Below are 57,269 nucleotides of genomic sequence, written 5' to 3'. Positions count from 1 at the left end.
GTTCACGCCCCCGCCTTGGCGGTGGCCAGGTCCTGGGGGGCCTGGTCAGCGGTGTCTTCGTGGAACTCGAGCTGCGCACGCTTGTTGGCGATGAGGCCTTCGGGGCGGAAGCGCATGAGCAGGATGAGGGCGATGCCGAAGGCGAGGAGCTGGTAGTCCTGGAGGAAGGCCAGCTTCGCCGGGATCAGGAAGAGGAGTGCGGCGCCGAGGATGGGGCCGCGGATGGTGCCCATGCCGCCGAGGATGACGGCGGCGAGGAGGAACGCGGAGTTCGGCGGGACGGGCCCGGCGAAGACGTAGTTCTCGGGGACGACCGTGGTGTTGACGTGCGCCTGGACGGTGCCGGCGAGGCCCGCGAGGGTGGCGCCGAGGGCGAAGGCGATGAGCTTGACCTTGAAGCCGTTGATGCCCATGGCTTCGGCGGCGGTCTCGTCCTCGCGGATGGCGACCCAGGCGCGGCCGATGCGGCTGTTGCCGGCGCGGGCGAAGACCACGACGACCAGGGCCATCACCAGCAGCATCAGGAAGTAGTAGTTGGCGTAGGCGCCGAGTTCGATGCCGGCGACGGTGTGGGACTCGCCGAAGTTCCACCCGAAGAGTTCCAGGTGGGGGACGTTCGGGATGCCGTTGGGACCGTTGGTGATGTCCGGGCCGGAGGTGCCGTCGAGGTTGCCCATGGCGATGCGGAAGATCTCTCCGAAGCCGAGGGTGACGATGGCGAGGTAGTCGCCGCGCAGGCGGAGGGTCGGCGCACCGATGACCACGCCGAACACGAGCGAGACGAGGGCGCCCACGATGACCGCCGCCCAGAAGGGGAGGTGGATGCCGAAGGCGGACGCGGTGCTGCCGGAGACCAGGGCCGCGGCGTAGGCGCCGACACCGAGGAAGGCGACGTATCCGAGGTCGAGGAGGCCGGCGAGGCCGACGACGATGTTGAGGCCGAGGGCGACGGTCGCGAAGATCAGGATGTTGACCGCGATCAGCGTGTAGGTGTCGCCGCTCTGCTGGATGAACGGGAAGGCGATGGCCGCGGCCGCGGTGCCGAGGAGGGTGACCTGGCGGTTCTTCGCGGTGAGGACCGAGAACCGGGCGAGGAGGCCCGACTTGTTCAGGGCGAGGGCCGCGAGGCCGACCGTGATCAGGTAGGCGACGAAGAGCTGCGGTTCCTTGTCATCGGTGTCGATGCCGAAGGTGATGACGAAGAGGCCGAGGGCGAAGACACCGGTGATGACGAGGATCTCGGCCCAGGAGGGGAGCTCCTTGCCGGGGGCGGCCTTGCGGCTGTCGTCGGGGAGCTTGTGCGCGGCGAGGGCCGGGACGAGCGAGCCGACGAGGGCGACGTAGGCGCCGGGTTCGAGGTTGATCACGCCGCCGAGGACGACGGTGATGGCGAGGACCGTGAACCAGGTGGCGGCCAGGTTGCCGAGAGCCAGGAACCAGATGGCCTTGCGGGAGCCGGCGGGGGTGAGCCAGGCGAAGCCCTTGACGCCGAGCGCGGAGAGCGCGTGGACGAGGGTGAGGGCCGCACCGGCGAGGGTGACGTACTGGAGGCCGGCGGGGCTGCCGTAGAAGGTGAGGTCGCCGGGGAATTCGTCGGTCCAGGTCCAGGCGAGGAAGGCGCTGAGGATGGTGAGGAGGCTGCCGCCGACGATCGCGTAGGGGAGCGCGGCCGGTGCGGGTGCCGCCTTCGCGGCCTGCGTCGGTGCCTGCGTCTGCGGGGTGGTGTTGGTGGTCATGGTTCTCACGCCCGATCCGTGACGCGCTGGCCGAGCAGGCCCTGGGGCCGCACGAGCAGGACGACGATGAGGAGTACGAAGGCCCAGACGTTGGACCAGGCTCCGCCGCCGAGCTGCTGCATGCCGGGGATCTCTTCGATGTAGGCGATCGAGAGGGCTTCGGCGAGTCCGAGGACGACACCGCCGACCATGGCTCCGTAGATGTTGCCGATGCCGCCGAGGACGGCCGCGGTGAAGGCCTTCAGACCGAGGATGAAGCCCATCTCGAAGTTGATCTGGCCCTTGTCGAGGCCGTAGGCGACGGCGGCGACGGCGGCGAACGCGGCACCGATGGCGAAGGCCATGACGATGATGCGGTCGGTGTTGATGCCCATCAGCTTCGCGGTGTCCGGGTCCTGCGCGGTGGCCTGCATGGCGCGGCCGCTGCGGCTCTTGCGGACGAAGACGCCGAGGGCGAGCATGCACAGCGGGGCGAGGATGAGGACGAAGAGGTCCGCACGCTGGATCGCGAGGCTGTCGGAGATCTTGAAGGACGGGCCGCTGAACTCGGGGAAGCTGACAGCCTTCTTGGCGTCCGGGTAGAACTGCCAGACGAGCTGCTGGAGCGCGATCGAGAGGCCGATTGCGGTGATGAGGGGTGCGAGCCGGGGGGCGCCGCGCAAGGGGCGGTAGGCGAAGCGCTCGGCTGCGCAGGCCACGGCGACGGAGCAGAGGGCGCCGCCGACGATCATGACTGGTATCGCGATCAGCAGGGTGGTGCCGGTCGGGAGGATGGTGTAGGCGGTGAGCGCGCCGAAGCCACCGATCATGAAGATCTCGCCGTGGGCGAAGTTGATGAGCTGGACGATGCCGTAGACCATGGTGTACCCGATGGCGATGAGGCCATAGAGAGCACCGAGGGCCAGGCCGTTGGCCAGCTGTTGCGGCAGTTCGTGCACCGCAGGGCCTCCGATGAGCGTGTCGGATATGACTCCGCGCGAGGGCACTGTTTGCGCCCTCGCGCGGCGTTGGTTCAGGTGTTGCGGGTCATGCCTGGTGCTGCGGGCTTACTGGTTGAAGGTGTCGCTCTTGACGTCGATCCACTTGCCGCCCTCGACCTTGTAGACCGTGAGCTGCTTGTTGGTGGTGTCGCCGTACTCGTCGAAGGCGACCTTGCCGGTCACGCCCTCGAAGGAGACCTTGCCGAGAGCCTCGACGACCTTGGCGCGGGCGTCGTCGGGGAGCTTGCCGCTGTTGGCGGCCACGACGGCCTTGACGGCCTGGATGACGGCCCAGCCGGCGTCGTAGGAGTAGCCACCGTAGGCGGCGTACGGGTCCTTGTAGCCCTCGGCCTTGTAGTCCTCGATGAACTTCTTGGCGGTGTCCAGCTTCTCGACCGGGTAGCCGATGGAGGTGGAGAGGTCGCCTTCGTTCGGCTCGCCGGAGGCGCTGATGAACGCCGGGTCCTGGATGCCGTCGCCGCCCATGAGCGGGACGTTGGCGCCGGTCTTCTTGATCTGGTCGGCGAGCAGGCCGCCCTCGGGGTACTGGCCGCCGAAGTAGACGGAGTCGGCGCCGGAGGACTTGACCTTGTCGGCGGTGGAGGAGAAGTCGGTCTCCTTCACGGTGACGTGGTCGGTGCCGACGACCTCGCCGCCGAGCTTCTTGAACTCGTCGGAGAAGATGGCGGCCAGACCGGCGCCGTAGGTCTGCTTGTCGTCGACGACGAAGACCTTCTTCTTGCCGGCGTCCTTGAAGAGGTACTGGGCGGCGAACTTGCCCTGGACCACGTCGGTGGCGGCGGTGCGGAAGTAGGTGTCGAAGGGGCGCTTGAACTCGCCCTTGCCCCAGTTGTCGCCCTGGCTGAGCGCGGGGTTGGTGTTGGCCGGGGAGACCTGCGCCAGCTTGGCGGAGGCGAATACGCCCTGCATCTGCTGTGCGACGCCGGAGTTCAGGGGGCCGACGACGCCGAGGACCTCCTTGTTGCCGACGAGCTTGGTGGCGTTGGCCTGGCCGGAGGCCGGGACGGCCTGGTCGTCGAGGGCCTCGACCTTGAACTCGATGCCCGGGACCTCGTTGTTCTTGTTGGCCGTCTTGGCCGCGAGGTCGACGGAGTTCTTGATGCCCTGACCGAGAGCGGAGAGGGATCCGGTGAGCGGGGCGTCGACGCCGATGACGACGACGGTCTTCTTGCCGCCGCTGTTGTCCTTGGAGCCTCCGTCGCGCGATCCGCAAGCGGTGAGGGTCAGTGCTCCCGTGGTGATCACGGTGGTGAGGATGAGCAAAGAACGGTGTCGCACGATTCTTCCTTTCCCTGGCGCAGCCCTCTGTCGAGGTGCCGTTGGGTCGCCGGGCCGCACTGGAGAGGTCCACGGCCGTGCTGATTCGCGCCCTGCGGCGCGGTGACTGGCCGTGACTCTAGGGCCGAGGTGGCGAGCACCGGGAGGCGGGAAAGGAGGATGTGACGCTCTTGTTATGCCAAGGCCAAGAATGTGTGGCGGGAGTTTCAACAAACCGGACATTTAGGTGCCCCTGAGATCGTCCGCATCGTGAGAAATCGCAGTTCTTCTAAGGGGCTTGAGGGCTTCATGCTCCTGTCTTTGATCAAATTGAGCCGAATGTGGCTGCGCGTACCCGGGAGAATCCTCCGGGTGGCCATTCCCAGGGGAAAAGGCGGATTCGAGCCGTCCTGGGCATTACGTAGAGTGACGATCTCCGTGTTGCGCGGAAGCCGTGAATGATCTTGGCTTGTCGGCGGAAAGGCCTCTCACCTGCGATTCATTCGGGAGAGGGGATCTGCCCGGAAGGCGGACAGCATGCACGGAATGCGGTGACGGCGGTCACATCGGGGGGCGCCAGTTCTCCGAACTCTCCGTCGCGCCGCCCTGGGCGGCGCAGCGCCGTGCGACGAACCGGTCGATCAGCTCAAGTGCCTTGTCCTGTCCGGCAGTTCGCTCCTCCGCGCGCCCGGCGGCCACTGCGTCCTCGTGGATCGCGTACTGGGCGTTGGACAGCCCCTTCTGCTCCCAGTCGAGGCCGGACCACTGCGTGCCCAGCAGGGTTTCCTTCGCCCAGTAGGACACCAGGCTCGTGCACACCTGTACGGGGGAGGCGGGAGTGGGGGCGGAGCGGCTCACGGAGCCCGCCGCGGAGGGTGGTGCGGAGGATGAACATCCGGCCAGGGCGAGCGCCGCGAGCAGGGTGTGGGCGGCGTACCGGGCCGTGCGTGGCATGGTCCCCATGGGGGGACGGTAGGCGGTGACCGCCGGTGAGACAACGGATGTCACCGCGAAGCGTGCGGATTGGCGGATTCCGGGCGGTTGCGGAGCCGGGGTGCCCACCCCGGCTCCGCTGCTCGGGGGTGCGGCCGGATCAGGCCTGTGCGTGGGCCTCGGCGCCGCCGGCGACCTGGTCGACCTCGCGCAGCAGGCAGGTCAGGCGGGCGGTGCAGATCCGCTTGTCCTGCTCGTCGGTGATGACGATCTCGAAGGTGGTGGTGGACCGGCCGCGGTGGACCGGGGTGGCAACGCCGGTCACGATGCCGCTGCGGGCGCCCCGGTGGTGGGTGCAGTTGAGGTCCACGCCGACGGCGATCTTGCTGATGCCGCCGTGCATCATGGCGCCGATCGAGCCGAGGGTCTCGGCCAGCACGGCGGAGGCCCCGCCGTGCAGCAGTCCGTAGGGCTGGGTGTTGCCCTTGACGGGCATGGTGCCGACGACGCGGTCGGCCGAGGCCTCCAGGATGCGGAGGTCCATGCGCTCACCGAGGTCTCCGGCCGAGAACAGCGCGGGCAGGTCGACCCCCAGGGCCGCGTACTCGTCGAGGACCTCCTGCGGGAACTTCACTGCGTGCTGCTCGCCCATGGCCAGGCTCCGTTCGTCAACGCTCGTTAACCATCAATTCCTGAGGTCGTTCTATCAGGCCGGTTCGAAGCGCACGACGACGGACTTGCTGGCCGGGGTATTGCTGGTGTCCGCGGTCGAGTCGAGCGGGACCAGCACGTTCGTCTCGGGGTAGTACGCCGCGGCGCAGCCCCGGGCGGTCGGGTAGTGCACGACGCGGAAGCCGGGCGCGCGCCGTTCCACGCCGTCCTGCCACTCGCTCACCAGGTCGGTGTACGAGCCGTCGGCCAGGCCCAGCTCCGCCGCGTCGGCGGGGTTGACCATGACGACGCGGCGGCCGCCGGTGATGCCGCGGTAGCGGTCGTCGAGGCCGTAGATGGTGGTGTTGTACTGGTCGTGGCTGCGCAGGGTCTGCAGCAGTAGCCGGCCCGGCGGGACCTGCGGGTACTCGACGGGCGCCGCGGTGAAGTTCGCCCTGCCCGTCCTGGTGGGGAAGCGACGCTCGTCGCGCGGGGCGTGCGGGAGGCGGAAGCCCTCGGGCCGGGCGGCGCGGGCGTTGAAGTCCTCGAAGCCGGGCACCACGCGGGCGATCCGGTCGCGGATGGCGCCGTAGTCGCGCTCGAACTCCTCCCACGGGGTGGCGGAGGCGGAGCCGAGGACGGCGCGGGCCATCCGGGCCACGATGGCCGGCTCGGAGAGCAGCTGCGGGGAGGCGGGGGCCAGGTTGCCGCGCGAGGCGTGGACCATGCCCATGGAGTCCTCCACGGTGACGAACTGCCTGCCGGAGGCCTGGACGTCCTTGTCGGTGCGGCCGAGGGTGGGCAGGATCAGCGCGCGCCGGCCGGTGACCGCATGGGAGCGGTTGAGCTTGGTGGAGACATGGACGGTCAGGGCGGTGCGGCGGATCGCGGCCTCGGTGACCTCGGTGTCGGGGGTGGCGCCGACGAAGTTGCCGCCCATGGCGAAGAGGACCTTGGCGGTGCCGTCGCGCATCGCCCGGATGGAGCGGACCACGTCGTAGCCGTGGCCGCGCGGCGAGGTGATGCCGAATTCCTTGTCGAGGGCGTCGAGGAAGGCGGGTGCGGGCCGCTCGAAGATGCCCATGGTGCGGTCGCCCTGGACGTTGGAGTGGCCGCGGACGGGGCAGACGCCGGCGCCGGGGCGGCCGATGTCGCCGCGCAGCAGGAGGAGGTTGACGACCTCGCGGATGGTGGCGACGGCGTGCTTGTGCTGGGTGAGGCCCATCGCCCAGCAGACGATCGTGCGCTTCGAGGCCAGGACCATGGCCAGCGCGCGCTCGATCTGGGGCCGGGTCAGGCCGGTGGCCGCGAGGGTCTCGTCCCAGTCCGCTTCCTTCGCGGCGGCCACGAGGTCCTCGTAGCCGTGGGTGTGCTCGCGGATGAACGCCTCGTCGGTCGCCCCCTCGGTCTCGATGACGAGCTTGTTCAGGAGGCGGAAGAGGGCCTGGTCACCGCCGATGCGGATCTGCAGGAAGAGATCGTTGAGGGCCGTGCCCCTGAGCATGCCGAGGGGGGTCTGCGGGTTCTTGAACCGCTCCAGACCGGCCTCGGGCAGCGGGTTCACCGAGATGATCTTCGCGCCGGCGGCCTTGGCCCGTTCCAGTGCGGAGAGCATGCGCGGGTGGTTGGTGCCCGGGTTCTGCCCGGCGACGATGATCAGCTCGGCCTGGTGGAGGTCTTCGAGGGTGACGCTTCCCTTGCCGATCCCGATGGTCTCGGTCAGCGCCGAGCCCGAGGACTCGTGGCACATGTTGGAGCAGTCGGGCAGGTTGTTGGTGCCGAACTCGCGGGCGAAGAGCTGGAAGAGGAACGCGGCCTCGTTGCTGGTGCGGCCCGAGGTGTAGAAGAGGGCCTCGTCGGGGGAGCCGAGCGCGGTCAGCTCCTCGGCGATGACCTCGAAGGCGCGCTCCCAGCTGATCGCCTCGTAGCGGTCGCCGCCCTCGGGCAGGTACATCGGCTGGGTGATGCGGCCCTGCTGGCCCAGCCAGTAGCCGGAACGGCCGGCCAGGTCGCTCAGGGGGTGCGCGGCGAAGAAGGCGGGGGTGACCCGGCGCAGGGTGGCCTCCTCCGCGACGGCCTTGGCGCCGTTCTCGCAGAACTCGGCCGTGTGCCGCTTGTCGCCCTCGGGCCAGGCGCAGCCGGGGCAGTCGAAGCCGTCCTTCTGGTTGACCTTGAGGAGGGTGCGGGCGGTGCGGGCCAGGCCCATCTGCTGCTGCGCGATCCGCAGGGTGTGGCCGATCGCCGGAAGGCCGGCCGCCGCGTGCTTGGGCGGTGTGACCTGCGGTGCGTCCTGTACCGGATCACCTGTGGGCGGCTTGGTCGCCATCGCGCTCCCCTTCGAGCGTTCGTACGGGCGCAGCACGGGTGGCCGCGTGCTTCGATCCTTGCACGACCCACGGGTATCGGGGGAGGGCGGTCCGGTGTTCGCGGCGCCCGGGCCGGTGCGCCGGGGGCGTCCGCCGGGGCCGGTGCGCCCGGGGGGACGACGGGCCGGAATTGTCGGTGGGGGCGCCTAGGATCGGGGACGTGGCAGATTCAGCATCGAAGAAGACGGACCAGACGACCGCAGCGGACCGCCCCCGCCTGATGCTCATGGACGGGCACTCCCTGGCGTACCGGGCGTTCTTCGCGCTGCCCGCGGAGAACTTCACGACCGCGACGGGGCAGCCGACCAACGCCATCTACGGCTTCGCGTCGATGCTGGCGAACACGCTGCGCGACGAGGCGCCCACGCACTTCGCGGTGGCCTTCGACGTGTCCCGCAAGACGTGGCGCTCGACGGAGTTCCCCGAGTACAAGGCGAACCGCTCCAAGACACCGGACGAGTTCAAGGGCCAGGTCGAGCTGATCGGCGAGCTCCTCGACGCGATGAAGGTGCCGCGGTTCGCCGTCGAAGGCTTCGAGGCCGACGACGTCATCGCGACCCTGGCGACGCAGGCGGAGGCCCTCGGCTTCGAGGTGCTGATCGTCACCGGCGACCGGGACTCCTTCCAGCTCGTGTCCGAGCACACGACCGTGCTCTACCCGACCAAGGGCGTCTCGGAGCTGACCCGCTTCACGCCGGAGAAGGTCGAGGAGAAGTACGGGCTGACCCCGCAGCAGTACCCGGACTTCGCGGCGCTGCGCGGCGACCCGTCCGACAACCTCCCCGGCATCCCGGGCGTCGGCGAGAAGACCGCCGCCAAGTGGATCACCCAGTTCGGGTCGTTCGCGGAGCTCGTGGAGCGCGCCGAGGAGGTCAAGGGCAAGGCCGGGCAGAACTTCCGCGACCACCTGGAGGCCGTCAAGCTCAACCGGGTCCTGACCGAGATGGTCAAGGACGTGGAGCTGCCCAGCGGCGCCACCGACCTGGTCCGCCTGCCGTACGACCGGTCCGCGGTCACCGGTGTCCTGGACGTGCTGGAGATCCGCAACCCGTCGCTGCGCGAGCGGCTGCTGGCCGTGGACCCGGGCGCCGCCGAGCAGGAGGCCGCCCCGGCGCCCGCGGCCGGCGTCGAGCTCGACGCCTCCGTGCTGGGCACGGGCGAGCTCGCGCCGTGGCTGGAGGCCCACGCGGGCGGGCCGCTGGGCCTCGCGACCGTCGACAGCTGGGCCCTGGGCCAGGGCAGCGTCGCCGAGATCGCGCTGGCCGCCGCCGGGGGACCCGCCGCCTGGTTCACACCGGCCGAGCTCGACGAGGCCGACGAGCGGGCCTTCGCGGCCTGGGCCGCCGACGCGGCCCGCCCCAAGGTCGTGCACAACGCCAAGGGTCTGATGCGGGTCTTCCCCGAGCACGGCTGGCGCCTCGCCGGCGTCACCATGGACACCGCGCTCGCCGCCTACCTCGTCAAGCCGGGCCGGCGCTCCTTCGCCCTGGACGCCCTGTCCACGGAGTACCTGCACCGCGAGCTGGCCCCCGCCGCGGCGGACGGGCAGCTGGCCTTCGGCGCCGACGAGACGGCCGAGGCCGAAGCGCTGATGGCACAGGCCCGCGCGGTCCTGGACCTCGGCGACGCCTTCTCCGGCAAGCTCACCGAGGTGGGCGCGGCGGAGCTGCTGCACGACATGGAGCTGCCGACCTCCGAGCTGCTCGCCCGGATGGAACGCGCCGGCATCGCCGCCGACCGCGACCACCTGGAGGCCATGGAGCAGCAGTTCGCGGGAGCCGTGCAGCAGGCGGTCAAGGAGGCGCACGCGGCGGTCGGCCACGAGTTCAACCTCGGCTCGCCCAAGCAGCTCCAGGAGGTCTTCTTCGGTGAGCTGGACCTGCCGAAGACGAAGAAGACCAAGACCGGCTACACCACGGACGCCGACGCACTGGCCTGGCTGGCCTCGCAGACCGACCACGAACTGCCGGTGATCATGCTCCGCCACCGGGAGCAGGCCAAGCTGCGCGTCACCGTCGAGGGCCTGGTCAAGACCATCGCCGCCGACGGCCGGGTGCACACCAGCTTCAGCCAGACCGTCGCCGCCACCGGCCGCCTGTCCTCCACCGACCCGAACCTGCAGAACGTGCCGGTGCGCACCGACGAGGGACGCGCCATCCGCCGCGGCTTCGTCGTCGGCGCGGGCTTCGAGTCGCTGATGACGGCCGACTACAGCCAGATCGAGCTGCGCGTGATGGCCCACCTCTCCGAGGACGAGGGCCTGATCGAGGCCTTCGCCTCCGGGGAGGACCTGCACACCACCGTCGCCTCCCAGGTCTTCGGCGTGGAGCGCGACCAGGTCGACGCCGAGATGCGCCGCAAGATCAAGGCCATGTCCTACGGCCTGGCCTACGGGCTCTCCGCCTTCGGCCTCTCCCAGCAGCTGGGCATCGAGCCCGCCGAGGCGCGGGGCCTGATGGAGACCTTCTTCGAGCGCTTCGGCGGGGTCCGGGACTACCTCCAGCGCGTCGTGGAAGAGGCACGGGCCACCGGGTACACGGCGACCGTCTTCGGCCGCCGCCGGTACCTGCCCGACCTCAACAGCGACAACCGTCAGCGCCGCGAGGCCGCCGAGCGGATGGCGCTCAACGCCCCCATCCAGGGCACCGCCGCCGACATCGTCAAGGTCGCGATGCTGCGCGTGGACAAGGCGATCACCGAAGCCGGCCTGCGTTCGCGCATGCTGCTCCAGGTCCACGACGAAATCGTGCTGGAGATCGCCCCCGGCGAGCGCGAGCAGGTGGAGGAGCTGGTGCGCCGCGAGATGGGCGCCGCCGTCGAGCTGCGCGCCCCGCTGGACGTGTCGGTGGGCGTCGGCGCCGACTGGGAGTCCGCCGCGCACTGATCCCTATGACGGCCCGCGCGCAGCGCCCGTCCCCGTCCGCTCAGCCGGCGGGGACGGGCGTTCGCGTCTCCTCGGTCGTGCCCCGCCGGTCGCGGTCGCGGCGCTGCCGCAGGCGTACGAGGATCCCGTAGACCAGCAGGGACACGCACAGGCCGCCACCCGCCCCGAAGCAGACGGTCGGCACGATGTCGAGGGGCGTACGGATCCGGTCGAAGAAGGTGAAGAAGCGGACCACGCGGAAGGCCACCCCGACCGCGACGCCCGCCCCGATCAGCGCCAGCGCGCCCCAGCGCTCCGCGCGGCCGAGGACCGGCACGGACGCGGGCGGCGGGGTGGCCGGCAGCCTGCGCAGCGCGGTCGCCGTGAACCACAGCAGCGCACTGGCCGCGATCGCCGATGTGCCGTACTGCAGGAAGGTGTAGGGCGGGAAACCGAAGGCGACGGGCTCGCCCAGCCAGGGCAGTGCGTTCGTCCCCCACCGGCCCGGGTGCGTGAAGCTGTCCCACAGCACGTGCGTGAGCGAACCGGTGACCGCCGACACGTAGAACCAGGCGGCCAGCGCGGGCAGTCGGCGGCGCGCACGCCATTCCTCACCCCGCAGGAAGGCGTGCACCCTGCCCTGCCGACGGCCCGGCAGGAGCGCCACGAGCGGCTCGCGCAGCAGCAGCCAGCATCCCGTGAGGAGCGCGGTGAGGACCGCGTCCAGCGTGAACACCCCGAGCAGCGAGTGCGTGAAGCTCCCGTACGCCATGAAGCCCTCGACGACCGCGTCGGAGAAGTAGAAGGCGTCCGGCGCGAAGGAGCCGAGGACCATCGCGGAGGCGACGAGGGGCCCCCGTGCACGCCCCGTCCGGCGGACGGCCGGAAGGACGGCGGCCGCATGGCTGAGAGTGAACGGCATGGCACCTCTTCGGGACGTTGCTGTGGTCGTTCCACACTTCGGGCCAATGCTCCCGAAGGGTGCCGACATTATGCGTGAGCTTCCGGAGGACGTGGGGATCCGGTGAAATCCGGCCCGTGGTGCGTGCCGGTTGCAGGGAGTTGACGTAGGGTCACGCGGACGTCGAGGGGGAGGGGTCCGGCCATGTCGTCCCGGATATTCGGCCGCAGGCCGCGCAAGGGAGCTGCGGCGGCGCTGGTCTGTGCGCTGACCGTTGCCGCGCTGACCGCCTCGAAGGGGCCCGCGGGCTCCGGTCCGCACGCGCCGCCGGCCGCCGGCGGGAGGACGGACGGGTCGCTCCCGGCCGGTGCGAGCGGCAGCGACTCGACCTACTTCACCGAACTGCCGCCGCTGGTCAGCCCGCAGCCGCCTGAGGTGCTGCTCCCGGAGGGGCTGCCGCAGGAAGCGGGCGCGGACCCGGCGGCGCGGCCCGAACCACCCTCCGCGCCGGTCGTGACCGGGCCGCCGGAAGGGGCGCGGGGGATACCGGCGAGCGTGCTCGTGGCGTACCAGCGGGCCGAGAGGACGGTCGGGCGGAGCGACCCCGGCTGCGGACTGCGCTGGCAACTCCTCGCGGCCATCGGGAAGGTGGAGTCCGGGCAGGCGCGCGGAGGCCGGGTGGACGCGGCCGGGACCACGCTGCGGCCGATCCTCGGACCGGTGCTCGACGGCAACGGCTTTGCGAACATCCCCGACACCGACGGCGGCGTCCACGACGGCGACGCGCGGTACGACCGGGCGGTCGGGCCGATGCAGTTCATCCCCTCGACGTGGGCGGTCTGGGGCCAGGACGCCGACGGCGACGGGCGCCGCAACCCGAACAACGTGCACGACGCGGCCCTCGCGGCGGCCCGCTACCTGTGCGCGGGCGACCGTGACCTGAGGGTGGGGGCCGACCTGGACCGGGCGGTGCTCTCCTACAACCACTCCACGCAGTACCTGCGGACGGTCCGGTCCTGGTTCACGTACTACCTCAACGGCACCCACGAGGTCCCGGACAGCGGAGGTACGGCCACGCCCGCGAAGCCCGCCCCGCCCGCGAAGCCGGACCCGAAGCCCACCCCGACCCCCGAGCCGACCCCGACGACCGACCCGGGCCCCACGCCCGCACCGACGCCGACCCCCACGCCGACCCCCACGCCCACGCCGACCGTGCCCCCCACGCCGACCCCGACGCCGAGCCCGACCCCGACGCCGAGCCCGACCCCGACGCCGAGCCCGACCGTGCCCCCGACGCCGACCCCCACGCCGACCGTGCCCCCCACGCCGACCCCGACGCCGAGCCCGACCGTGCCCCCGACGCCGACCCCCACGCCGACCGTGCCCCCGACGCCGACCCCCACGCCGAGTCCGACCGTGCCCCCGTCCCCCCGGCCCACCCCGGCCGCGACGGGCACCCGGACCCCCGCGCCCGCCGTCACGCCGGAGCCCGCCCGGACCCCCGCGTCGACGGAAACCCGGGCCCGGTAGCGGCGCCCCGCGGCTCGCCGTCGACGGTCGCCGCCCGCCACCTCGCGGGCGCGCGGTCCGGCGTGTCCGCCCGCCGCGGTGGACCGTCGACCTGACGGTTCTCATCTCGCCCCCGCGTTGCTACGGTGCCCCATCTCTGACACCTCATCAGATTCCGGAGCCCCGGCATGCGCGCACTCGTCGCCGCCGCCATCGGCCTCGCGGCCGCGCTGGCCCTCGTCCTCGCCGTCACGGCCTTCGGGGTGCCCGAAGGCGAGACCTCGCCCAAGCCGCTGCTCACCACCGCGCCCCCCGCGCCCGGAAAGTAGAGGAGGGCCCGGCCGTGCGACGCCGAGCGAGCCTTGTCCTGCTGGCCCTGGCCGTGTTCTGCGCAGCGCTCGCGCCGCTGCTGCGCTGGTACGCGTACCCGCGACTGGCGAAGATCCCGCCGAACCAGTACCAGGAGATGGTCCTGGAGGCGAGGGACGCCACCCTCCTCGACTACGCCGGCGGCATGCAGCCCAAGAAGGTCGACAAGGTCACGATCGTGCAGACCCTCAAGGGCAACGTGGAGGCCTCCAGGGAGATCGAGGCCGACACGGGCAAGGACGTCGTCGTCTGGGACACGCTGTCCCACATCATCGGCCCGGACGGAAGCATGGTCTCCCAGATCCCCGAGCGCTACATCTTCGACGCGCACACCCAGGACCCGGTGCACGCCACCGGGGAGATGGTCGACGGCGATCCGGTCAGGCGCCAGGGCATCGAGTTCAAGTGGCCCTTCTTCACCGAACCGCGCGACTACCTCTATTTCGACGCCCAGACCCGCACCTCCTCGCCGATCCACTACGTCGGACCGCGCCGCTTCAAGGGCATGGACGTCTACTACTTCGAGCAGACCATCCCCTGGACCAAGGTGGCCATGCCGAAGAAGATGCCGATCGAGGGCATCGACCCGGCGACGATCGAGGCGGCCACCGGTACCACCCTCTGGTACACCGCCACGGTGCGCTTCTGGGTCGACCCGGTGACCGGGGCGCCCGTCAACGCCGAACAGGACATCCAGCAGGAGATGCGCGGCGGCATCGCCTCGGGCGGACCCGACGGCAGGCTCACCGCCTTCGCCGGGCACGTCACCCTGCGCGAGGACTACTCCGACCTCACGGTCGACCTGGTCAAGGCGAACCGGGCGAAGGTCCTCGCCCTGCACACCTACGCCCCGGTCGGCCTGGCCGCCGGAGGCCTCGCCCTGCTCGGGCTGGCCCTGCTGCTGGAGGCCCGCGGCCGCCGCGTGCGGGACGCGCGCGCCCCGCAGGACGCGGACGGGGTCAGCGCCTGAGCCGGGCGTTGGTGTGGCGGGTGGGCTCAGCCGTGGCCGGGTCCTCCGGCCAGGGATGTTTGGGGTAGCGGCCGCGCAGCTCCGCACGGACGGCGCGGTAGCCGCCCTGCCAGAAGGAGGCCAGGTCGGAGGTGACGGCTGCCGGGCGCCCGGCCGGCGACAGCAGGTGGACGAGTACGGGCACCCCCGCCACCCGGGGAGTCTCCGCCAGCCCGAACAGCTCCTGGAGCTTCACCGCCAGTACGGGCTGTTCGGGCGCGTAGTCGACGCGGATCCGGGATCCGCTGGGCACCTCGATCCGCTCGGGCGCCAGTTCGTCCAGCCGGACCGCCTCGCCGGTGGCCCATGGCAGCAGCCGGTTCAGGGCCTGCCCGGCGTCGATCCGGGCCAGGTCCGCGCGCCGCCTGGCCCGGGACAGCTCGGGCTCCAGCCAGTCGTCGGCCCGCTCCAGCAGCGCGGCGGCGCCGGCCACGTCGGGCCACGGGGCGCCGAGCGTCCGGTGCAGGAAGCCGAGGCGGTCCCGCAGTGCCCGCGCGTCCTGCGACCAGCGCAGCAGGTCCAGCCCCTCCGTGCGCAGCCCGTCGAGCAGGGCGGCCCGCACGAGCGCCGGGGCGGGGGCGCGCAGGGGCCGCACGGCCAGTTCGATCGCCCCGAGCCGGTGCGCTTCGCGGGCGACCACGTCCCCGCCCTCCCAGCGCACCTCCTCGGCGTCGGTGCGCAGGTGTGCTGCGGCGGCCAGGGCGGTGTCCTCGTCGATGATCGCCGCCAGCCCGATCCGCGCCGAGGCGGAGTGCGCGGGTCGGTCCGCGACGGCGACCGCCAGCCAGGGCGCCTGCCGCAGCGACGACCCGTCGCCGAGCCCGGCCCCGGTCCCGGAGGCCATCAGGAAGGCCCCCTCGCCCCTGGCCTTCGCCACCCGCTCGGGGAACGCGAGGGCGGCGACGAGGCCGGCGGCGGCATCGTCCGGGACGTCGCGCCCGAGCGGGCTGCCGGGCGCGGTCCCGGCGGCGGGGTCCGCGGCACGCTCCAGGCGGCGGGCTTCCGCGCGCCAGCGGGCGGCGTAGGCATCGCCGCCCGCACGGGCCCGACGCAGGGCCGCGGCCAGGTCGTCCCCGTACTCGCGCGGCGGCTCCTCGCTCAGCAGTGCCACCAGCCCCGCCGCCCGGTGGGCGCCGAGCGCGGTGCTGCCGTCCAGCAGCGCCCGTGCCAGCCGCGGGTGCAGCCCGAGCCGGGCCATCCGCTGCCCGCGCGCGCTCGGCCGCCCGGCGGCGTCCACCGCCCCGACGGCCACGAGCACCTCCCGCGCCGCTGCCATCGCCCCGGCCGGCGGCGCGTCCAGCAGCGACAGCCCCGACGCGTCCGGGTCGCCCCAGCAGGCCGCTTGCAGGGCGAACTGCGCCAGGTCGGCGACGCGTATCTCCGGCGCAGGGAACGCCGGCAGCCGGCCGTCCTCCGCCTCCGTCCAGCAGCGGTACACCACGCCCGGCGCCTCACGCCCGGCCCGGCCCGCCCGCTGGCGCCCGGCCGCGCGGGAGGCCCGCACGGTCGCCAGCGCGCCCAGACCGCGGGCATGGTCCACCCGGGGTTCGCGGGCCAGCCCGGAATCGACCACCACGCGCACCCCGGGGACGGTCAGGCTCGACTCCGCCACCGCCGTCGCGAGGATCACCCGGCGGTGGTCCGAGGCCGTCAGCGCCGCGTCCTGCACGGTCGCCGGGGCCCGGCCGTGGACCTGGAGCACCTCGGCGTCCACGCCGCCCAGCAGGCCCGCCACCCGTGCGATCTCACCGACGCCGGGCAGGAAGCACAGCACGTCACCCGAACGCTCCGCCAGCGCCCGGCGCACCACCGAGGCCACGTGCGCCAGCTGCGCCGGGTCCACCCGCATCCCGTGCGGGGGCCGCACCGGCCGGGCCGGGGGAGCCCAGACGGTCTCCACCGGGTACGCCACCCCCGCGGCCTCGACCACCGGCGCGTCCCCGAGCAGCCGGGCCCAGCCGGCGGAGTCGGTCGTCGCGGAAGCCGCCACCAGATGCAACTCCGGCCGCAAGGTCTGCCGTACGTCGAGGAGGAACGCGGCGACCGTGTCCGCGTCCAGGTGCCGCTCGTGGCACTCGTCCAGGACGACCACGTCCACGCCGGCCAGTTCCTGGTCGCGCTGGAGCCGCTGGAGCAGCACTCCGGTGGTCACCACCTCCACGAGCGTGCCGGGGCCGGCCACGCGCTCGCCGCGGACCGTGAAGCCGACCGATTCGCCGGTCCGCTCGCCCAGCAGCCAGGCCATCCGGCGCGCCGCCGCCCGGGCGGCGATCCGCCGCGGCTCGGCCACCACCACCCGGCGCCGCGGCCCGCCGCCCACCAGGCCCGCGAGCACCAGCGGCACCAGCGTCGTCTTGCCCGTGCCGGGCGGCGCGCACAGCACCGCGGTGCCGTGCGCGCCGAGCGCGCGGACGAGTCCGGGCAGGGCCCCCCGTACGGGAAGGGCGTCGAGGGCGGCCTGGCGGATCAAGGCGTCAGGCCCTCTCGCAGACGAAGATCGCGGTGCCGGGGATCAGGTTGCCGCGCAGCGGGGACCAACCGCCCCACTCCTGGCCGTTCCACTCGGGCCACTCGGGCTCGACGAGGTCGAGGAGGCGGAAGCCGCCCGCCACCACGTCGCGGACGCGGTCGCCGAGGGTGCGGTGGTGCTCCACGTAGACCGCGCGGCCCCGCTCGTCCTGCTCGACGTACGGGGTCCGGTCGAAGTAGGAGGCGGAGACGGTCAGGCCCTCGGGGCCGGGCTCGTCGGGGAAGGCCCAGCGGACGGGGTGGGTCACCGAGAAGACCCAGCGGCCCCCGGGGCGCAGGACGCGGTGGACCTCCCGCATGACGTTCACCGGGTCGGCGACGAAGGGCACGGCTCCGTAGGCGGAGCAGGCGAGGTCGAAGGAGCCGTCGCGGAAGGGGAGCCGACCGGCGTCGGCCTCGACCAGCGGGATGTCGTCGCCGATGCGCAGCGCGTGCTGGAGCTGGCGGTGGGAGAGGTCGAGGGCCACCGGGCGGGCGCCCTGGGCGGCCAGCCAGCGGGAGCACTGGGCGGCGCCGGCGCCGATCTCCAGTACGTCCTTGTCCTTGAGGGAGGCGGCGGGGCCCAGCAGGGCGGCGTCCGCCTCGTCGAGGCCCTCGGGCCCCCACACGAAGCGGTCGTCGCCGAGGAACGCGCCGTGCTCGCTCTGGTACTCGTCGGCGTTGCGGTCCCACCAGCCGCGGCTCGCGCGGCTGCTCTCCGCTTCCCCGGCGTCACGGCGCGTGGCCTCGGCGTCGTCCGCGGAGGCCGGATCGGCCGCGTACGCGTCTTCGAGGGTGTCGTCCTCTTGGTTCATGGGGCCCGCCGTCGTAGTCTGCGAATGTCTTGGGACGCGGCAGGGAGCGCCATCAGCGCGCGCCCGCCCGTGAATTGTGCCGGTTGTGCGGTGATCCGCCCGGGGTGTGGGCCTTCGCGCATTGACCCTGTCCGGCAGCCCCCGTATGCTACAAGTTGCGCTGCGAGCCTGTGCTCCTCAGACCTAGCAGGCTGCGCTTGCATCTGTTGATGTCCCCTCGGTTTTCGAGGCCTCCCGCCTGTGCGGATCGGGCTTCCGTGGCTGTCCGGCTTCTTCGGCAGATGCCGATAAGGGCTCCCGGCGTAGCAGTACCTACGACTTTCTGTCCGTAACCGGAGCCCTTTCCCACATGACGAGCAGCACCGAGACCACCTCTACCACTCCGCAGGTAGCGGTCAACGACATCGGTAACGAGGAAGCCTTCCTCGCCGCGATCGACGAGACGATCAAGTACTTCAACGACGGCGACATCGTCGACGGCGTCATCGTGAAGGTCGACCGGGACGAGGTCCTGCTCGACATCGGTTACAAGACGGAAGGCGTGATCCCGAGCCGCGAGCTCTCGATCAAGCACGACGTCGACCCGAACGAGGTCGTCAAGGTCGGCGACGAGATCGAGGCCCTGGTTCTCCAGAAGGAGGACAAGGAAGGCCGTCTGATCCTGTCCAAGAAGCGCGCTCAGTACGAGCGTGCCTGGGGCACGATCGAGAAGATCAAGGAAGAGGACGGCATCGTCACCGGTACCGTCATCGAGGTCGTCAAGGGTGGTCTCATCCTCGACATCGGCCTCCGCGGCTTCCTCCCGGCCTCCCTGGTCGAGATGCGCCGTGTCCGCGACCTCCAGCCCTACGTGGGCAAGGAGCTCGAGGCGAAGATCATCGAGCTGGACAAGAACCGCAACAACGTGGTCCTGTCCCGCCGCGCCTGGCTGGAGCAGACCCAGTCCGAGGTTCGCCAGACGTTCCTCACCACCCTGCAGAAGGGCCAGGTCCGCTCCGGCGTCGTGTCCTCGATCGTCAACTTCGGTGCCTTCGTGGACCTGGGTGGCGTCGACGGTCTCGTTCACGTCTCCGAGCTGTCCTGGAAGCACATCGACCACCCGTCCGAGGTTGTCGAGGTCGGCCAGGAAGTCACCGTCGAGGTCCTCGACGTCGACATGGACCGCGAGCGTGTCTCCCTGTCGCTGAAGGCGACGCAGGAGGACCCGTGGCAGCAGTTCGCCCGTACGCACCAGATCGGTCAGGTCGTCCCGGGTAAGGTCACCAAGCTGGTTCCGTTCGGTGCGTTCGTCCGCGTGGACGAGGGCATCGAGGGTCTGGTCCACATCTCCGAGCTGGCCGAGCGCCACGTGGAGATCCCGGAGCAGGTCGTCCAGGTCAACGACGAGATCTTCGTCAAGGTCATCGACATCGACCTGGAGCGTCGCCGGATCTCGCTGTCCCTGAAGCAGGCCAACGAGTCCTTCGGTGCCGACCCGGCGTCGGTCGAGTTCGACCCGACCCTGTACGGCATGGCCGCGTCCTACGACGACCAGGGCAACTACATCTACCCCGAGGGCTTCGACCCCGAGACCAACGACTGGCTCGAGGGCTACGAGAAGCAGCGCGAGGCCTGGGAGACCCAGTACGCCGAGGCGCAGGCTCGCTTCGAGCAGCACCAGGCGCAGGTCATCAAGAGCCGCGAGGCCGACGAGGCCGCTGCCGCCGAGGGCGCTGCCGCCCCGGCCGCCGGTGGCAACGCCGGTGCGGGCATCTCGGGTGGTTCCTACTCCTCGGAGTCGGACGAGACCTCCGGCGCCCTGGCGTCGGACGAGGCCCTGGCCGCGCTCCGCGAGAAGCTGGCCGGCGGCCAGAGCTGATCGCAGCGCGCATCGCACCCCGGTGTGAGCAGAGCTGACCCAGTACGACGGTGAGGCCCGTCCCCTTCGGGGGGCGGGCCTCACCGCGTTCCCGGCGGGATTCCCGCGGTGGCGGTGGCCCGTGTGATCCATTCCGTTCCTGTGAAGGGGCCCGGCCGGGGAATGGCCGCGCAGCCTCGGACGTTCTTGGCAGAGAACGAGACGAGGAGGAGTGGTGGCGGTGCTTGATCCACAGGGCTTGTACGAATGGGATGCCAAGGGTCTGGCGGTGGCCGACCTGGCGGTCGCCCAGGACTCGGCCGGGCTGGTCATGCTGTACCACTTCGAGGGGTACATCGACGCGGGAGAGGCCGGCGAGCAGATCGTCGACCGGCTCCTGGACACCCTGCCCCACCAGGTGGTCGCCCGCTTCGACGCGGACCGGCTCGTGGACTACCGGGCGCGCCGCCCGCTGCTGACCTTCCAGCGCGACCACTGGGCGGAGTTCGAGGAGCCGCGGCTGGAGGTCCGGCTGGTCCAGGACGCCACCGGGGCGCCGTTCCTGCTGCTGTCCGGCCCGGAGCCGGACGTGGAGTGGGAGCGCTTCGCCGTCGCCGTCCGGCAGATCGTCGAGCGTCTCGGGGTCCGTCTCTCGGTCAACTTCCACGGCATCCCGATGGGCGTCCCGCACACCCGGCCCGTCGGCATCACCCCGCACGGGAACCGGACCGACCTCATGCCCGGCCACCGCAGCCCCTTCGACGAGGCCCAGGTGCCCGGCAGTGCCGAATCGCTGGTGGAGTTCCGTCTGTCCCAGGCCGGGCACGATGTCCTCGGCGTCGCCGCACACGTGCCGCACTACGTGGCGCGCTCCCCGTACCCGGACGCCGCGCTGACGGTGCTGGAGGCCATCACGGCGGCGACCGGACTGGTGCTGCCGGCCGTGGCGCACGCCCTGCGGACCGAGGCACACCGTACGCAGACCGAGATCGACCGGCAGATCCGCGAGGGCGACGAGGAGCTGGTCGGCCTGGTGCAGGGGCTGGAGCACCAGTACGACGCCGCCGCCGGGGCCCAGACCCGGGGCAACATGATCGCCGAGCCGGCGGAGCTGCCGTCGGCGGACGAGATCGGCCGCGAGTTCGAGCGGTTCCTGGCGGAGCGCGAGGGCGAGGGCTGAACCCGCCGCCCCCGAGTCCTCCGCCCCGCGGCTCCCGCACGGCTGTACGGGGGCCTAAGCTGCGGGTCATGCTGAAAGTGGGCCTGACGGGCGGAATCGGTGCCGGCAAGAGCGAGGTCTCGCGGCTGCTGGCGGGGTACGGGGCGGTCGTCGTCGACGCCGATCGGATCGCGCGCGAGGTGGTGGAGCCCGGTACGCCCGGGCTCGCGGCGATCGTGGCGGCCTTCGGGCGGGAGGTGCTGACCCCCGAGGGCACGCTGGACCGGCCCGGGCTGGGATCCATCGTGTTCGCGGACGAGGACAAGCTCCGGACGCTCAACGCGATCGTGCACCCGCTGGTCGGCGCCCGGTCCGCCGAACTGGAAGCCGCCGCGGGCCCCGACGCCATCGTCGTCCACGACGTGCCGCTGCTCACCGAGAACGGCCTCGCACCCCTCTACGACCTGGTGGTCGTGGTGGACGCGGCCCCGTCGACGCAGCTGGCCCGGCTGACCGGGCTGCGCGCCATGGCCGAGGAGGAGGCCAGGGCCCGAATGGCCGCGCAGGCCACGCGCGAGGAGCGCCTCGCGGTGGCCACCCTCGTGATCGACAACGACGGGCCGCTGGACGCGCTGGAGCCGCAGGTGCGCAGGGTGTGGAAGGAGCTCACCGAGCGGGCCTCGGGCCGAGCTCCGGGCGCTGGGACTGCTTGACGTGTGCATGGAATAGCGGGCGGGGTGGGGGCGTTGAAGGCTCCGGCAGAGGGAAGGATCCATACCGTGTCCGAGACCGCGCGTCCCACACCGTCCAGCCCGGAAACACACGTCATCGACTTCCGGGCGGCCGAGCAGCTGCTCGCCGCACGCGACCCGCGCGGCGCGGTCAAGCTGCTCGACTCGGTCGTGGCCGCCCACCCGGAGAACACGGCGGCCCGCCTGCTGCGCGCCCGGGCCTTCTTCGCCGCCGCCCAACTGCGCCCGGCCGAGCTGGAGTTCGAGCTCGTCCTGGAGCGCGAGCCGGACAACGCCTTCGCCCACTTCGCGCTGGCCCGCACGCACGAGCGAGCGGGGCGGCCCGAGCAGGCGCGCAAGCACTTCCGGCTGGCCGCGGCCCTCGACCCGCAGCCGGAATACCTGGCGGCGGCCCGCTTCGAGGAGCAGGCCGGACCGGCCTGATCCGGCCGAGCTGCCTGATCCGGCCGGTGCCGTGCGCCGGCCGTGGCGCCGCGCGGCCGGTCCGCCCGGTTCCGGATGCCCGCCGGGCTACGGGTTGAGCTTGTTCACAGCCGTGCCGGTCGTCTTCCTGAAGGCGGCGACCGGGGCCTGCGACAGGTCGCCCATCTGGCTCCACTTCACGACGGTCACGGTGGAACCGTCGCGTCCGATCCCATAGAGGTGCACGCCCGGCTCGGACTCCGGGATCGAGGTGTGGACCCCGTAGACGTGCGCGCCCTCCTCGACCGGGAGGGTCCCGTAGTCCTGCCAGGAGGCCGTGCCGCCCGGGGTCGTACGCAGCCAGTCGGCGGCGCAGGCGGCGACCCTGCGCTCCAGCCTGCCGGCGAGCTTGGCGGCCGCGGAGGGGGAGGCGGCGCGCACGGACACCTGGACGGCGCCGGTGTCGTACTCGGTGCCGAACTCCCGGTGCCAGCCGCCCGCCCGCGGCAGCACGCCGTCCAGGCAGAACGGAGCCGTCTCGGGCAGCCCCCTGGTGATCTCGCCGGCGTACCAGGGGGACGTCGGGTGCGGCGGCAGGTCGGTGCCGGCCAGGAAGCCGGGCGCGCCGGGGGCCGCGGCGGAGGTCGGGGCGGTGAGGACGAGGGTGGCGGCCGCCGCGACCAGTGCGGTGGCGAGGGCGGCGGCGGTGTCGGTACGTCGGAACATGTGGGCTCTCCCCGTGAAGGTGTCGGTGTGCCTGTCCAGGCTGTTCCCCGGCCGGGGCGCGGGGCCAGGGTTCGGGGCGAAACCGGGACACTGGAACGCCCGTACGCACTGTCACCTGGGGGAACACCTCATGCATGGAACGGAGCGATGGGACGGGGGACGGGGACACCGTGAGTGAGGCCGAGGACTTCGCGCGGCGGATGCGAGAACTGAAGGACCGCGGCGGGCTGAGTTACGGCGTGCTGGCGCGCAGGCTGCACACCAGTACGTCGACGCTGCACCGCTACTGCAACGGGGCGGCGCTGCCCGCGGAGTTCGCGGTGGTGGACCGCTTCGCGCGGGCCTGCGGGGCTTCGGCGGCGGAGGCGGTGGACCTGCACCGGGCGTGGCTCCTGGCGGACGCGCGGCGGCGCGCCGCGGCCGCGGCACCGGATCCGGAAACTGCACCCGCACCCGCACCCGCACCGGCACCCGCACCGGCACCCGCACCGGCACCGCATCCGGTGCCGGACGCCCCGCCGGAGCAGGCCGCGCCGGAGGGCCCGGACGTGGTGGTGGAGCCGCCGTTGCGGTCGTCCCGGCACCGGCGCAGGGCGGCCGTGGCCGCCGCCGCGGGGCTGGCGGCCGGTGCGGTGGCCGTGACGCTGCTGGCGCTGACCGGACCCGACCCGGGGACACCGCGCACCGCACCCGGGCGGGGCCCGGTAGCCGGTACGGGCGGCCCTTCGGGATCCGCTCCGGCCGCGGCGTCCCCGTCGGAGGCGGGAGCGGCTCCGACGGGGCCGGCCACGGGACCTGCGCCGGGCCCGCCGCCGGGGGACCCGGACGCGACCCCGCCCTCCGCCTCGCCGCCGGGCCCCGGCCGGACGCAGGCGGCCCCCCTCCGGGCGGCGGTGCGCCCGCACGTGTGGGCCGCGGGCTGCGACCACGCCTACCTGGCCGAGCGGGGGCCCGCGGCGGTGCCCCCGCCGCCCGTGGAGGCGGACGCGCCGGCCTGGGCGTCGGCCCAGCGCGCCGTGCACGCCGGGAACCAGACCGTGGAGGTCACGCTGCACGGCACGGGCGGGGGAGCGGTGGTCCTGGAAGGCCTGGAGGTTCGGGTGGCGGCCCGCCGCACACCGCCCGCATGGAACGTGTACCAGATGTCCCAGGGCTGCGGCGGCGGTCTCACCCCGGCCGTCTTCGCCGTCAACCTGGACGCGCCCCGCCCGCTGGCCCGGCCCGTCGCCGGTAACGACTCCGGCAAGCGACTGCCGGCCCCGGCGTTCCCGATGCGGGTCTCGGCCGCGGAACCGGCCGTCCTGCGGGTGGAGGCGGCCACCACGGGCTGCGACTGCGACTGGTCCCTGGACCTGAGGTGGTCCTCACCGGCCGGCTCGGGCACCCTGCGCATCGACGACGGCGGCCGTCCGTTGCGCACCAGCGCCGCCACCGGCCGGCCGGTCTACGGATACGCCCTGGAACAGGGGCGCTGGGCGCGCTGAATTCGCAGGTCAGAGGGCTTTGTCGGCGGTCGCGCCTAGACTCGTGGGGAAGGGTCCGGCAGGTCCCGGAGGACATCGAGGGGGAGAGGGGGACGGCATGACGGCGCAGACGCGGCCGATGCCGCAGGAATCCGCGCTGCTGCGCTGTGCAGCCGTCTTCCTGCCCGCCGCCGTCCCCCGGCAAGGGCGGGTCGCCTTCTGGTCGCCGGAGGGCGGCCCGCTGCCCGAGGCGGGCACACCGGACCGGCTCACCGTCGTACGACCGCACGGCAGCGCGGTCCGCAGCAGGACCGTGCCCGCGGTGGCCTTCGGAGTCGACGCCGCCCTGCCGCTGCTCGCGCGGGCCCCCCGCAACCCCGCCGCGCACCCCGCCACCCGGGCCTGGGGCACCGCCGCCACACAGGCCCTCACCCTGGCCGCGCGCGGCCGTCTCCTTCCCGGGCTCACCCCCGAGGGTGTCGACGCGTGGCGTGCCGGCCCGCTCGAAGCCGCCGACCTCGCCCACCTGAGGGCGGTCGCCGCCGCCCTGCCCCACGAGGGATACGCGACGCCGCTCGCCGGACGCCGCCCGCTCCAACTGCCCGAACCGGAAGCGCTGGTACGCGCCTTCCTCGATGCCGTCGCCGATAGCCTGCCCCGCACCCCGGCCGCGGCCGTCGCCGCCGGGCGGCCGTTCGCCGCCCGGGAACCGCAGCGGGTGCCCGGCCTGCGGGAGTGGGCCGCGCAGGTCGCGGCCGGGGCCGATGCCGGGGTCGGGCTCTCGCTCAGGCTGGACCTGTCCTCCTTCCGCGTCTTCGACGCGGCCGAGGGGGAGGAGACCCGCCGTGCCGGCGCCGCCGTCGTCCAGGTGCACAGCCTCGCCGACCCGACGCTGGTCACCGATGCCGGGCAGCTGTGGGCCGGGACGGCCGGCGTCGGCTTCGGACCCCGCGCCCGGATCGACGCCGTGCTCGCGCTGCGCCGGGCCGCGCGGGTCTGGCCGCCGCTGCTGAGGCTGCTGGACCAGGCCGTGCCCGACGCCCTGGCCCTGTCCGACCCGGAGCTGGAGGATCTGCTGGGGGTGGCCGCGGACCGCCTGGCGGCAGCCGGGGTCGTCGTCCACTGGCCGCGGGACCTGGCCCGTACGCTGTCCGCGACCGCCGTCGTACGGTCCACCGCGCCCGGGTCCGCCATCGACGGGACCGCCTTCTTCGACGCGGAACACCTCTTCGCCTTCTCTTGGGAACTGGCCCTGGGCGGTGACCGGCTGACCCCGGGCGAGATGGACGCGCTGGCGCAGGCCCACCGACCCGTCGTCCGGCTGCGGGACCAGTGGGTGCGGGTGGACCCGGAGCTGGTCCGCAAGGCGCGCCGCCGCGAACTGGGCCTGCTGGAACCGGTGGACGCGCTGGCCGCCGTCCTGTCGGGGACGGCCGAGGCCGACGGCGAGCAGGTCGAGGCGGTGCCCGTGGGCGCGCTGGCGGCCCTCCGGGAGCGGCTGACCGGGGAACCGGTCCCGCTCCCGCAGCCCCCTGCCCTCAGGGCCACCCTGCGCGACTACCAGGCACGCGGCCTGGCCTGGCTGGACCTGATGACCTCGCTGGGTCTCGGCGGCTGCCTCGCCGACGACATGGGCCTGGGCAAGACCGTCACCCTCATCGCACTCCATCTGCACCGGGACCGCCGCGAGCCCACGCTCGTGGTCTGCCCGGCCTCCCTCCTGGGCAACTGGCAGCGCGAGATCGGAAAGTTCGCACCCGGCACCCCCGTGCGCCGCTTCCACGGCGGCGGCCGCAGCACCGATGACCTGACGTCCTGCGAGGGCGGGTTCGTGCTCACCACCTACGGCACGATGCGCGCCAGCGCCGTCCAGCTCGCCGGACAGCGCTGGGGCATGGTCGTCGCCGACGAGGCACAGCACGTGAAGAACCCCCACTCGGCGACCGCCAAGGCATTGCGCACCATCCCCGCGCCGGCCCGGGTGGCGCTGACCGGCACCCCGGTGGAGAACAACCTCTCCGAGCTGTGGGCGCTGCTCGACTGGACCACACCGGGACTGCTGGGTCCGCTGACCGCCTTCCGGGCCCGGCACGCCCGCCCGGTGGAGCACCAGCAGGCCGAGGACGGCGGCAACGAGGCCGCGGTCGCCCGACTGTCCGCGCTCGTACGGCCGTTCCTGCTGCGGCGCAGAAAGTCCGACCCCGGTATCGCGCCCGAGCTGCCGCCGAAGACGGAGACCGACCACCCGGTGTCCCTCACCCGGGAGCAGGTCTCCCTCTACCAGGCCGCGGTGGACGAGGCGATGGCCGTGATCGAGTCCAGCGAGGGCATCGAGAGACGCGGCATGATCATGAAGTTGCTGGCCTCGCTCAAACAGATCTGCAACCACCCCGCGCAGTACCTGAAGGAGGAGCGGCCCCGGCTTCCGCACCGTTCCGGCAAGCTCGCCCTGCTGGACGAGCTGCTCGACACGATCGTCGCCGAGGGCGGATCGGTGCTGGTCTTCACGCAGTACGTGACGATGGCCCGGCTTATCGAACGGCACCTGTCGGCCCGCGGGATCGCCTCGCAGCTCCTGCACGGCGGCACCCCGGTCGCGCGCCGGGAGGAGCTCGTCGACCGCTTCCAGGCCGGTGAGGTCCCCGTCTTCCTGCTGTCCCTCAAGGCCGCCGGCACCGGCCTGAACCTCACCCGGGCCGGACACGTCGTCCACTTCGACCGCTGGTGGAACCCGGCCGTCGAGGAACAGGCCACCGACCGCGCCTACCGCATCGGTCAGACCAGGCCCGTACAGGTCCACCGCATCATCGCCGAGGGCACCGTCGAGGACCGCATCGCCGAGATGCTGGAGGCGAAGCGTGCCCTGGCCGACGCCGTCCTCGGCTCGGGCGAGGCGGCGCTCACCGAGCTGACCGACCGCGAGCTCGCCGACCTCGTCTCCCTGCGGAGGCCCACATGATCACCGCGCGGGACGACCGCCGCCGCACCTTCGAGACCGTGCCTGCCGGGGCGGAGGCGGTGAGCTGGTGGGGCCGCGCCTGGGTGTCCGCCCTGGAGGCGGCCTCCGGCGACCCGGCCCGCCTGGCCCGCGGTCGTGCGTACGCCGCCGCCGGGCGGGTCGACGCGGTGACCGTCACACCCGGCCGGATCGTTGCGTACGTCCGGGGTAGCAGACCCCGCCCGTACCGCACCGAGCTGACCCTGCCCGCCTTCGCGGACCCGGAGTGGAGCGGGCTGCTGGAGGAGGTGGCCGCTGACCCGGCGGCACTCGGCTCCCTCCTGGAGCGCGAGGTCCCGCAGACGCTGGCGGGAACCGTGCTGCCCGGGGCGGGCGAGCTCGTCCCGCACTGCTCCTGCCCGGACTTCGGGCGTCCGCCGTGCAAGCACGCCGCCGCCCTCTGCTACCGCGCGGCCCGTCTCCTCGACGCCGACCCCTTCGTCCTGCTGCTCCTGCGCGGCCGCGGCGAGCGGGAGCTCCTGGCGGACCTCACCCGCCGCAACGCCGCCCACGCGGCACGCGAACAGCCCGGTGCGGCAGCGGCCTTCCCCGGTGTCGCGGCCCGGGAGGCATGCGCCCGTGCGGTGCTGCCGCTGCCGATGCCGCTCAGCGCGCCCGCGGCGGTGGGTCTGCCACCCGCCTGCCCGGCCGACCCGGCGGCGCCGGACCCGCTGGCCCTCGACCAGCTCGCCTCCGACGCCGCCGCCCGCGCCCTCGCACTGCTCACCACCGGCGAGGACCCGGTCGCCGGGCTCTCCCTCTGGCAGGACGCCGTACGGCGGGCCTCCGCCGAGCCCACGTCGGGCCTGACCGGTACGGCCCGCACCCTCTACCGGGACCTGGCCCGCGCCACCGGGCGCACCACCACCGACCTCGCGCGGGCCGCGGCGGCCTGGCGCCAGGGCGGCCGCCCCGCCCTGGCCGCGCTCGAAGAGGCCTGGGATCCGCCGGCCGGCCCCTTCGACCGGGCCCGCCCGGCGCTCCTCGCCGCGGCGCAGGGCCCCTTCCGCCCCGAACGCAACCGCCTGACGGCCCGCACCCGCCAGCTGCGGCTCGGCCGAGACGCCCTCTGGTACGCCTACGAGTCCCGTCCGGGCGACGACGACTGGTGGCCCACGGGCCGGCCCTCCGCGGACCCGGTCAGCGCCCTGCTGGGCTGAGGCCCTCCGCCCAGCGGGTCAGCGCGGTGAAGTCGCGGTCCCGCAGGCCGTGGCGCGGGTGGACGCGCAGCAGCAGGGCCGGCGCCGGATGGTGGGCGGCGACCCATTCCCGGTCCCGCGGGGTGATCATGTCGTCGACCCAGGCGAAGGGGCGGCCCGCCGCCCAGTCCCTCAGATGCCGGGTCTTCCAGGAGAGGCCGTCGGGATCCTCGGCGAACAGTTCGGGCCATTCGACGACGGACAGGTCGCCGGGGAGCCCGATGTGTGGGGAGATCAGGGTGTTGGCCTGATGCGTCCAGGCCGTGGCCCAGGCGATCTCGAAGGGCAGGGCCAGCAGCCGGGCGCCGTGGGAGGGGTGGAGGCGGACCCGCGCCCCGCGTCGGGCCCTGCGGGTCTCCGGATCGCGGTAGGAGAGCCAGACGTCCGGCCACATGCGGTGGCTCCGGTACCCGCGCAGTCCGGCGGAGAGGGACCGGAAGGGGTTGAGCGGTCCGTCGACGTCGAGGAGGAGGAGCGGTCGTGCGGTCATGAAGTACCCAGTACCCCGTACACGATTGAGTGAAATGCCTACCGCTTCTATAACCCGTATGGGTTTGGGGGCGTTGTTTCCGGTGCGGGCGAGGCCCCGCAAATCCATCGGAAGGCAGGGAAAGTGATGCGTCACAGTCGTCGAAGTGGTCTGATCGCGGCGGTCGTTGCAGGTGGCGGCCTAGCCGTCGCGGGTGTGGGCGGACTCGCCCACGCCGACGCGGACGCCGATGGCAAGGCCGAGCGATCGCCGGGTCTGCTCTCCGGGAATCTCGTCCAGCTGCCCGTGGACCTGCCGGTGAACGTCTGCGGGAACACCGTGAACGTCGTCGGCGTGCTGAACCCCGCGGCCGGGAACCGCTGCGCCAACGCGTCGGGCGGTGGCGGGGCGGACGCGTCGCAGCAGGGCGGAGGGAACGGCGGGGGCGCGGTGGCAGAGGGGCGCGGAAAGGATTCTCCAGGCGTATTGTCAGGCAATGGCATTCAGTTGCCCGTCAACCTGCCGCTGAACGCCAGCGGCAACTCCGTCAACGTGGTCGGCATCGGCAACCCCGCGCACGGCAACACCTCCGTCAACGTCGAGAAGCCCACCGAAGGCAAGCCGGTCCAGCCGCCCGTCGTTGAGAAGCCGGTCACCCCGGTCACTCCGGTCACCCCCGCCGCACCCGTCGTCCCGGTCACCGAGGCGCAGCCCCCGCGGCCCGGTGAGGCGCTCGCCCACACCGGCGCCGACGGCGCCGGCTACCTGCTGCCCGCGGGCGGGGCCCTGCTCCTTGGCGGTGTCCTCCTCTACCGCCGGTTCCGGCTCAACTAGCGTTCCGCTGCTCGGGTATGGCGCGCCATCCGTCCAGGACGGCGTCGATCCGCGCGGCCAGCCGTGCGCGGGCCGCGAAGCGGGGGACACCCGCCATCAGCAGGGCGTCGTACTCGGTGTCGGTGTGTCGCACCGCCGCCCGCACCGCCACCGAGACCGCGGCTTCGTCCAGGGCCCGGCCCGCCGCGCTGCGGCCCACCCGGCCGCTCCCGCGCACCGAGGCATGGGTGGCGATCGCCACGGCCCGGTCGGCCGGGCAGCCGGGGAACAGCCGCACGATCTCGGCCGCGAAGGCCGCCGTGAACCGCACGTCCTGCGCCGCACGGCGCAGCCGGTCGCGCTCCCGTCGGCGCGCCCGCGCCTCGGAGTCCGCGAGGCATGCGCGTTCCGCGTCGGCCAGGGCGGCGTCCTCGACGAGGAGCCCGAGACGCTCGTACCGGCGGCGCCGCCGGTTGAAGCGCACCACGACGGCGCAGAGCGAACTCGCCTCGCGAGACCGCCGGGTGAGTGCTGCGTCCCCTCGCGGGAGGTAGACGAGATGCCCCAGATCCGCACAGTCCAGGCACCGGGGCACGCCAGCCTCGCGGACCAGGTGCCGGAGCGGACCCCGCCGGCACTCCGCGCAGTGGATCTGCTTCGCAGACTCGAAAACGACCAGGCTCATACGGGTGTGATACCGCCCTGAGCGTCTCGTATCACCTGGTGGGGACGGGAGGTTGAGGTTTGGCCGACTCTTCCGGGATCGGCCTGATCACTCCTACGGTGGTCACGGGACCGACGGCCGAACGGGCCCGGACCACGGAGGAGGAGCACATGGGAGCGCAGCGGACGACGACAGCGAGGCCGCCGGTGACCGGTTTCGGCATGAGCACCGGAAGAGCATGCGTCACGACGGTCCCGGCGGGCCACGAGATCGTCATTCCGCCCGGCGCCTGCACCGGCTGGCACTACCACCGGACCCGGCTCGAAGCAGTCGTCCTCGCGGGCACCCTCACCCGGGTCCTGCACGACCTCAGCGTCGAAGTGCACCGGCCCGGAACCGCCTTCGTGGAACCCGCGGGCATCGGTCACATACACCTGGGCCACAACCTCGGCACCGAGCCCGTCGTACTCCACGTGACCCCCCGGCTGCCCGAGGGGACCGCGTTCTCCATACCCACGCCGGCTCCCTCCGGTGCCACCCCGGAGGTTTGCCGGCAGCACCCCCGCTGACCCGTCGCCCGAGCGGGCCGGCCGAGCTCAGACCAGTCGGCGTATCTCCCCGCGCACCCGGTAGAAGCCGCCCGATGCCGCGTGCAGGCCGTCGACCACGTACCGGGCGCCGACCTCCCTGATGCCCCGCGGGAACTGCACGTTCCAGGACGACTCGAAGCCGCCCGACACCACCTGCACCCGTACCCGGCCGCCCTGCTGGACGCACTCCACGACCACGCCGCCCGCCGGGTCCGAGGCCACCGCGGCCATCGAGACCGTCGCCACCGCCGAGGCCGAAGCGGCCGGGGTGAACACCGGCAGCGCGGCTGCGGACTTGACGTCCACCGGTGCGGGCACCGCCCCCTGCTGGGCCGCCGCGATCGCCTGCTCGCTCGCGTCCACGCAGACCAGCGAGCCGTCCGTGGTGACGAGGTAGAGCCGTCCGTCCAGGTACTGCATCGACAGCGCCGACCCGCCGCCGGTTCCCAGCTTCCACAGCCGGCGCCCGTCCGCGTCGAAGCAGTAGACCGAGGAGGAAGAGTCGCCCGCGAAGACGTGGCGGCCGTCCGGCGAGGTCGCGCACGCGTACACCGCCGCGTCGCACCGGTAAGTGGCCTCCGTGGCCCCGGTGGCCTTCGACAGCCGCTGCACCGTGTTGCGGACCGTACCCGCGTACACCGAGTGCTCCTCCTGCCAGCCGAACAGGACTCCGCCGGGGGTGGCGCTGTGCCACACCTGCCCGGTGCCGTCGGCCGCGTAGGCCGTCACTCCGGCGCTATGCCCGTGGTAGACCGCCCGCTCGTCGGCCCGGACCATCCACGCACCGCTCCCCGAGGACTTCCGTGACCACTGGTGCTCGTCCTCGTGGTCGATGACGGTCAGACCGCCGTTCGCGTCGGACACGTTGAGCACGCCCTCGTGGATGTCCAGCCAGTAGATGTCCACGTCCGCCGCGATGGCGTAGGCACCGAAGGGGACCTTCGACGACAGGTCGTACACCGTGCCGTCGTCACAGCCCGCGTATATCCAGAACTCGTCCGCCACCAGGCACTTCACCCCGTCCGGCAGGGAATAGCGGGCCAGCACCTCACCGCCGTGGCTCAGCGTGTACACGTCTCCGGCCTGGTTGCCGACCCAGCAGCGGTCCTCGTCGACGTGGATCCCGAAGGCCGCGGAACCGGTACGGAAGCGCCACAGCACCGGGGCGACGGCACGCGCCGTCGACGGCGCCGAGGCCACCTGGCGGCGTGTCACCGCCCGGGCGGCGCGCTGACCCTGCACGGCCGGGGCGTATCCCTTGCGGACCTTCTCGCCGATCTTCCTGGCGGCAGCCGCCCGGGCCTTCTCGGCGGTCGGGAACGAGGAGCTCTGCAGCTGGCCGGACGCGCCGATGCGGCCGTAGCGCACCGAGACGGCCGTGCCGTCCACGGTCACCTCGTAGAACTTGTGCGCCCCGCCGCCGTCCTGCGACAGCTCCAGATACGTCGTCTCCCGAGCCATGACAGACCCCTCCCCGAAAGCCGGGCCACCAGCGCCTTGTTCCGCGGTGGTCCCTCGTGGGAAAAGCTAGGACCGACCACTGACAATGGGCCGGTGCAGTGGGAAGCGATCACATGGCAGCGGATGGCCGAGCGACTCGCCGGCCACCTCTGCGAACCCGCCGAAGGCCCCGGGCCGGACGGTCGACAGCGCGTGGGCATCGACGGCGCACCCGCGGCGGACACCGGCACCCTCGCCGGTCTGCTCGCGCAGGAGCTGAAACTGCGCGGGCGCCCGGTACTGGTCGTGCCGACCGGCGGTTTCCTGCGGCCGGCCTCCCTCCGCTTCGAGTTCGGCCGCCGGGACGTGGACGCGTACCTGGACGGCTGGTACGACACGGCCGCTCTCTGGCGGGAGGTGTTCGGACCGACCGATCCCGGGGGGACGGGACGGGTGCTGCCCGACCTGTGGGATCCGGTGACCGACCGGGCTACCCGCAGCCCCTACGTCGAGCTCCCCGCCGGCGGAGTGCTGCTGGTGCACGGGCCGCTGCTGCTGGGGCGGTGGTTCCCCTTCGACCTGAGCGTCCACGTACGCCTGTCGGCCGGGGCGCTCGCGCGGCGGACGGAGGAGTCCGAGCGGTGGACGGGGGAAGCGTTCGCCCGGTACGAGGCCGAGACGGATCCGGCTTCGGCCGCCGATGTGGTGGTCCGGGCCGACGATCCCAGGCATCCCGCCTGGACGGGGATCCGGGAGCGGTGACGCGGGGCTGCGGTGGTGCCGCTGCCGCTGGGCGAGCCCGCTGTCCGCCCCGACCCCCGGGCCCGGCCGGGCCCACGCCTGCGGGGCCGGGGTGCCGGACGCTGTCGCGGTCCCGGCCTCAGCCGTCGGGGCGGCTGCCGGAGCGGCGCCCGAAACGCCGGCGGAGGGAGGGCCGGGATCCGCCCCCGTCCGCGCTCGGGGCTTCCGCCGGGACGGGCTGCGGGCGGCCGCCCGGGCGGGTGATGGCCCGGGCGGCCGCGCGGCAGCCCGCGCGCGCCGCTTCCGGGGGGTCCGAGCCTTCCAGGCGGGCCGCCAGGAAGGCGCCGGTGAAGGCATCGCCGGCGCCCGTGGAGTCCACCACCTCCCCGCCCGGCTCCACGGCCGCCACCTCGGCCGTGATCCGGCCGCGCTCGGCCACCAGAGCCCCCGCCGGGCCCCGGGTCACCACCACCAGCGGCACCCGCCGGCTCAACGCCGTCGCAGCCCGGGCCACCCCGGCCGCCTCCGACAGCCCGGCCAGCAGACGGGCCTCGTGCTCGTTGGGCAGCAGCACCTCCGCGCCCGCCACGGCATCCAGGAAGCGCTGGGGGCTCAGTGCCGCCAGGAACCCGGCCGAGGCCGGGTCCACGCTCACCGGCACTCCGCGGGCCCGCGCCGCCCGCAGCGCGAGCGCGGCCAGCTCCCGGCTGCCGTCGGTGAAGAACAGGTATCCCGACAGGTGGAGGTGGGCCGCCCCGTCCAGCAGGGACGGGGTCCAGTCCGCCGGGCACAGCCGCAGCGAGGCCCCGCTGTCCGTGAGGAACGTCCGCTCGGCGTCCTCGCCGACGAGGGCCACCACCGTCCCGGTCGGCTCCTCCGGATCGATCACCAGCTGCGGCCGCACCCCCGCGTCCACCAGGGCCCGTTCGTGCCACCGTGCCGAGTCGGCGCCCACCCGCGCGAGGAGGCGTACCTCCGCGCTCCCCGTACGGGCCGCCCAACAGGCCGCGTTGGCGCCCGCGCCGCCCGGCAGGGTGCGGATCCGGGCCGCGGTGTCGGTGGCCGGAGCCAGTGGCTCCGGATGTATCGCCACCACATCCGTCACCACGTCCCCGACCACGAGCAGCGCCCCCGGGGCGGTCATGCCACGGCCGCCCAGGCCCGGGCGATCCGGGCACCGAGCCGCACGTTCCCGCGTACCGCCGCCAGGTTCGCCTCCAGCGAGGCTCCGCCCGTCGCCCGCACCAGAAACCCCAGCAGGAACGGCGTCACCGCCTGACCTGTGATCCCCTGCTCGCGGCAGGCGGCGAGGGCCTCGGCCAGGACCCGGTCGTGCAGCTCCGGGTCCAGCTGTTCACCGGCCGCCACCGGATTGGCCACCAGCAGCGCCGACTCCGTTCCTCCCAGTGCGTCCTGAGCGGCCATCACCGCCGCGACCTCCTCCGGCCGGTGCACGGTCCAGTCCACCGGCTCACCGGAGTCGGCCAGGTAGAACCCGGGGAACCGGTCCGTACCGAAACCGAGCACCCCCACTCCCAGCGTCTCCAGCCGCTGCAACGTCGCCGGCACGTCCAGGATCGACTTCACGCCCGCGCACACCACCGTGATCCGTGTCCGCGCCAGCAGGGACAGGTCCGCCGACTCGTCCTGTGTCTGAGCCCACTCGCGGTGCACGCCGCCCAGTCCGCCCGTCGCGAAGACCCGCAGTCCCGCCCCGGCCGCGAGGAAGGCCGTCGCGGACACCGTCGTCGCACCGGTCGCGCCCGTCGCCAGCGCGGGCGCCAGATCCCGATGACCGAGCTTGCGCACGCCGTCGCCGGCTGCGATCCGCTCCAGCAAGGTCTTGTCGAGGCCCGCGCGGGCCACCCCGTCCACGACCGCGATCGTCGCCGGAACCGCGCCCTCCGCGCGGACCAGTCCCTCCAGTTCGAGGGCCACCTCCAGGTTGCGGGGGCGGGGCAGGCCGTGGGCGATGATCGTCGACTCCAGGGCCACCACCGGCCTGCCCTGGGCGAGCGCGTCGCGTACCTCTTCCGACAGGACCGGTCCACCGGGCAGGGCCGCGGTTGCTCTGTGCTGTGACATGTCCCCATCCATGGCACGGGATCGGCGCCTCCAAACACACTCCTGCCACACCCGCCCCACGCTGTCCGAGGAGCGCTCCCCGCGGACGCGCGGCCCGACCACGGGCCCGCCGCCCCGCGGGCCCTGCTTTTCCCGGACGCCCCCGCGGCGTCGCGGTCCGCGCGGACGCCCCGCCGCCCCGCCTGTCGACCGCACCGGACGTCCGCCGCCCCGGCCGAAACCCAGCGGTTCCCGAAACCCGGCGGTTCCCGAGGCCCGGCGGACCACCACCTGCCGCCGGTCCGCCCGGGAGGAGGGCCCACGTGCACCGCCCGGAACGCGCCGGCGGGCACCGGCTTCCACCGGTCGTCCGCACCGCCGGGCGCCCCGGCCCCACTGGACAGGGTGACGCGTGGGCCGGTCCGTTCCTGGACGCTGTGGTCGGCGCGCCGGGCGGACGGGCCGCACTAGGCTGGCGCGCCATGAGCAGCAGTGATCACTCCGCCACCCCCGCCCCCGCGTCCTTCGCCGTCACCGTGGCGGACGTCGAGCTGGAGCCCGACGACCTCGACCCGGTCCAGATCGTCTCCGGCGATCCGGTCGTCACGGGCCGGGTCCTGTGGGAGTCCGCCGACGGCACGCAGGTACGCGGGATCTGGCAGATCACCCCCGGCGTGGTCACCGACGTCGAGGCGAACGAAATGTTCGTGGTGGTCGCCGGACGCGCCACCGTCGAGGTCGAGGGCGGCGCGACCCTGGAGCTCGGGCCCGGCTCGGCCTGCGTGCTGCGGGAGGGCGACAGGACCGTCTGGACCGTCCACGAGACGCTCCGCAAGGCTTACCACATCAGCTACTGACGTTCCCGGAATCCGAAGGATGGCGGCGCGCGGTGAACAGGGCGAGTGCCGCCATCGGCAGCAGCAGCGAGGCTCCGACGGCGTTCAGCCAGCCGTAGCCCGCCTGGGACATGATCACGCCGGCGGCGGCTCCGCCCACGCCCGCGGCCGTGTTCATCGTGAGGTCGCTCAGCCCCTGTACGGCGGCCCGCGCGGCCTGCGGCACCGAGTCGGTCAGCAGGGCCGAGCCGGACACCATCCCGGCGGACCAGCCGAGGCCCAGCAGGAAGAGACCGAGGGCGCTCCGTCCGTGGCTGGCGCCCGCCGTCCCCGCGAGCAGCGCGGCGACCGACAGCAGTCCCGCGGCGAGGCCGATCACGGTGAGCCGTCCGAGCCGGTCCGCGAGCCACCCCATGAGCGGGGAGAAGGCGAACATGCCCGCGATGTGACCGCTGATCACCAGCCCGACGAGCTCCAGCCCGGCTCCGTGGTGGCTCAGGTCCATCGGGGTCATGACCATGATCGAGACCATGGTGGTGTGGGACACGGCGACGGTGAGGAGGGCGAGGCGGGCCCGCGGCGAGGACCTCACGGCGGCGAGTCCGGCGCGGAGCGAGCGGCCTTCGCGGGACTGTTCTTCGGGAGAGGCGAGCGCCCGCGCGGTCAGCAGGGGGTCCGGGCGCAGGAGTACGGCGATCAGCGCTCCGGTCAGCAGGAAGACGGCGGCGGCCCACACGAAGGGGCCCGCCGTCTCGGGTATGGAGGTCCCGGCGAAGCTGCGGCTCGCCGGAGCGGACAGGTTGGGGCCGAGCACCGCCCCGAGGGTGGAGGCCCACACGACCACCGAGATGGCCCGGGCCCGGTGGTCCGGGGCGGCGAGGTCCGCGGCGGCGAAGCGGGCCTGGAGGTTGGCGGAGGAGGCGGCGCCGAAGGCGGCCATGCCGAGCAGCAGCAGCGGGAAGCTCTTGATCGTGGCGGCGAGGACGACGAGGCCCGCCCCGGCGGCACCGATCCCGTACGCCAGGACCAGCCCGGGCCGTCGGCCGCGCGCGGTCATCAGGGCGGCGAGCGGCAGGGAGACCAGGGCGGTGCCGATCACCGAGGCGGTCGACGCGAAGCCGGACAGCGCCTCGGTGCCGCTGACCTCGGTGGCCAGGACGGGGGCCAGGGCGATGCTGATGGGTACGCCGAGCCCGCCCAGCACCTGGCCGGCGATGAGCACCCGGGAGGTGCGCTTGCGGAGTCGTGCGAGGTCCGCGAGGGCGAGCGGCGGGGCGGTCCGGTCCGTGCCGGGAGCGGCGGTCACGCCCTGCACCGCCCTCGCGGGTGCGCGGCGCGGGACGCGGGGGACGCGGTGGGGCCGGGTGCGGCGGCAGCAGTAGTCACCGCCGCAGTGTGCCACCCCTTACCGTCCGGCGGAACCGGTCCGTCGTCGTGGTCGGGCCCGCAGGTCACGGGCGTCACACGGGGCTCAGAACAGCGGCTGCGGGAGCACCCCCTCCAGGGCGAGGAGCTGCCGCTTGGTCTCCAGCCCGCCGCCGAAGCCCCCGATGCCACCGTCGTTCTCCAGCACCCGGTGGCAGGGCACCACCAGGGGCAGCGGGTTCGACCCCATGGCGTTGCCCACGGCCTGGGCGGCGCCGGGCTGTCCGACGCGGGCCGCCAGTTCCCCGTAGCCGACGACCGAGCCGTAGGGCACGGAACGGTCCAGCTCCTGGAGCACCTGGCGGTTGAAGCCGGAGCTGAGCCGCCAGTCCAGCGGAAGGTCGAAGCGCCGCAGCGAGCCGGCGAAGTACGCGGCCACCTGGCGCACCGGCGCGGCCAGCAGCACTTCCTCGCCCGGCGCCGGCCGCCAGGCGTCGGCGCCGAGCCGGGAGACGAGCGGGCCGATCATCCGGTCGAGCCGGTCCGGCCCGGCGTGGAACTCGACCCGGACCAGCCCCTCGGGCGTCGCGGCAAGGAGCAGGGGGCCGATGTCGCTGGCGACGACGGTCCATTCGAGGTGCGGCCCGCGGGGCCGCTCGGTGCTGTCCACGCGTCCACGGTACGGCTCTCCTCCGACGGACCGCCGCCCTCCCCGCCCTCCCCTCCCGCAGCCGTCAGAAGCCGCCGACCGCCTCCCGGACCACGTCCGGGGCATTGGTGATGATCCCGTCGACGCCCATCTCCCGCACCTTCCGCGCGGTCACGGCGTCGTCCACGATCCAGGTGTCCACCTCCATCGCCTTGCCGTGCGCCCCGAGCAGGCCGTGCACCGCCGCGACCCAGTCGGCCGAGATGGTGGTGTGCCACGGGTTGATCCGGTCCGTGAACTCCGCGTACCGCGGCAGGTCCGCCACCGCCGGAGTGCCCAGGAAGGCCGTCACCAGGTCGGGGCGCAGCCCGTGCACCATGCGGATGGAGTCGGCACTGAAGCTCTGCACCACCAGGCGCTTCGAGTGCCGCGCGTCGAGCCAGCCCGCCTCGCCGAGCACCCGCAGGGTCTGCTCCTCGATCCCCGGGTAGAGCTCCGGCTTCTTGATCTCCAGCAGCAGCCGCTGCCGATTGCGCTGCACCCGGTCGAGGTACTGCCGCAGCGTCGGCACGGAGGCGCCCGCGTACTCCTCGCCGAACCAGCTGCCCGCGTCGAGCTGGGCGATCTCGGCCGACGTGAAGTCCTTGACCCGCCAGGGCTTGCGGTCCGGGAAGAGCTGCTCGACGTCCGTGGTGCGGGCCAGGGTGTCGTCGTGGATCACCACCAGTTCGCCGTCCCTGGTGCGCTGCACGTCGTTCTCGACCCAGTCGAAGCCCAGCCGCATCGCCAGGTCGACCGCTTCGAGGGTGTTCTCCGGGGCGTACGCCGAGGCGCCCCGGTGCGCGTACACGACGGGACCGCCCAGTCCCAGCGGTCCGGGGGCGGATCCGGGGCCGGTGGCGGCGGACGACGCCGTCCCGCCCAGCAGGGTGAGGGCGAAGCCCAGGAATGCGGCGGCGGCCGCGGTGGCGGGTCGGACGTACATGTGCGTTCTCCTCGGGTCGTGAGCCCTGTTCCTGCGTCAGACGGGTGCGGAGCGGCAGACGTTGTGGCGATGCACTTCACCGCGATCATGGGGTTGAAGATCACCGAGCCGCCACCGAACTACGACAAACGGACCAGAACGGATGACGCGGACCGCCGGACCGCCGGGCCGCCGGGCCGCACCGAGCGCGTTGCGGCCGGGCGGGGAGGCGTGCGTGTCAGTGGAGGGTCGTACGGTGGACTCATGCGGCCCGTATCGAAGATCGAACGCACGGTGGCGCCTTTCGAGGTCGTCAGCCCCTACCAGCCCAGCGGCGACCAGCCGGCGGCCATCGCCGAGCTGGAGAAGCGCATCCGTGCAGGTGAGAAGGATGTCGTCCTGCTGGGTGCGACCGGCACCGGCAAGTCGGCGACCACCGCCTGGATGATCGAGAAGCTCCAGCGCCCCACCCTGGTCATGGCGCCGAACAAGACGCTGGCCGCCCAGTTGGCGAACGAGTTCCGCGAGCTGCTGCCGAACAACGCCGTCGAGTACTTCGTCTCGTACTACGACTACTACCAGCCCGAGGCCTACGTACCGCAGTCGGACACGTACATCGAGAAGGACTCCTCGATCAACGAGGAGGTGGAGCGGCTGCGCCACTCCGCCACCAATGCGCTGCTGACCAGGCGGGACGTGATCGTCGTCGCCTCCGTGTCCTGCATCTACGGCCTCGGTACCCCGCAGGAGTACGTCGACCGGATGGTCTCGCTCACGGTGGGCGAGGAGATCGACCGGGACCAGCTGCTGCGCCGCTTCGTCGACATCCAGTACACGCGCAACGACATGGCCTTCACCCGCGGCACCTTCCGAGTGCGCGGCGACACCATCGAGATCTTCCCGGTCTACGAGGAACTGGCCGTCCGCATCGAGATGTTCGGGGACGAGATCGAAGCGTTGTCCACCCTGCACCCGCTGACCGGCGAGGTCATCAGCGAGGACCGCGAGCTCTACGTCTTCCCCGCCAGCCACTACGTCGCCGGCCCGGAGCGCATGGAGAAGGCGATCGCCGGCATCGAGGCCGAGCTGGCCGAGCGCCTCGGAGAGCTGGAGAAGCAGGGCAAGATGCTGGAGGCGCAGCGCCTGCGCATGCGCACGACCTACGACCTGGAGATGATGCGCCAGATCGGCTCCTGCTCCGGCATCGAGAACTACTCGCTGCACATGGACGACCGCGAGCGGGGCTCCGCGCCCAACACCCTCATCGACTACTTCCCGGAGGACTTCCTCCTGGTCATCGACGAGTCGCACGTCACCGTCCCGCAGATCGGCGCCATGTACGAGGGCGACGCCTCCCGCAAGCGGACCCTGGTCGACCACGGCTTCCGGCTGCCGTCCGCGCTGGACAACCGTCCGCTGAAGTGGGAGGAGTTCCAGGAGCGCATCGGCCAGACCGTCTACCTGTCGGCGACCCCCGGCACGTACGAGCTATCGCGCGGCGACGGTTTCGTCGAGCAGATCATCCGTCCCACCGGCCTCATCGACCCCGAGGTCGTGGTCAAGCCCACCGAGGGCCAGATCGACGACCTGGTGCACGAGATCCGCAAGCGGGTGGAGAAGGACGAGCGGGTCCTGGTCACCACCCTCACCAAGAAGATGGCAGAGGACCTCACGGACTACTTCCTGGAGCTCGGCATCCAGGTCCGCTACCTGCACAGCGACGTCGACACGCTGCGCCGCATCGAGCTGCTGCGCGAGCTGCGCGCCGGCGAGTACGACGTCCTGGTCGGCATCAACCTGCTGCGCGAGGGCCTCGACCTGCCCGAGGTGTCCCTGGTGGCGATCCTCGACGCCGACAAGGAGGGCTTCCTGCGCTCGGGCACCTCCCTGATCCAGACCATCGGCCGCGCCGCGCGCAACGTGTCCGGCCAGGTCCACATGTACGCGGACAAGATCACGCTGGGTATGGAGAAGGCGATCGAGGAAACCAACCGGCGCCGCGAGAAGCAGATCGCCTACAACACGGCGAACGGGATCGACCCGCAGCCGCTCCGCAAGAAGATCAACGACATCGTCGCCACCATCGCCCGCGAGGAGCTGGACACCGAGCAGCTCCTCGGTACCGGATACCGGCAGGGCAAGGAGGGCCGGGGCGCCAAGGCGCCGGTTCCGGACCTGGGCGGTCTCGCGGCCCACGCACCGGCGGGCGCCAAGGGTGCCAAGAGTGCGAAACCGGCCAAGGGGGCCAAGGCGGCCGAGGTGCTCACCGACCGGCCGGCCGCCGAACTCGCCTCGCTCATCGAGCAGATGACCGAGCGCATGCGCGCGGCCGCCGCGGAGCTCCAGTTCGAGGTCGCGGCCCGGATCAGGGACGAGGTCGGCGAGCTGAAGAAGGAGCTCCGGCAGATGAAGGAAGCGGGCCTCGCCTGAGTCGGGGGCTGTCAGTAGGGTTGGGTCACAGCCGCAGGAACACGCTGCGCACCAGTCAACTGGGGCGGGCTACGGAGAGGGGACGCGCGTGACGGTCAACATGACCAAGGGTCAGGCCATCAGTCTGCAGAAGACGGACGGAGGGACGCTGACCGCGGTCCGGATGGGCCTGGGCTGGCAGGCTGCGAAGCGCCGCGGGCTGTTCGGCTCGCGGACGCGGGAGATCGACCTTGACGCGTCGGCGGTGCTCTTCGCCGACAAGCAGCCGGTCGACGTGGTCTTCTTCCGCCACCTGCAGAGCGACGACGGCTCCGTGCGCCACACCGGCGACAACCTCGTCGGCGGCGTCGGTCAGGGCGGCGACGACGAGGCGATCCTCGTCGACCTCCAGCGGGTGCCGGTCCACATCGACCAGATCGTCTTCACGGTGAACTCCTTCACCGGTCAGACGTTCCAGGAGGTGCAGAACGCCTTCTGCCGCATCGTCGACGAGACCAACGGCCAGGAACTGGCCCGCTACACCCTCGACGGCGGCGGCGCGTACACGGCGCAGATCATGGCGAAGGTGTCCCGCGCGGGCTCCGGCTGGCAGATGACGGCCCTGGGCACCCCGGCCAACGGCCGCACCTTCCAGGACCTGATGCCGGCGATCCTGCCGCACCTGTAGCAGGACCGGAAGCGGACGGGAAGAAGAGAACACGGCGCGGGGGAGGGGCTGCACGATGACGGCCGAACTGGTCCGGGGGCAGAACCACCCCGTGTCCCGGAGCCGGGTGGAGGTCAGGGTCTCGGCGGGTACGCCCGTCCTCGCCCTGGCCTCGCTCGCCGACGCACAGGGACGGCTCACCGGAACCGGGGCCCTGGCTCACCCGGGCGCCCGGTCCCTGCCCGGCGTGCACGCGCCGGCGGGCCTCGCGGACCGGCACGCCTTCGCCGTGGACCTCGACGCCGTCGCGGCGGACGTCCACCGCGTCGGCGTGCTGCTCGTGCTGCCGCCCGGCGGCCCGGTCGGCTTCGGCGCCGTCCCGGCCCCCCACGTGGCCCTGGCGGCACCCGACGGCGGCACCGAGATCGCCGGCTACACCCTGACCGGGCTCGACGCCGAGACCGCGGTGATCGCCTTGGAGCTCTACCGGCGCCAGGGCGCATGGAAGGTCCGAGCCGTCGGCCAGGGCTACGCCGACGGCCTCGGCGCCCTGCTCGCCGACGGCGGACTGCCCGTGCCGGCCGCCCGGGAACTGGCCGCCACGGCGCTGAGCACCGCCGCCCCGGCCAAGGAGACCGACGCGACGCTCGCGACCATGCCCACCCTGGTCGGCGACCTGCGTGCCCCGCAGACCGCGCCGCGGACTCCCGGGCCCGCCCCGGAGCTGCCGGACCCAGCCCCGGACCCGGTTTCCGGGGTCCCGTACGCCGGTACGCCCGGTCCCGCGCCCGCCGGCGACGGCTCCCCGCCCACGATCAGCTACACCCACCCGCGCCGCCGCCGCACCAGCGGTGAGCCGCCCGAGCCGGCTCCGCGGGCCGCCGCCGCGGAGCCGGGGCAGCACCCGCAGCCGGTCGCCGGCGATGCCGCCGGGTGGTCCCTGGACGAACGGCTCTACAACCAGGTCTGGGGCATGTTCGAGGACCTGGCGCGCACGGTGGCCGCCTACCGCAGCGCCGTGGAGTTCGCCGACTCCCGCAGGGACCGCGAGCTCGACGACGCCCTCGCCGACCCGCGCCACCGCATCGGCGGCTCCGGCGACGCGGCCCGCGACGCCGCACGGGCCCGCCGCGAGGAACTGATCGCCCGGGCCCAGGCCGTCCTCGACCGCGACCTCGCCCAGCTCATCGCCGAGTCCGAGGTCGTCGAGCCCGCCCTGCCGGCCCCGTACGCCCGATGGGACAATCCCGTCTGGCACGGCCACCGCGTGCCGGAGGAGGCCCCCCTCGCCGTGCGCCTGGGCGACCTGCACCTGCCCGAGCGGCCCGGCCTGCGCATCCCCATGCTGGTACGGGTCCCGCTGGAGCGCGGGCTGTGGATCGACAACGGCCGTACCGGTTCCGAGGCGGCGATGGCCATGGACACCGACCGGCTGCGCCGCGCCGCCATGGACATGGCCGTCGCCCACGCGGTACGGCTGCTCGCGGTCCACCCCGCCGGCCGGTTCTCCGTCCACGTCATCGACGCGGCCGGGGCCGGCGCGGCCTCTCTGGAGCCCCTGGTGCGGGCCGGGGTGCTGGCCGCGCCGCCCACCACCGGGGCCGCGGCGGTGGGCAGGACGCTGGCCGAGCTCACGCGCCGGGTGGACCTGGTGCAGATGGCGCTGAAGGCCGGGGCCCCCGAGGACCTGCCCCCGGACGTGGACACGGCCGAGCAGCTGCTCATCGTCCACGACTTCCCGCACGGCTTCGACGACCGGGCCGTCACCCAGCTCCGCTACCTGGCCGACGAGGGCGCGGCGGTCGGCGTGCACCTGCTGATGGTCGCCGACCGTGACGAGGCGTCCGCCTACGGGCCGCTGCTGGACCCGCTGTGGCGCTCCTTGATGCGGCTCTCGCCGGTACCGGACGACCACCTCGCCGACCCGTGGGTGCACCACGCCTGGACCTTCGAACCGAACCTTCCGCCGGAGGGCAGCCGAGTCCTCGACCAGGCACTGGACCGGGTGGCGGAGGCCCGGCGCACTACCCGCCCGTGACCATCCTTTGGTATTCCCTTTACCTTTTTGCCTTCCGGCGGGTAAGCTCGTCCGTGCGGAGGGGAGTATTCCTGCTTTCCTGCTACGGCGTACCCGTCAATACGGACCGTTGCGTTTGAATGAGCACGCGTCGGTCCCGGGGCGTCGGCCCACGGCCTCCAGGCCGCCCGGGCGGAAGAGACCTCCGGCAGCGATGACGCTGACGAAGTGCTGAGCCATCCGCCGGAGGCGTATTCACCATGGAAGTTTCCTGGGCCCTGTGGGTCGCGACCGTCCTCGGTCTGTCCCTCCTCATCGGTGCCGATTTCTTCATCGGCCGCAAACCCCACGACGTGTCGATCAAGGAAGCCGGCACCTGGACGGTCGTCTGGATCGTCCTCGCCGTGCTCTTCGGCCTCGGCCTGTGGTTCTTCGGCAACCCGCAGGCCTCCCAGGAGTTCTTCGCGGGCTTCATCACCGAGAAGTCCCTGAGCGTCGACAACCTGTTCGTCTTCGTCCTGATCATGGCGAAGTTCGCGGTGCCCTCCCACCTCCAGCAGCGCGTGCTGCTCATCGGCGTGCTGATCGCACTCGTCCTGCGCGCGGTCTTCATCGCCGCCGGCGCCGCGATCATCGCCAGCTTCAGCTGGGTCTTCTACATCTTCGGCGCGTTCCTGATCTACACCGCGTGGAAGCTGATCCAGGAGGCCCGCAAGGACGAGGGCGACGAGGAGTTCGAGGAGAACCGCCTCCTCAAGTCCGTCGAGAAGAAGTTCGGCGTGGCCGACCGCTACCACGGCACCAAGCTCTTCGTCGTCAACAACGGCAAGCGCGTCCTGACACCGCTGATGATCGTGATGCTCGCCATCGGCACCACCGACGTGCTGTTCGCGCTGGACTCGATCCCCGCCATCTTCGGCCTCACCCAGGACCCGTACATCGTCTTCACGGCCAACGCCTTCGCGCTGATGGGCCTGCGCCAGCTGTACTTCCTCATCGGCGGCCTGCTGGAGAAGCTGGTCCACCTCAGCTACGGTCTGTCGATCATCCTCGGCTTCATCGGCGTCAAGCTGGTGCTGCACGCCCTCCACGAGTCCGGCGTCCACGTCCCGGAGATCTCGATCCCGTTCTCCCTGGCCGTCATCTGCGGCGTCCTGATCATCACCACGATCACCAGCCTGATCGCCTCGAAGAAGCAGGCGGCGGCCGAGGCCGCCGACAGCGAGAGCGTCGGCGCCTGATCGCACCCGGGTTCACACGGGGGCGGCCGACGAGGCCGCCCCCGTGTCCACCGGCCTCTCCGCGGTGCCCGCACCCGACCGCTTCCCCACGAGCAGGGGGCTGGTCTCCGGGAGCAGTGCGAAGCATCCCAGGCTGACCAGGGCGATCCCGGTCAGGTAGGCCGCGACGCCCCACGGCGGACCGGAGCCGCCCGCCAGCGCCGTCGCCACGATCGGGGTCAGCGCCCCGCCCAGCACACCGCCCAGGTTGTAGCCGACGGCCGCGCCGGTGCAGCGGATCCGCGGGGCGTACAGCTCCGGCAGGTACGCGCCCACCACCGCGAACATCGTCACCATGCCGAGCAGCGCCACCGCGAAGCCCAGCGTCATCAGCAGCGGGTCGGCCGTCTGCAAGAGGGCCACCAGCGGGAACATCCACACGGCGCTGACGGCGCACCCGGCCAGGCACAGCGGCCGCCGTCCGTAGCGGTCGCCGAGCGCGGCCAGGAGCGGGGTCGCCAGACCCTTGACCGTGACGGCCGCCATGATGCAGGCCAGCATCGTCGTGCGGCCCACCGAGAGGTGCTCTGCGGCGTAGGCGAGGGACCAGGTGGTGACCGCGTAGAAGACGGCGTAGCCCACGGCCAGGGCCCCGCCCGTCAGCAGGAGCAGCCGCCAGTGGCCCCGGACCACCTCGGAGAGCGGGGCGTCGGCCCGCCGTCCGGTGGCCGCGAGCGCGCGGAACTGCGGGGTCTCCTCCGTCGAGCGGCGCAGCCACAGCCCGGCCAGCGCCAGCAGCCCGGCCGCCCAGAACGGCACCCGCCATCCCCAGGAGGCGAACTGGGCGTCGGTCAGCGAGGCGGACAGTCCCAGCATCAGGCCGTTGGCCAGCAGGAACCCCACCGCCGGACCGATCTGCGGGAAGCTCGCCCACAGTCCGCGCCGGTGCTCCGGCGCGTGTTCTGCGGTCAGCAGCACCGCGCCGCCCCACTCCCCGCCGAGCCCCAGGCCCTGGAGGAAGCGCAGCAGGAGCAGTAGTACGGGCGCGGCGATGCCGATCGTCTCGTACGCCGGCACACAGCCGACGGCGACGGTGGCGAGGCCGGTGAGCAGCAGGGAGGCCAGCAGGACCGGGCGCCGTCCGTAGCGGTCGCCGATGTGACCGAAGGCGGCGGACCCCAGCGGGCGGGCCAGGAAGCCGACGCCGAAGGTGCCGAAGGCGGCGAGGGTCCCGGCGAGTGGTGAGAAGGAGGGGAAGAAGAGCGGGCCGAGCACGAGCGCGGCAGCCGTCCCGTACACGAAGAAGTCGTAGAACTCGATCGCGGTCCCGGCGAGGGCCGCGCAGGCGAGCCGCAGCATGCCGGGCCGGGCGGGGGCCTCGTCGGCGGCGGCCCCGGGGGCTTCGTCGGCGGCGGCCCCGGGGCCCGGGGCGGAGGCGGCAGGGGGCGGAGAGGGGTCCTGTTGCATGCCGCACCAGATACCGCCTCCCCGCCCGCCGGGACATGCGTTCGGCCGTCAACGACCGGAAGGAGTGCTCCGCGTGCCGAAGTTGACGCGTTGCGCTCCCCGGACGGTCCCTACCACCCGCGCTCGCGCCACTCCGCCAGGTGCGGACGCTCGGCGCCGAGCGTGGTGTCGTTGCCATGGCCCGGGTAGACCCAGGTCTCGTCGGGCAGCTGCTCGAAGAGCTTGTGCTGCACGTCGTCGAGGAGGTTTTTGAAGGCCTCCGGGTCGCCGTGGGTGTTGCCGACGCCGCCCGGGAAGAGGCAGTCGCCGGTGAACACGTGCGCGTGGCCGTGCGGGTCGTCGTAGACCAGGGCGATCGAGCCGGGGGTGTGCCCGACCAGGTGCCGCGCGGTCAGTTCGACCCGGCCCACCCGCACCGTGTCCCCGTCCGCGACCGGGACGTCGGTCGCGACCGGGATGCCCTCGGCGTCGAGGGCGCCCGCGTAGGTCCGCGCGCCGGTGGCCGCCACGACCTCTGCGAGCGCGCCCCAGTGGTCGCCGTGCCGGTGGGTGGTGACGACGGAGGCGATGCCGTCGTCGCCGATCAGGTTCAGCAGCGTCTGCGGTTCGGCCGCCGCGTCGATGAGCAGCTGCTCGTCGGTCGCCCGACAGCGCAGCAGGTAGGCGTTGTTGTTCATCGAACCCACGGCGACCTTGGAAATCATCAGGTCCGCGAGTTCGTGCACGTCGGCCGGACCGCCGACCTTGACCTCTCCGGTGTACGTCATGTGGTGATCCTAGAGGTGTCTTCCTACAACGGCGGGAGCTCGGGGAGGGGGCCTCCCGTGGTGGTCAGGGAGGCTCCCCGGTCGCCGCGGCCGGCGAGCCAGGCGAGCAGTGCGGCGGGGGTGCCGGAGACGGTCACGACAGGGTCCCCGGCGGAGCCGGTGCGCCAGGTGCGCCCGTCGGGGGCGGCCAGGGCCGTCGCGGGCACGTCCGGGCGCCCGGACCAGCGGTCGGCGAGGAAGGCGATCTCGCGGTCGGTGAACTCCTGCGGGAGGTCGGTGAGCTCGTAGCCGATGTTCAGGTCGACGTGGTGCAGGTCGACCTCGACCCAGCGGCGGAAGGGCACGTTCGAGGCCAGGTCCGTGACGCCGTTGCGCAGCTCGACGGTGCGCGACCAGTCCTGGTCGTGCTCGGTGGCGGCGAGGAAGCGGGCCGCGGAATCACCGAGGTCCGCCAGGTGTTCTTCCAGGGGCCGGCCGGCGTCGCGTGCGATGTCCGCGTCGCGCGCCTCGCCGCTCTCGTACATCGGGCGGCCCTCGAAGACGTTCAGGAGGGCGTCGGCGTTGCGCGCGAGGTGGGCCAGGATGTGGCCGCGGGTCCAGCCGGGAAGGTGTGACTCCCCGGAGAGCCCGGCGTTGTCCAGTTTCGCGACCGCGGTCAGCAGTCGGTCCGTGGCTTCACGTACAGATCGCAGGTCGTGCACATGATCAGTCATGACGTCGAGCGTAGTGCTCGGAGCCCGTGGCCACACGATCGGGTGAAGAGGTCTGCGGAGTGCCGTAAATCGAATGTGCGTGCTATACGCTCGAAGTCCAGACTCCATCTCCACCGCAGAGGCGCCCCCCATACCCTGGGACGGGGGCCGTGCCCCCCCCGCTCTCTCAAGAAAGGTGCAGACCGGCGTGACCGACCGTCTCATCGTTCGTGGCGCTCGCGAGCACAACCTCAAGAACGTCTCGCTCGACCTGCCCCGCGATTCGCTCATCGTCTTCACCGGACTCTCCGGATCGGGCAAGTCCTCCCTGGCCTTCGACACGATCTTCGCCGAGGGTCAGCGCCGCTACGTCGAGTCGCTCTCGTCGTACGCCCGCCAGTTCCTCGGGCAGATGGACAAGCCCGACGTCGACTTCATCGAGGGCCTCTCCCCGGCCGTCTCGATCGACCAGAAGTCCACCTCGCGCAACCCGCGCTCGACCGTCGGCACCATCACCGAGGTCTACGACTACCTCCGCCTCCTCTTCGCCCGCATCGGCAAGCCGCACTGCCCCGAGTGCCGCCGGCCCATTGCGCGCCAGTCGCCCCAGGCGATCGTCGACAAGGTGCTCGCGCTCCCCGAGGGAAGCCGCTTCCAGGTGCTCTCGCCGCTGGTGCGCGAACGCAAGGGCGAGTTTGTGGACCTCTTCGCCGACCTCCAGACCAAGGGCTACAGCCGGGCGCGGGTGGACGGGGAGACGATCCAGCTCTCTGAGCCGCCGACGCTGAAGAAGCAGGAGAAGCACACGATCGAGGTGGTCATCGACCGCCTCACCGTCAAGGACAGTGCCAAGCGCCGCCTCACCGACAGCGTGGAGACGGCCCTCGGCCTCTCCGGTGGCATGGTGATCCTGGACTTCGTCGACCTCGCCGAGGACGATCCCGAGCGTGAACGGATGTATTCCGAGCACCTCTACTGCCCGTACGACGACCTGTCCTTCGAGGAGCTGGAGCCGCGCTCCTTCTCCTTCAACTCGCCCTTCGGCGCCTGCCCCGAGTGCACCGGCATCGGCACGCGGATGGAGGTGGACCCGGAGCTGATCGTCCCGGACGAGGACAAGTCCCTCGACGAGGGCGCGGTCTCCCCGTGGTCGCTCGGCCACACCAAGGACTACTTCCAGCGGCTGATCGGCGCGCTCGCCGCGGAGCTCGGCTTCCGTACGGACATCCCGTGGGCCGGGCTGCCGGTGCGGGCGAAGAAGGCCCTGCTGTATGGCCACCGGACCCAGATCGAGGTCCGCTACCGCAACCGCTACGGGCGCGAGCGGGCCTACACGACGGCCTTCGAGGGCGCCGTGCCGTTCGTGAAGCGGCGGCACGCGGAGTCGGAGAGCGACGCCAGCCGCGAGCGCTTCGAGGGCTACATGCGCGAGGTGCCCTGCCCGACCTGTGAGGGCACCCGCCTCAAGCCGATCGTGCTCGCGGTGACCGTGATGGAGAAGTCGATCGCCGAGGTCGCCGCCATGTCGATCAGCGAGTGCGCGGACTTCCTCGGGCGGATGCGCCTCGACGCCCGCGACAAGAAGATCGCCGAGCGGGTCCTGAAGGAGGTCAACGAGCGGCTCCGCTTCCTGGTGGACGTCGGTCTGGACTACCTCTCCCTCAACCGGGCGGCCGGCACCCTCTCGGGCGGCGAGGCCCAGCGCATCCGGCTCGCCACGCAGATCGGCTCCGGCCTCGTCGGTGTCCTCTACGTGTTGGACGAGCCGTCCATCGGCCTGCACCAGCGCGACAACCACCGGCTGATCGAGACGCTGGTGCGGCTGCGGGACATGGGCAACACCCTGATCGTCGTCGAGCACGACGAGGACACCATCAAGGTGGCCGACTGGGTCGTGGACATCGGCCCGGGTGCGGGCGAGCACGGCGGCAAGGTGGTCCACAGCGGTTCGCTCAAGGAACTGCTGAAGAACTCCGAGTCGATGACCGGGCAGTACCTCTCGGGGAAGAAGGCCATCGGGATCCCGGACGTCCGCCGGCCCGTGAACGGCGAGCGCAGGCTGACCGTCCACGGCGCCAAGGAGAACAACCTGCGGGACATCGACGTGTCCTTCCCGCTGGGCGTGCTCACGGCCGTCACCGGTGTCTCCGGCTCCGGGAAGTCGACCCTGGTCAACGACATCCTGTACACGCACCTGGCGCGGGAGCTGAACGGCGCCCGCTCGGTCCCGGGGCGGCACACCCGTGTGGACGGCGACGACCTCGTCGACAAGGTGGTCCACGTCGACCAGTCGCCCATCGGCCGGACGCCCCGGTCGAACCCGGCGACGTACACCGGCGTCTTCGACCACGTGCGCAAGCTCTTCGCCGAGACGATGGAGGCGAAGGTGCGCGGCTACCTGCCGGGCCGCTTCTCCTTCAACGTCAAGGGTGGCCGGTGCGAGAACTGCTCCGGCGACGGCACGATCAAGATCGAGATGAACTTCCTGCCGGACGTCTACGTCCCGTGCGAGGTCTGCCACGGCGACCGGTACAACCGGGAGACGCTGGAGGTCCACTACAAGGGCAAGTCCATCGCGGAAGTCCTCAACATGCCGATCGAGGAGGCGCTGGGCTTCTTCGAAGCCGTGCCCACGATCGCGCGCCACCTCAAGACGCTGAACGAGGTGGGTCTCGGCTACGTCCGCCTCGGCCAGTCCGCGCCGACGTTGTCAGGCGGCGAGGCGCAGCGCGTGAAGCTGGCCTCCGAGCTGCAGAAGCGCTCGACGGGCCGGACGGTGTACGTACTGGACGAGCCGACGACGGGCCTGCACTTCGAGGACATCTCGAAGCTGATCAAGGTGCTGTCAGGGCTCGTCGACAAGGGCAACTCGGTGATCGTCATCGAGCACAACCTGGACGTCATCAAGACCGCGGACTGGGTCATCGACATGGGCCCCGAAGGCGGTTACGGCGGAGGCATGGTGGTGGCCGAGGGCACGCCCGAGCAGGTGGCCTCGGTCGGCGCGAGCCACACGGGCAAGTTCCTGCGGGACATCCTGGGCGCCGACCGGGTCTCCGACGCGGCGGCACCCCCGGCACGGGCCGCGGCGAAGAAGACCCCCGTCAAGAAGGCGGCCCCGGCGAAGAAGGCGGCCGCGGCGAAGAAGGCGGCCCCCGCCAAGAAGACGGCGGCCAGAACCGCGGTGGCCCGGACCCGCAAGGCCTAGCCGGCAGCCCCGCCGGACTTCCCGCCGCCGCCCGGCCCGGCGGGAAGGGGCCGGCCCTCGTGCCGGGCCGCTACGGCCGTCTGCGGCTCCGCCTCCTGCGGGCCGTGCGGGCCCACCGGGAGGCGGGCCCGTGCGGAGCGGGCCGGGCCGTCCCGGATGCCGGACGCACCCCGGAGGAGTAGCCCGGGTCAGTCCGGACCGGTGCCCATTCAGGCTATGAGCAGGCGGAGGCCGAGGTCTGCCGTGTCGAGGTGGGCGAGGTCGCTGTTGCGCTCGGCCCATCGGCCGGAGTCGAGGTCGTCGCGGAGGCTTCGCACCGCCCGCTGCTCGGCGTCCGGCCCGACCCTCGTCCACACCGACATCGCAGGCGGACGTGCTCCTCCAGATACGCCCTCGGTCTGCGCCAGTACGCCTCGAACAGGCCGTCAGCGCAGTCCCACGGGATAGGCACCGGCTCAGCGCGGGCGCCGATCGCGTCCGCCATCCCCGCAAGTGAGGGAAATTCCGCGAGGACGGCGGCGAACTCGGGCAGGTAGTCGCGGGTAAGCCAGAACCGGTCCTGCCATCCGGGCTCGTCGGTGTCGAAGGTCAGCACCACCACGCGGTGAGCCACGCGCCGCATCTCGCGCAGCCCCGCTATCGGGTCCCCCCAGTGGTGAACCGTGGAGACGGCCATCGCTACGTCGAAGGAGTTGTCCTCGAACGGCAGGCTCTCGGCGGCGGCTGCCACGCACGGGGCCGAGTCGGCCGGCCGCTGACGCCGCATGACCTCCGACGGCTCCACCGCGGTCACCTCGCGATCAGCCGGCTCGTAGGAGCCGGTGCCGGCCCCGACATTCAGTACCGTCCGCGCGTCCCCGAGCGCGTCCGAGATCTGCGCTGCGATCCGCGGCTCGGTACGCCGCGTCGCCGTGTATGCGCCGCCGATTGCGTCGTACAGCCGTGCACCGAGCATCCCCAGTTGCTCCTCCGGTGTCACCTTCAGCCCCCTCGCCCGTGCCGCAAGTTCCTTGTCGAGGGCCGCCACCATGGCGTCAGCACGATCGCGCCGCTCCAGCAGCAGGCCACGCAGTCGGCGCAGGTGCGCTACCGCGTCGGTGGACGTGTCGCCGACCAGTTCCGCAACCTCCCGCAACCCGAAGCCCAGCCGCCGGTAGGCCAGCACTTCCCTCAATCGCTCGACGTCACCCGCCGAGTAGGCCCGGTACCCACCGGCGGTCCGCGCCGACGGACGGACGAGCCCGATCGCGTCATAGTGATGCAGCGTGCGGACGCTCACGTCGGCCAGCTCGGCCACGCGCCCCACGGTCCAGTGATCTTCCACGGCGCCGACTATGCAGCCTGACGTCACGGGAGGGTCAAGAGCCGCACTCATGACCCGCAGGAGCCGACGCGGAGCCGTAGCCGTAGCCGCACGCCGCCTTGCCGTCAGAAACGGCCCTTTCCTGGAGCGAGATCGGAAACGGCCGCCAGGGGCGGCCGAGATGTCTGATCGATCTCCTCTACGCGCAACCCGTCAGCCGCATCGTTCGCCTCACCCTCGACGACGTCACCGACGACGAGACGGCCACGGCGCATACCCGACTCGTGAACATGTGGGCCTACCCGTCTCACACCCGGGGCCGCACACACCCGAGGCCGCGGCACCTCCGCGGTCAGGCCGGCCGGCGGGCCCGCGGCGCCGTCGCCCGGGGCGTCCGGGCCGCTGTCAGCCGAGTTCCGCCGCGTACGGGGGCTCCGCTCCCGGCCGGGTGCAGGTCAGGGCCGCCGCGTGAGCGGCATAGGCCAGGACGTCCGGCCAGTCCACCGGGGCGCCCGGATCCGCCGCCAGGCGGTGCAGCAGGGCGGCGTTGACGGTGTCGCCCGCCCCGATCGTGTCGGCCACCGCGACCGGGCGGGCCGCCGCCGAGTGCTCCGCGCCCTCCCGCGTCCAGACCGTCAGACCTGCCGCGCCGCGGGTCAGCACCACCGCCGAGGGACCGGCCGCCAGCCAGTCCCCGACCCGTCCACCCAGCCATTCCGCGTCCTCCTGCGACAGCTTCAGGACTCCGGTGTGCGGCAGCAGCCGTTCGGCGAAGCGGGCCCGGTAGCCCGCCGGGTCCGCGATCAGCGCCGGCCGGACGTTGGGGTCCAGCAGGGTCAGCAGCCCCCGGCGCGACTCCCGGCGCAGCAGGGCCTCGTACGCGCTCGCGCCCGGCTCCAGGACCAGCGAGCAGGTGCCCAGCGCGAGGGCCCGGGCGCCCTCCGGGAGGGCCGGCGGCAGGGTGAACAGCCGGTCCGCGGTGCCCTCGACGTAGAACCCGTACGAGGCCGAGCCGTCCGGGGCCAGGGAGGGCACGGCGAGGGTGGTCGGCTCCGGCCCGCGCTGGACCAGCGACACATCCACCCCGGCCGCCCGCAGTCCGGCCAGCAGGCTCTCGCCGAACCCGTCCGTGGAGACCCGGGAGCAGAAGGCGGCCTCGGCACCGAGCCGGCCGAGGGCGCGCGCCGTGTTGTACGGCCCGCCGCCCGGTCGGGGCAGCAGCGCGCCCGGCGGCCCGGCCGCGGGCACCAGGTCGATGAGGGCTTCTCCGCCGACGACGATCACGCGGAGGAAGGTACTCCATGGGGCGGCGGTATCGTCGGGTGGGCCGGTGCCCGGCCGGGAGCCGCCCGTGCCCCGCCGCACCGCCCGCCGCGCCCCCCACACCCCAGGAGAACCGCATGTCCGCGCCGATGCCCGCCGCCCGCCGTACCGTCCTCAAGGGTGCCGCCGCGCTCGCGGGGGTCGCGGGCGCCGGGGTGGCGCTCACGGCCTGCTCGACGGCGACCAACAGCGCCGGCACCACCCCCGCGACCCCCACCGCCCCCGTGGAACTGGGTGCCGCGGCCGACGTCCCGGTGGGCGGCGCGAAGCTCTACCGGGAGCGGAAGCTGATCGTCAGCTGCCCGGCGGAGGGCCGGTACAAGGCGTTCAGCGCCCAGTGCACGCACGCCGGCTGCGTCCTCGACACGATCGACGAAGGCGAGGGGAACTGCCCCTGCCACGGCAGCCGGTTCGACGTGGCGACGGGCAAGGTCCTGCGCGGCCCGGCCGACCGGCCGCTGCCGGAGGTGCCGGTCCGCGCCGAGAACGGCAGGCTCGTCGCGGGCTGATCGGCGCCGGCCGGCACCGACGGGACGGCGCGGGTCAGTCCCAGTCCCAGGCGATACCGAGGATCCCGCGCCGCACCGACTGCTCCACCAGGTGCACCGCCCGGTGCCGGCCGCTCGGCGTCAGGTCCGCCAGGCCGGTGCGCGGGGCCTCCGGTCCGGTGCGGGCGAACCGCCGGCAGCGCACCGGGAGGGCCGCCGCGTCGAAGCGGACCTGGAGCATGTACTGGCCGCCCGCGTAGCTGAAACCGCGCACGTACTCGCCGCTGCGCGGGCCCGTGCCGTCTTCGATGCGGTAGCCGAAGACGTGGGTGTCGCCGCGTCGCAGCCGGGCGTCGAAGAGCAGCTCGGCGACCACGACCCCGGCCTCCGGATGGCACCGCACCCGGCCCGTGCGGCAGTTCTCGTACGCCGTCACCCGCACCCGGGACGCGTCGCAGCCCGGGTCGCCGTGGTGTACGGCGAGGTAGCGGTCGACCCCGTCCCGGTGCGCCCGGACGATCTGCTGCGAATCGCGGCCCCGCAGCTCGCCCGCCGCTCCGATGTGGATCCGCTCGTGGTGGCCGAGCGAGTGCAGACCGCCGTCCGGCGGGAGGTCCAGCCCGTCGAGCAGTCGTTCCACCGTTCCGCCCCCGCTGAACAGGGTTCGGTAGGAGCGGCCGGCCGGTCGGGCGGCCGCTCCGGCGCCCGGCGCCGCGAGCAGCCCGAGGAGGGCGCCGTCGGGCAGCTCCAGGATCCGCTCAAGGGCGGTGAGGGCCCGCAGGGACTCTGGCCGGCGCGGCCTGCGGGCGCCCTGCTGCCAGTAGCTGAGGCTGGTCACGCCGACCGTGATGCCCTGGGCCGCCAAGTGGTGCCGCACCCGCTGGAGGGGCAGTCCGCGGGCGGCGAGGGCGGCGCGCAGGGCGAGGTGGAAGGGGCCGTCGCGCAGCAGCCGGTTCAGTTCCGCGGTGTTCGCCGGATCCGTGGAAGGCCGCATGGCCACTCCTCTGTGAACGTTCACACGCGCCGAGGCGGGGGTCACGGCGGCAGCGTCGGGGGACCAGGTGGAACGACAGCAACCGTTCACACCGCAGTCCCACCGTTCACACTGCAACGTCACCGCGTATTGAAGCGTGTTGACCAGATCGCGACAACTCCCCGATGCTCCTCCACAGCGTCCGGACGCGCTCCTCCACCCCCACTCCCCACCTCGGGAGGAACGCGATGCGCAACCGAAACCGGCGGCTTTCCCCGGCCGCCCTCCTCACCGCCGCTCTCACCGCCCTGCTCCTCGCCCTGCCCGCCGGCACCGCCACCGCCGCCGATGCCGAGGCCTCGCCCGTTCCCGCGCTGGCCCAAAAGCGCCTGAACATCACCATGCAGGCCCAGCAGAAGTCCAACTGGTGCTGGGCCGCGGGCGGCAACACCATCGCCACCTGGTTCGGCCGCAACCACAGCCAGAACCAGTTCTGCAACGCCGCCTTCAACCGCCGGCAGGGCACCGAGTGCCCCAACAGCCAGGCCACTCTCGGCAACGTCCAGACCGGGCTGCGCTGGGCGGGCATCAGCCCCGGCTCGTACGTGAACGGCTGGCTGCAGTACTCCACCGTGCAGACCGAGATCAACGCGGGCCGCCCGATCGAGACCCGCATCCAGTGGTCCAACGGCGGCGGCCACATGCACGTCGTCTACGGCTACGACACGTCGGGCAGCTGGGTCTACTGGGGCGACCCCTGGCCCTCCAGCAACCGCTACAACTGGGCCTCCCACGCCTGGTACGTCAACAACAACACCTTCTCCTGGACCCACTCCCTCTACCGGATCGGGGCGTGACCGCCATGACCCTGCGCGCTGCGGCCGGCGCCGCCGTCCTCGCCGCCACCGCCCTGCTCGGACTCGCCCCGCAGACCGCCGCCGCCCCCGTGCCCGGGCCCCTGTCGGCCACCGCCGGGGACGGGGCGGCCGCCGCGCGGGCGGCGGCCGCCCCCGACACCCTGGCCACGCTCGCCCGGTTCTTCGCCCGGGAGGGCAAGGTCTCGCCCGCCGCCGCGCAGCCCCGCATCGAGGGCGAGGCGGTACCGGTCAACCACCTCTCGCCGGACTTCGTCGCGGGCAGGCCGGGGGCGCCCGTCGCCCGCCTGGAGTTCCTCGCCAGCAGGGCGGTCTCCTCCGACGGGCAGCAGGCCGCCCTGTGGACGGCCCGGAGCGGGGCCGGCTGGCAGGTGGTGAACATCGCCAGCGGCGACGACGAATTCCGCTACGCCCGGCTGGGAGCCGCGAAACTGCCCGGCGGGACCGTGTTCCGGGAGCCGCAGATCGACGCCTGGTACGTGGCCGGCGACAGCCGGGTGCTGCCGCTGGACGAGGACGCCGTGCGCGCCGTGGGCGCCGGTGGCACCACGCTCGCCGCCTACCGGGCGCGGGTCGCCAGGGCGTACGGGGACAAGCTCCCCGGCTCCCCGTACGCCGACCGCGGCACGGCGGGCGGCTACGCCGAGAGCTCCGCGGCCGCCGGGCCCCCAGTTGCCGCCGTGACCGGCGCCGCCGGGGCGCTCGCCCTCGGCGGGGCCGGGGTGCTGATCCTGCGCCGCAGGCGCGCCGCGGCGTAGCCGCTCGCAGGGCCCGGCCCCCGCCGATGGGGCCGGGCCTCCCCGTCCGGCCG

General features: G+C 72.8%; 46 protein-coding genes and 1 pseudogene. 23 read left to right on the top strand and 24 right to left on the bottom strand.

What is annotated here, in order from left to right; all coding sequences use genetic code 11:
• Window positions 1–2: 2 nt before the first annotated feature.
• The 6 genes from ACFW2G_RS06420 to ACFW2G_RS06395 form a co-directional block, all read right to left on the bottom strand.
• Window positions 3–1,736 carry a branched-chain amino acid ABC transporter permease gene (locus ACFW2G_RS06420; protein ID WP_384582047.1) on the bottom strand — a complete coding sequence of 578 codons (1,734 nt, stop codon included), beginning with the start codon at window positions 1,734–1,736 and terminating at the stop codon, window positions 3–5.
• 5 nt (window positions 1,737–1,741) lie between these two features.
• A complete protein-coding gene (locus tag ACFW2G_RS06415; protein WP_037926685.1) occupies window positions 1,742–2,674 on the bottom strand; it encodes a branched-chain amino acid ABC transporter permease in 933 nt (310 codons plus the stop codon).
• 108 nt (window positions 2,675–2,782) lie between these two features.
• Window positions 2,783–4,015 carry a branched-chain amino acid ABC transporter substrate-binding protein gene (locus ACFW2G_RS06410; protein WP_037926683.1) on the bottom strand — a complete coding sequence of 411 codons (1,233 nt, stop codon included), beginning with the start codon at window positions 4,013–4,015 and terminating at the stop codon, window positions 2,783–2,785.
• A 540-nt stretch (window positions 4,016–4,555) separates the two neighbouring features.
• On the bottom strand, window positions 4,556–4,852 hold the full coding sequence (locus ACFW2G_RS06405) for a hypothetical protein (RefSeq protein ID WP_384582006.1): 297 nt from the start codon (window positions 4,850–4,852) through the stop codon (window positions 4,556–4,558).
• 235 nt (window positions 4,853–5,087) lie between these two features.
• Window positions 5,088–5,579, bottom strand: a complete 492-nt coding sequence (locus ACFW2G_RS06400; protein WP_037926677.1) for a PaaI family thioesterase — start codon at window positions 5,577–5,579, stop codon at window positions 5,088–5,090.
• Between the two features lie 54 nt (window positions 5,580–5,633).
• On the bottom strand, window positions 5,634–7,904 hold the full coding sequence (locus ACFW2G_RS06395; RefSeq protein WP_384582008.1) for an FdhF/YdeP family oxidoreductase: 2,271 nt from the start codon (window positions 7,902–7,904) through the stop codon (window positions 5,634–5,636).
• Window positions 7,905–8,104: 200 nt separating this feature from the next.
• Here ACFW2G_RS06395 and polA point away from each other — a divergent pair, with 200 nt between their 5' ends.
• A complete protein-coding gene (polA, locus tag ACFW2G_RS06390; protein WP_037926675.1) occupies window positions 8,105–10,828 on the top strand; it encodes a DNA polymerase I in 2,724 nt (907 codons plus the stop codon).
• 40 nt (window positions 10,829–10,868) lie between these two features.
• On the opposite strand, the gene ACFW2G_RS06385 is transcribed toward polA, so the two are convergent.
• A complete protein-coding gene (locus tag ACFW2G_RS06385; RefSeq protein ID WP_037926672.1) occupies window positions 10,869–11,729 on the bottom strand; it encodes a DUF4184 family protein in 861 nt (286 codons plus the stop codon).
• Window positions 11,730–11,912: 183 nt separating this feature from the next.
• On the opposite strand from ACFW2G_RS06385, the gene ACFW2G_RS06380 reads away from it, so the two are divergent.
• From ACFW2G_RS06380 to ACFW2G_RS06370, 3 genes are all read left to right on the top strand, one after another.
• Entirely contained in the window at window positions 11,913–13,238 is a 1,326-nt protein-coding gene (locus ACFW2G_RS06380; RefSeq protein WP_384680856.1) for a lytic murein transglycosylase, read from the top strand.
• Window positions 13,239–13,405: 167 nt separating this feature from the next.
• Window positions 13,406–13,546: an SPW_0924 family protein gene (locus ACFW2G_RS06375; protein WP_384453607.1), complete on the top strand. Its 141-nt coding sequence runs from the start codon at window positions 13,406–13,408 to the stop codon at window positions 13,544–13,546.
• Between the two features lie 14 nt (window positions 13,547–13,560).
• A complete protein-coding gene (locus ACFW2G_RS06370) occupies window positions 13,561–14,556 on the top strand; it encodes a DUF3068 domain-containing protein (protein ID WP_384582012.1) in 996 nt (331 codons plus the stop codon).
• On the opposite strand, the gene hrpB is transcribed toward ACFW2G_RS06370, so the two are convergent.
• Together hrpB and ACFW2G_RS06360 are read right to left on the bottom strand one after the other, a co-directional pair.
• Entirely contained in the window at window positions 14,546–17,065 is a 2,520-nt protein-coding gene (gene hrpB / locus ACFW2G_RS06365) for an ATP-dependent helicase HrpB (RefSeq protein WP_384453602.1), read from the bottom strand. The genes ACFW2G_RS06370 and hrpB overlap by 11 nt on opposite strands.
• Window positions 17,066–17,069: 4 nt before the next feature.
• Window positions 17,070–17,918: a class I SAM-dependent methyltransferase gene (locus ACFW2G_RS06360; RefSeq protein WP_037926663.1), complete on the bottom strand. Its 849-nt coding sequence runs from the start codon at window positions 17,916–17,918 to the stop codon at window positions 17,070–17,072.
• 349 nt (window positions 17,919–18,267) lie between these two features.
• Between ACFW2G_RS06360 and rpsA the strand changes: the two genes are divergently transcribed.
• The 4 genes from rpsA to ACFW2G_RS06340 all read left to right on the top strand — a co-directional run bounded on the left by rpsA (window position 18,268) and on the right by ACFW2G_RS06340 (window position 22,089).
• On the top strand, window positions 18,268–19,776 hold the full coding sequence (gene rpsA, locus ACFW2G_RS06355; RefSeq protein WP_030666059.1) for a 30S ribosomal protein S1: 1,509 nt from the start codon (window positions 18,268–18,270) through the stop codon (window positions 19,774–19,776).
• Between the two features lie 220 nt (window positions 19,777–19,996).
• On the top strand, window positions 19,997–20,935 hold the full coding sequence (locus ACFW2G_RS06350; protein ID WP_037927521.1) for a PAC2 family protein: 939 nt from the start codon (window positions 19,997–19,999) through the stop codon (window positions 20,933–20,935).
• Window positions 20,936–21,003: 68 nt separating this feature from the next.
• Window positions 21,004–21,627 (top strand): dephospho-CoA kinase, encoded by a 624-nt coding sequence (gene coaE / locus ACFW2G_RS06345; protein WP_037926659.1) that lies wholly within the window; start codon window positions 21,004–21,006, stop codon window positions 21,625–21,627.
• A gap of 66 nt (window positions 21,628–21,693) precedes the next feature.
• Entirely contained in the window at window positions 21,694–22,089 is a 396-nt protein-coding gene (locus tag ACFW2G_RS06340; protein ID WP_037926656.1) for a tetratricopeptide repeat protein, read from the top strand.
• Window positions 22,090–22,176: 87 nt separating this feature from the next.
• Here ACFW2G_RS06340 and ACFW2G_RS06335 read toward each other — a convergent pair whose 3' ends face one another.
• Complete coding sequence (locus tag ACFW2G_RS06335; protein ID WP_384453591.1) at window positions 22,177–22,794, bottom strand: hypothetical protein; 618 nt, start codon at window positions 22,792–22,794, stop codon at window positions 22,177–22,179.
• 134 nt (window positions 22,795–22,928) lie between these two features.
• On the opposite strand from ACFW2G_RS06335, the gene ACFW2G_RS06330 reads away from it, so the two are divergent.
• The 3 genes from ACFW2G_RS06330 (at window position 22,929) to ACFW2G_RS06320 (ending at window position 28,415) form a co-directional block, all read left to right on the top strand.
• The gene (locus tag ACFW2G_RS06330; RefSeq protein ID WP_384582015.1) at window positions 22,929–24,278 is read left to right on the top strand and encodes a helix-turn-helix domain-containing protein; all 1,350 of its coding nucleotides are present in this window, start codon (window positions 22,929–22,931) and stop codon (window positions 24,276–24,278) included.
• A 97-nt stretch (window positions 24,279–24,375) separates the two neighbouring features.
• Entirely contained in the window at window positions 24,376–27,216 is a 2,841-nt protein-coding gene (locus ACFW2G_RS06325) for an SNF2-related protein (RefSeq protein WP_384582017.1), read from the top strand.
• A complete protein-coding gene (locus tag ACFW2G_RS06320) occupies window positions 27,213–28,415 on the top strand; it encodes an SWIM zinc finger family protein (RefSeq protein WP_384582019.1) in 1,203 nt (400 codons plus the stop codon). Before ACFW2G_RS06325 ends, ACFW2G_RS06320 begins: the two co-directional genes overlap by 4 nt.
• Here the strand turns inward: ACFW2G_RS06320 and ACFW2G_RS06315 are convergent.
• Window positions 28,396–28,944, bottom strand: coding sequence for a hypothetical protein (locus tag ACFW2G_RS06315; protein ID WP_384453580.1), 549 nt, complete (start codon window positions 28,942–28,944; stop codon window positions 28,396–28,398). The two genes, ACFW2G_RS06320 and ACFW2G_RS06315, sit on opposite strands and share 20 nt — an antisense overlap.
• A 126-nt stretch (window positions 28,945–29,070) precedes the next feature.
• Here ACFW2G_RS06315 and ACFW2G_RS06310 point away from each other — a divergent pair, with 126 nt between their 5' ends.
• On the top strand, window positions 29,071–29,757 hold the full coding sequence (locus ACFW2G_RS06310; RefSeq protein WP_037926641.1) for a chaplin: 687 nt from the start codon (window positions 29,071–29,073) through the stop codon (window positions 29,755–29,757).
• On the opposite strand, the gene ACFW2G_RS06305 is transcribed toward ACFW2G_RS06310, so the two are convergent.
• A complete protein-coding gene (locus ACFW2G_RS06305) occupies window positions 29,750–30,421 on the bottom strand; it encodes a DUF2293 domain-containing protein (protein ID WP_037926638.1) in 672 nt (223 codons plus the stop codon). The two genes, ACFW2G_RS06310 and ACFW2G_RS06305, sit on opposite strands and share 8 nt — an antisense overlap.
• A gap of 200 nt (window positions 30,422–30,621) precedes the next feature.
• Between ACFW2G_RS06305 and ACFW2G_RS06300 the strand changes: the two genes are divergently transcribed.
• Window positions 30,622–30,969 (top strand): cupin domain-containing protein, encoded by a 348-nt coding sequence (locus ACFW2G_RS06300; RefSeq protein WP_384453575.1) that lies wholly within the window; start codon window positions 30,622–30,624, stop codon window positions 30,967–30,969.
• A gap of 27 nt (window positions 30,970–30,996) precedes the next feature.
• On the opposite strand, the gene ACFW2G_RS06295 is transcribed toward ACFW2G_RS06300, so the two are convergent.
• A complete protein-coding gene (locus ACFW2G_RS06295; protein WP_384453572.1) occupies window positions 30,997–32,451 on the bottom strand; it encodes a WGR domain-containing protein in 1,455 nt (484 codons plus the stop codon).
• Window positions 32,452–32,544: 93 nt separating this feature from the next.
• Here ACFW2G_RS06295 and ACFW2G_RS06290 point away from each other — a divergent pair, with 93 nt between their 5' ends.
• Window positions 32,545–33,192 (top strand): uridine kinase, encoded by a 648-nt coding sequence (locus tag ACFW2G_RS06290; protein WP_384453569.1) that lies wholly within the window; start codon window positions 32,545–32,547, stop codon window positions 33,190–33,192.
• A gap of 118 nt (window positions 33,193–33,310) precedes the next feature.
• Here the strand turns inward: ACFW2G_RS06290 and ACFW2G_RS06285 are convergent, their stop codons facing one another.
• Window positions 33,311–34,315 (bottom strand): carbohydrate kinase family protein, encoded by a 1,005-nt coding sequence (locus tag ACFW2G_RS06285; protein WP_384582022.1) that lies wholly within the window; start codon window positions 34,313–34,315, stop codon window positions 33,311–33,313.
• Window positions 34,312–35,256 carry a pseudouridine-5'-phosphate glycosidase gene (locus ACFW2G_RS06280; RefSeq protein WP_384454193.1) on the bottom strand — a complete coding sequence of 315 codons (945 nt, stop codon included), beginning with the start codon at window positions 35,254–35,256 and terminating at the stop codon, window positions 34,312–34,314. Before ACFW2G_RS06280 ends, ACFW2G_RS06285 begins: the two co-directional genes overlap by 4 nt.
• A gap of 461 nt (window positions 35,257–35,717) precedes the next feature.
• Between ACFW2G_RS06280 and ACFW2G_RS06275 the strand changes: the two genes are divergently transcribed.
• Window positions 35,718–36,092 carry a cupin domain-containing protein gene (locus tag ACFW2G_RS06275; protein WP_384582024.1) on the top strand — a complete coding sequence of 125 codons (375 nt, stop codon included), beginning with the start codon at window positions 35,718–35,720 and terminating at the stop codon, window positions 36,090–36,092.
• Here ACFW2G_RS06275 and ACFW2G_RS06270 read toward each other — a convergent pair.
• The 3 genes from ACFW2G_RS06270 to ACFW2G_RS06260 all read right to left on the bottom strand — a co-directional run bounded on the left by ACFW2G_RS06270 (window position 36,082) and on the right by ACFW2G_RS06260 (window position 39,070).
• Window positions 36,082–37,377 carry an MFS transporter gene (locus ACFW2G_RS06270; protein ID WP_037927493.1) on the bottom strand — a complete coding sequence of 432 codons (1,296 nt, stop codon included), beginning with the start codon at window positions 37,375–37,377 and terminating at the stop codon, window positions 36,082–36,084. The two genes, ACFW2G_RS06275 and ACFW2G_RS06270, sit on opposite strands and share 11 nt — an antisense overlap.
• Window positions 37,378–37,542: 165 nt before the next feature.
• On the bottom strand, window positions 37,543–38,106 hold the full coding sequence (locus ACFW2G_RS06265) for a methylated-DNA--[protein]-cysteine S-methyltransferase (protein ID WP_384582026.1): 564 nt from the start codon (window positions 38,104–38,106) through the stop codon (window positions 37,543–37,545).
• A gap of 64 nt (window positions 38,107–38,170) precedes the next feature.
• A complete protein-coding gene (locus ACFW2G_RS06260; protein WP_384454186.1) occupies window positions 38,171–39,070 on the bottom strand; it encodes a glycerophosphodiester phosphodiesterase in 900 nt (299 codons plus the stop codon).
• Between the two features lie 243 nt (window positions 39,071–39,313).
• Between ACFW2G_RS06260 and uvrB the strand changes: the two genes are divergently transcribed.
• The 4 genes from uvrB to ACFW2G_RS06240 all read left to right on the top strand — a co-directional run bounded on the left by uvrB (window position 39,314) and on the right by ACFW2G_RS06240 (window position 45,383).
• Window positions 39,314–41,479: an excinuclease ABC subunit UvrB gene (gene uvrB, locus ACFW2G_RS06255; RefSeq protein ID WP_384582028.1), complete on the top strand. Its 2,166-nt coding sequence runs from the start codon at window positions 39,314–39,316 to the stop codon at window positions 41,477–41,479.
• An 88-nt stretch (window positions 41,480–41,567) separates the two neighbouring features.
• Complete coding sequence (locus ACFW2G_RS06250) at window positions 41,568–42,146, top strand: TerD family protein (protein ID WP_037926627.1); 579 nt, start codon at window positions 41,568–41,570, stop codon at window positions 42,144–42,146.
• Between the two features lie 55 nt (window positions 42,147–42,201).
• On the top strand, window positions 42,202–44,163 hold the full coding sequence (locus ACFW2G_RS06245) for a TerD family protein (RefSeq protein ID WP_384582030.1): 1,962 nt from the start codon (window positions 42,202–42,204) through the stop codon (window positions 44,161–44,163).
• 239 nt (window positions 44,164–44,402) lie between these two features.
• Window positions 44,403–45,383, top strand: coding sequence for a TerC family protein (locus ACFW2G_RS06240; RefSeq protein WP_037926621.1), 981 nt, complete (start codon window positions 44,403–44,405; stop codon window positions 45,381–45,383).
• Window positions 45,384–45,395: 12 nt separating this feature from the next.
• Here ACFW2G_RS06240 and ACFW2G_RS06235 read toward each other — a convergent pair whose 3' ends face one another.
• From ACFW2G_RS06235 to ACFW2G_RS06225, 3 genes are all read right to left on the bottom strand, one after another.
• Window positions 45,396–46,721 (bottom strand): MFS transporter, encoded by a 1,326-nt coding sequence (locus tag ACFW2G_RS06235; RefSeq protein WP_384582049.1) that lies wholly within the window; start codon window positions 46,719–46,721, stop codon window positions 45,396–45,398.
• A gap of 218 nt (window positions 46,722–46,939) precedes the next feature.
• On the bottom strand, window positions 46,940–47,596 hold the full coding sequence (locus ACFW2G_RS06230) for an MBL fold metallo-hydrolase (protein ID WP_037926619.1): 657 nt from the start codon (window positions 47,594–47,596) through the stop codon (window positions 46,940–46,942).
• A gap of 23 nt (window positions 47,597–47,619) precedes the next feature.
• Window positions 47,620–48,309: a maleylpyruvate isomerase family mycothiol-dependent enzyme gene (locus ACFW2G_RS06225; RefSeq protein ID WP_037926616.1), complete on the bottom strand. Its 690-nt coding sequence runs from the start codon at window positions 48,307–48,309 to the stop codon at window positions 47,620–47,622.
• A 187-nt stretch (window positions 48,310–48,496) separates the two neighbouring features.
• Between ACFW2G_RS06225 and uvrA the strand changes: the two genes are divergently transcribed.
• Entirely contained in the window at window positions 48,497–51,496 is a 3,000-nt protein-coding gene (uvrA, locus tag ACFW2G_RS06220) for an excinuclease ABC subunit UvrA (RefSeq protein WP_384582032.1), read from the top strand.
• 209 nt (window positions 51,497–51,705) lie between these two features.
• On the opposite strand, the pseudogene ACFW2G_RS06215 reads toward uvrA, so the two are convergent.
• Both ACFW2G_RS06215 and ACFW2G_RS06210 read right to left on the bottom strand, forming a co-directional pair.
• Window positions 51,706–52,802, bottom strand: a pseudogene (locus ACFW2G_RS06215) (methyltransferase domain-containing protein).
• 402 nt (window positions 52,803–53,204) lie between these two features.
• Window positions 53,205–54,083: a carbohydrate kinase gene (locus ACFW2G_RS06210; RefSeq protein ID WP_384582034.1), complete on the bottom strand. Its 879-nt coding sequence runs from the start codon at window positions 54,081–54,083 to the stop codon at window positions 53,205–53,207.
• A 116-nt stretch (window positions 54,084–54,199) separates the two neighbouring features.
• On the opposite strand from ACFW2G_RS06210, the gene ACFW2G_RS06205 reads away from it, so the two are divergent.
• Complete coding sequence (locus ACFW2G_RS06205; protein ID WP_384454167.1) at window positions 54,200–54,631, top strand: Rieske (2Fe-2S) protein; 432 nt, start codon at window positions 54,200–54,202, stop codon at window positions 54,629–54,631.
• A 34-nt stretch (window positions 54,632–54,665) separates the two neighbouring features.
• Here the strand turns inward: ACFW2G_RS06205 and ACFW2G_RS06200 are convergent, their stop codons facing one another.
• Window positions 54,666–55,604, bottom strand: coding sequence for a hypothetical protein (locus ACFW2G_RS06200; RefSeq protein ID WP_384454164.1), 939 nt, complete (start codon window positions 55,602–55,604; stop codon window positions 54,666–54,668).
• Between the two features lie 227 nt (window positions 55,605–55,831).
• On the opposite strand from ACFW2G_RS06200, the gene ACFW2G_RS06195 reads away from it, so the two are divergent.
• Together ACFW2G_RS06195 and ACFW2G_RS06190 are read left to right on the top strand one after the other, a co-directional pair.
• Complete coding sequence (locus tag ACFW2G_RS06195; protein WP_037930053.1) at window positions 55,832–56,440, top strand: papain-like cysteine protease family protein; 609 nt, start codon at window positions 55,832–55,834, stop codon at window positions 56,438–56,440.
• 5 nt (window positions 56,441–56,445) lie between these two features.
• Window positions 56,446–57,216, top strand: coding sequence for a hypothetical protein (locus ACFW2G_RS06190; protein ID WP_384582051.1), 771 nt, complete (start codon window positions 56,446–56,448; stop codon window positions 57,214–57,216).
• Window positions 57,217–57,269 lie beyond the last annotated feature (53 nt).

The sequence above is a fragment of the Streptomyces sp. NPDC058880 genome (assembly GCF_042742535.1).
Lineage (GTDB): Bacteria > Actinomycetota > Actinomycetes > Streptomycetales > Streptomycetaceae > Streptomyces.
Note: the sequence above shows the minus strand (reverse complement) of the source record. Positions and strands in the feature narration are given on the sequence as shown.

Coding starts and splice junctions, on each gene's coding strand:
- ACFW2G_RS06420 (WP_384582047.1), bottom strand. CDS start 1,736: ATGACCACCAACACCACCCCGCAGACGCAGGCACCGACGCAGGCCGCG.
- ACFW2G_RS06400 (WP_037926677.1), bottom strand. CDS start 5,579: ATGGGCGAGCAGCACGCAGTGAAGTTCCCGCAGGAGGTCCTCGACGAG.
- ACFW2G_RS06395 (WP_384582008.1), bottom strand. CDS start 7,904: ATGGCGACCAAGCCGCCCACAGGTGATCCGGTACAGGACGCACCGCAG.
- ACFW2G_RS06385 (WP_037926672.1), bottom strand. CDS start 11,729: ATGCCGTTCACTCTCAGCCATGCGGCCGCCGTCCTTCCGGCCGTCCGC.
- ACFW2G_RS06380 (WP_384680856.1), top strand. CDS start 11,913: ATGTCGTCCCGGATATTCGGCCGCAGGCCGCGCAAGGGAGCTGCGGCG.
- ACFW2G_RS06375 (WP_384453607.1), top strand. CDS start 13,406: ATGCGCGCACTCGTCGCCGCCGCCATCGGCCTCGCGGCCGCGCTGGCC.
- ACFW2G_RS06360 (WP_037926663.1), bottom strand. CDS start 17,918: ATGAACCAAGAGGACGACACCCTCGAAGACGCGTACGCGGCCGATCCG.
- rpsA (WP_030666059.1), top strand. CDS start 18,268: ATGACGAGCAGCACCGAGACCACCTCTACCACTCCGCAGGTAGCGGTC.
- coaE (WP_037926659.1), top strand. CDS start 21,004: ATGCTGAAAGTGGGCCTGACGGGCGGAATCGGTGCCGGCAAGAGCGAG.
- ACFW2G_RS06335 (WP_384453591.1), bottom strand. CDS start 22,794: ATGTTCCGACGTACCGACACCGCCGCCGCCCTCGCCACCGCACTGGTC.
- ACFW2G_RS06330 (WP_384582015.1), top strand. CDS start 22,929: ATGGAACGGAGCGATGGGACGGGGGACGGGGACACCGTGAGTGAGGCC.
- ACFW2G_RS06325 (WP_384582017.1), top strand. CDS start 24,376: ATGACGGCGCAGACGCGGCCGATGCCGCAGGAATCCGCGCTGCTGCGC.
- ACFW2G_RS06320 (WP_384582019.1), top strand. CDS start 27,213: ATGATCACCGCGCGGGACGACCGCCGCCGCACCTTCGAGACCGTGCCT.
- ACFW2G_RS06315 (WP_384453580.1), bottom strand. CDS start 28,944: ATGACCGCACGACCGCTCCTCCTCCTCGACGTCGACGGACCGCTCAAC.
- ACFW2G_RS06310 (WP_037926641.1), top strand. CDS start 29,071: ATGCGTCACAGTCGTCGAAGTGGTCTGATCGCGGCGGTCGTTGCAGGT.
- ACFW2G_RS06305 (WP_037926638.1), bottom strand. CDS start 30,421: ATGAGCCTGGTCGTTTTCGAGTCTGCGAAGCAGATCCACTGCGCGGAG.
- ACFW2G_RS06300 (WP_384453575.1), top strand. CDS start 30,622: ATGAGCACCGGAAGAGCATGCGTCACGACGGTCCCGGCGGGCCACGAG.
- ACFW2G_RS06295 (WP_384453572.1), bottom strand. CDS start 32,451: ATGGCTCGGGAGACGACGTATCTGGAGCTGTCGCAGGACGGCGGCGGG.
- ACFW2G_RS06285 (WP_384582022.1), bottom strand. CDS start 34,315: ATGACCGCCCCGGGGGCGCTGCTCGTGGTCGGGGACGTGGTGACGGAT.
- ACFW2G_RS06280 (WP_384454193.1), bottom strand. CDS start 35,256: ATGTCACAGCACAGAGCAACCGCGGCCCTGCCCGGTGGACCGGTCCTG.
- ACFW2G_RS06275 (WP_384582024.1), top strand. CDS start 35,718: ATGAGCAGCAGTGATCACTCCGCCACCCCCGCCCCCGCGTCCTTCGCC.
- ACFW2G_RS06260 (WP_384454186.1), bottom strand. CDS start 39,070: ATGTACGTCCGACCCGCCACCGCGGCCGCCGCCGCATTCCTGGGCTTC.
- uvrB (WP_384582028.1), top strand. CDS start 39,314: ATGCGGCCCGTATCGAAGATCGAACGCACGGTGGCGCCTTTCGAGGTC.
- ACFW2G_RS06245 (WP_384582030.1), top strand. CDS start 42,202: ATGACGGCCGAACTGGTCCGGGGGCAGAACCACCCCGTGTCCCGGAGC.
- ACFW2G_RS06240 (WP_037926621.1), top strand. CDS start 44,403: ATGGAAGTTTCCTGGGCCCTGTGGGTCGCGACCGTCCTCGGTCTGTCC.
- ACFW2G_RS06235 (WP_384582049.1), bottom strand. CDS start 46,721: ATGCTGCGGCTCGCCTGCGCGGCCCTCGCCGGGACCGCGATCGAGTTC.
- ACFW2G_RS06230 (WP_037926619.1), bottom strand. CDS start 47,596: ATGACGTACACCGGAGAGGTCAAGGTCGGCGGTCCGGCCGACGTGCAC.
- ACFW2G_RS06225 (WP_037926616.1), bottom strand. CDS start 48,309: ATGACTGATCATGTGCACGACCTGCGATCTGTACGTGAAGCCACGGAC.
- ACFW2G_RS06205 (WP_384454167.1), top strand. CDS start 54,200: ATGTCCGCGCCGATGCCCGCCGCCCGCCGTACCGTCCTCAAGGGTGCC.
- ACFW2G_RS06200 (WP_384454164.1), bottom strand. CDS start 55,604: ATGCGGCCTTCCACGGATCCGGCGAACACCGCGGAACTGAACCGGCTG.
- ACFW2G_RS06195 (WP_037930053.1), top strand. CDS start 55,832: ATGCGCAACCGAAACCGGCGGCTTTCCCCGGCCGCCCTCCTCACCGCC.
- ACFW2G_RS06190 (WP_384582051.1), top strand. CDS start 56,446: ATGACCCTGCGCGCTGCGGCCGGCGCCGCCGTCCTCGCCGCCACCGCC.